General features: G+C 44.1%; 56 protein-coding genes (1 of these 56 running past the window's edge). 31 read left to right on the top strand and 25 right to left on the bottom strand.

Annotated elements, in window-relative coordinates; genetic code table 11:
- Positions 1–704: the 3' portion of a DUF1501 domain-containing protein gene (locus AB6E78_RS12400; RefSeq protein ID WP_372133718.1), read on the top strand. 484 nt of this gene lie to the left of the window's left edge; the window shows 704 of its 1,188 coding nt (coding positions 485–1,188); the start codon falls outside the window, past its left edge; it ends in the stop codon at positions 702–704.
- Positions 705–772: 68 nt separating this feature from the next.
- Here the strand turns inward: AB6E78_RS12400 and AB6E78_RS12395 are convergent, their stop codons facing one another.
- Positions 773–1,384 carry a LysE family translocator gene (locus tag AB6E78_RS12395; RefSeq protein ID WP_108185392.1) on the bottom strand — a complete coding sequence of 204 codons (612 nt, stop codon included), beginning with the start codon at positions 1,382–1,384 and terminating at the stop codon, positions 773–775.
- A gap of 102 nt (positions 1,385–1,486) precedes the next feature.
- Between AB6E78_RS12395 and AB6E78_RS12390 the strand changes: the two genes are divergently transcribed.
- A complete protein-coding gene (locus AB6E78_RS12390; protein ID WP_372133720.1) occupies positions 1,487–2,371 on the top strand; it encodes a LysR family transcriptional regulator in 885 nt (294 codons plus the stop codon).
- 63 nt (positions 2,372–2,434) lie between these two features.
- On the opposite strand, the gene AB6E78_RS12385 is transcribed toward AB6E78_RS12390, so the two are convergent.
- The 6 genes from AB6E78_RS12385 to AB6E78_RS12360 form a co-directional block, all read right to left on the bottom strand.
- Positions 2,435–3,379: an ADP-ribosylglycohydrolase family protein gene (locus AB6E78_RS12385; RefSeq protein WP_372133716.1), complete on the bottom strand. Its 945-nt coding sequence runs from the start codon at positions 3,377–3,379 to the stop codon at positions 2,435–2,437.
- A 192-nt stretch (positions 3,380–3,571) separates the two neighbouring features.
- Positions 3,572–4,498, bottom strand: coding sequence for an amino acid ABC transporter permease (locus tag AB6E78_RS12380; protein ID WP_372133714.1), 927 nt, complete (start codon positions 4,496–4,498; stop codon positions 3,572–3,574).
- A 128-nt stretch (positions 4,499–4,626) separates the two neighbouring features.
- Positions 4,627–5,436 carry a transporter substrate-binding domain-containing protein gene (locus tag AB6E78_RS12375; RefSeq protein WP_017067595.1) on the bottom strand — a complete coding sequence of 270 codons (810 nt, stop codon included), beginning with the start codon at positions 5,434–5,436 and terminating at the stop codon, positions 4,627–4,629.
- Between the two features lie 12 nt (positions 5,437–5,448).
- Positions 5,449–6,246 (bottom strand): amino acid ABC transporter permease, encoded by a 798-nt coding sequence (locus AB6E78_RS12370; RefSeq protein WP_017062664.1) that lies wholly within the window; start codon positions 6,244–6,246, stop codon positions 5,449–5,451.
- The gene (locus tag AB6E78_RS12365; RefSeq protein ID WP_102398000.1) at positions 6,246–6,992 is read right to left on the bottom strand and encodes an amino acid ABC transporter ATP-binding protein; all 747 of its coding nucleotides are present in this window, start codon (positions 6,990–6,992) and stop codon (positions 6,246–6,248) included. The genes AB6E78_RS12370 and AB6E78_RS12365 overlap by 1 nt, the downstream gene beginning before the upstream one ends.
- Positions 6,993–7,217: 225 nt before the next feature.
- Complete coding sequence (locus AB6E78_RS12360; protein ID WP_017062662.1) at positions 7,218–8,366, bottom strand: iron-containing alcohol dehydrogenase; 1,149 nt, start codon at positions 8,364–8,366, stop codon at positions 7,218–7,220.
- Positions 8,367–8,559: 193 nt separating this feature from the next.
- On the opposite strand from AB6E78_RS12360, the gene AB6E78_RS12355 reads away from it, so the two are divergent.
- From AB6E78_RS12355 to AB6E78_RS12330, 6 genes are all read left to right on the top strand, one after another.
- Positions 8,560–9,444 carry an AraC family transcriptional regulator gene (locus tag AB6E78_RS12355; RefSeq protein WP_017067592.1) on the top strand — a complete coding sequence of 295 codons (885 nt, stop codon included), beginning with the start codon at positions 8,560–8,562 and terminating at the stop codon, positions 9,442–9,444.
- 569 nt (positions 9,445–10,013) lie between these two features.
- Positions 10,014–11,261 (top strand): RidA family protein, encoded by a 1,248-nt coding sequence (locus AB6E78_RS12350; protein WP_372133711.1) that lies wholly within the window; start codon positions 10,014–10,016, stop codon positions 11,259–11,261.
- 213 nt (positions 11,262–11,474) lie between these two features.
- Positions 11,475–11,831: a hypothetical protein gene (locus AB6E78_RS12345; protein ID WP_372133709.1), complete on the top strand. Its 357-nt coding sequence runs from the start codon at positions 11,475–11,477 to the stop codon at positions 11,829–11,831.
- A 94-nt stretch (positions 11,832–11,925) separates the two neighbouring features.
- Positions 11,926–12,075 carry a hypothetical protein gene (locus tag AB6E78_RS12340; protein ID WP_372133707.1) on the top strand — a complete coding sequence of 50 codons (150 nt, stop codon included), beginning with the start codon at positions 11,926–11,928 and terminating at the stop codon, positions 12,073–12,075.
- Between the two features lie 106 nt (positions 12,076–12,181).
- A complete protein-coding gene (locus AB6E78_RS12335) occupies positions 12,182–12,646 on the top strand; it encodes an acyltransferase (protein WP_372133705.1) in 465 nt (154 codons plus the stop codon).
- Between the two features lie 76 nt (positions 12,647–12,722).
- On the top strand, positions 12,723–13,199 hold the full coding sequence (locus AB6E78_RS12330; RefSeq protein WP_371714599.1) for a GNAT family N-acetyltransferase: 477 nt from the start codon (positions 12,723–12,725) through the stop codon (positions 13,197–13,199).
- 104 nt (positions 13,200–13,303) lie between these two features.
- Here AB6E78_RS12330 and AB6E78_RS12325 read toward each other — a convergent pair whose 3' ends face one another.
- The gene (locus AB6E78_RS12325; protein ID WP_017064470.1) at positions 13,304–13,750 is read right to left on the bottom strand and encodes a DUF417 family protein; all 447 of its coding nucleotides are present in this window, start codon (positions 13,748–13,750) and stop codon (positions 13,304–13,306) included.
- 281 nt (positions 13,751–14,031) lie between these two features.
- Here AB6E78_RS12325 and AB6E78_RS12320 point away from each other — a divergent pair, with 281 nt between their 5' ends.
- Positions 14,032–14,394 (top strand): RidA family protein, encoded by a 363-nt coding sequence (locus AB6E78_RS12320; RefSeq protein WP_017062654.1) that lies wholly within the window; start codon positions 14,032–14,034, stop codon positions 14,392–14,394.
- 128 nt (positions 14,395–14,522) lie between these two features.
- Here AB6E78_RS12320 and AB6E78_RS12315 read toward each other — a convergent pair whose 3' ends face one another.
- Entirely contained in the window at positions 14,523–16,109 is a 1,587-nt protein-coding gene (locus AB6E78_RS12315) for a BCCT family transporter (RefSeq protein ID WP_017062653.1), read from the bottom strand.
- Between the two features lie 476 nt (positions 16,110–16,585).
- Between AB6E78_RS12315 and AB6E78_RS12310 the strand changes: the two genes are divergently transcribed.
- On the top strand, positions 16,586–19,759 hold the full coding sequence (locus AB6E78_RS12310) for a chitinase C-terminal domain-containing protein (RefSeq protein ID WP_372133702.1): 3,174 nt from the start codon (positions 16,586–16,588) through the stop codon (positions 19,757–19,759).
- A gap of 294 nt (positions 19,760–20,053) precedes the next feature.
- Complete coding sequence (locus tag AB6E78_RS12305) at positions 20,054–21,517, top strand: diguanylate cyclase domain-containing protein (RefSeq protein ID WP_372133700.1); 1,464 nt, start codon at positions 20,054–20,056, stop codon at positions 21,515–21,517.
- 135 nt (positions 21,518–21,652) lie between these two features.
- Here AB6E78_RS12305 and AB6E78_RS12300 read toward each other — a convergent pair whose 3' ends face one another.
- Positions 21,653–21,907: a YgjV family protein gene (locus AB6E78_RS12300; RefSeq protein ID WP_017068159.1), complete on the bottom strand. Its 255-nt coding sequence runs from the start codon at positions 21,905–21,907 to the stop codon at positions 21,653–21,655.
- A gap of 268 nt (positions 21,908–22,175) precedes the next feature.
- Between AB6E78_RS12300 and AB6E78_RS12295 the strand changes: the two genes are divergently transcribed.
- From AB6E78_RS12295 to AB6E78_RS12285, 3 genes are all read left to right on the top strand, one after another.
- Positions 22,176–22,763: a DUF4136 domain-containing protein gene (locus tag AB6E78_RS12295; RefSeq protein ID WP_102394546.1), complete on the top strand. Its 588-nt coding sequence runs from the start codon at positions 22,176–22,178 to the stop codon at positions 22,761–22,763.
- A gap of 178 nt (positions 22,764–22,941) precedes the next feature.
- A complete protein-coding gene (locus AB6E78_RS12290) occupies positions 22,942–24,126 on the top strand; it encodes a D-alanyl-D-alanine carboxypeptidase family protein (RefSeq protein ID WP_017064476.1) in 1,185 nt (394 codons plus the stop codon).
- 175 nt (positions 24,127–24,301) lie between these two features.
- Positions 24,302–24,595, top strand: a complete 294-nt coding sequence (locus AB6E78_RS12285) for a YkgJ family cysteine cluster protein (RefSeq protein WP_372133698.1) — start codon at positions 24,302–24,304, stop codon at positions 24,593–24,595.
- A 166-nt stretch (positions 24,596–24,761) separates the two neighbouring features.
- On the opposite strand, the gene AB6E78_RS12280 is transcribed toward AB6E78_RS12285, so the two are convergent.
- The 6 genes from AB6E78_RS12280 to AB6E78_RS12255 all read right to left on the bottom strand — a co-directional run bounded on the left by AB6E78_RS12280 (position 24,762) and on the right by AB6E78_RS12255 (position 30,359).
- Complete coding sequence (locus AB6E78_RS12280) at positions 24,762–26,438, bottom strand: RluA family pseudouridine synthase (RefSeq protein ID WP_017062646.1); 1,677 nt, start codon at positions 26,436–26,438, stop codon at positions 24,762–24,764.
- A gap of 150 nt (positions 26,439–26,588) precedes the next feature.
- On the bottom strand, positions 26,589–27,209 hold the full coding sequence (locus tag AB6E78_RS12275) for a glutathione S-transferase family protein (protein ID WP_102394548.1): 621 nt from the start codon (positions 27,207–27,209) through the stop codon (positions 26,589–26,591).
- Positions 27,210–27,244: 35 nt separating this feature from the next.
- Positions 27,245–28,276 carry an NADP-dependent oxidoreductase gene (locus tag AB6E78_RS12270; protein WP_372133696.1) on the bottom strand — a complete coding sequence of 344 codons (1,032 nt, stop codon included), beginning with the start codon at positions 28,274–28,276 and terminating at the stop codon, positions 27,245–27,247.
- A 143-nt stretch (positions 28,277–28,419) separates the two neighbouring features.
- Positions 28,420–29,010 carry a TetR/AcrR family transcriptional regulator gene (locus AB6E78_RS12265; protein ID WP_017062643.1) on the bottom strand — a complete coding sequence of 197 codons (591 nt, stop codon included), beginning with the start codon at positions 29,008–29,010 and terminating at the stop codon, positions 28,420–28,422.
- A 172-nt stretch (positions 29,011–29,182) separates the two neighbouring features.
- A complete protein-coding gene (locus tag AB6E78_RS12260) occupies positions 29,183–29,656 on the bottom strand; it encodes an FKBP-type peptidyl-prolyl cis-trans isomerase (RefSeq protein ID WP_372133694.1) in 474 nt (157 codons plus the stop codon).
- Between the two features lie 76 nt (positions 29,657–29,732).
- Positions 29,733–30,359, bottom strand: a complete 627-nt coding sequence (locus AB6E78_RS12255; protein WP_372133692.1) for a thioredoxin domain-containing protein — start codon at positions 30,357–30,359, stop codon at positions 29,733–29,735.
- 258 nt (positions 30,360–30,617) lie between these two features.
- Between AB6E78_RS12255 and AB6E78_RS12250 the strand changes: the two genes are divergently transcribed.
- Positions 30,618–31,253, top strand: a complete 636-nt coding sequence (locus AB6E78_RS12250; protein WP_029235219.1) for an OmpA family protein — start codon at positions 30,618–30,620, stop codon at positions 31,251–31,253.
- A gap of 109 nt (positions 31,254–31,362) precedes the next feature.
- Here the strand turns inward: AB6E78_RS12250 and AB6E78_RS12245 are convergent, their stop codons facing one another.
- Positions 31,363–31,722 carry a glutaredoxin family protein gene (locus AB6E78_RS12245; protein WP_372133690.1) on the bottom strand — a complete coding sequence of 120 codons (360 nt, stop codon included), beginning with the start codon at positions 31,720–31,722 and terminating at the stop codon, positions 31,363–31,365.
- Positions 31,723–31,811: 89 nt separating this feature from the next.
- Positions 31,812–33,404 carry a nitric oxide reductase transcriptional regulator NorR gene (gene norR / locus AB6E78_RS12240; protein WP_017062637.1) on the bottom strand — a complete coding sequence of 531 codons (1,593 nt, stop codon included), beginning with the start codon at positions 33,402–33,404 and terminating at the stop codon, positions 31,812–31,814.
- Positions 33,405–33,772: 368 nt separating this feature from the next.
- On the opposite strand from norR, the gene hmpA reads away from it, so the two are divergent.
- Positions 33,773–34,969, top strand: a complete 1,197-nt coding sequence (hmpA, locus tag AB6E78_RS12235; RefSeq protein ID WP_372074788.1) for an NO-inducible flavohemoprotein — start codon at positions 33,773–33,775, stop codon at positions 34,967–34,969.
- A gap of 159 nt (positions 34,970–35,128) precedes the next feature.
- Here hmpA and AB6E78_RS12230 read toward each other — a convergent pair whose 3' ends face one another.
- A complete protein-coding gene (locus AB6E78_RS12230; RefSeq protein ID WP_050634251.1) occupies positions 35,129–36,076 on the bottom strand; it encodes a TDT family transporter in 948 nt (315 codons plus the stop codon).
- A 239-nt stretch (positions 36,077–36,315) separates the two neighbouring features.
- Complete coding sequence (gene clcA / locus AB6E78_RS12225; RefSeq protein WP_372074790.1) at positions 36,316–37,722, bottom strand: H(+)/Cl(-) exchange transporter ClcA; 1,407 nt, start codon at positions 37,720–37,722, stop codon at positions 36,316–36,318.
- Between the two features lie 552 nt (positions 37,723–38,274).
- Here clcA and AB6E78_RS12220 point away from each other — a divergent pair.
- The 3 genes from AB6E78_RS12220 to AB6E78_RS12210 all read left to right on the top strand — a co-directional run bounded on the left by AB6E78_RS12220 (position 38,275) and on the right by AB6E78_RS12210 (position 41,514).
- On the top strand, positions 38,275–39,258 hold the full coding sequence (locus AB6E78_RS12220) for a GTP-binding protein (protein WP_372133687.1): 984 nt from the start codon (positions 38,275–38,277) through the stop codon (positions 39,256–39,258).
- A gap of 182 nt (positions 39,259–39,440) precedes the next feature.
- Positions 39,441–40,727: a DEAD/DEAH box helicase gene (locus tag AB6E78_RS12215; protein WP_019821956.1), complete on the top strand. Its 1,287-nt coding sequence runs from the start codon at positions 39,441–39,443 to the stop codon at positions 40,725–40,727.
- A gap of 166 nt (positions 40,728–40,893) precedes the next feature.
- Positions 40,894–41,514, top strand: a complete 621-nt coding sequence (locus tag AB6E78_RS12210) for a LysE family translocator (protein WP_372133685.1) — start codon at positions 40,894–40,896, stop codon at positions 41,512–41,514.
- A 254-nt stretch (positions 41,515–41,768) separates the two neighbouring features.
- On the opposite strand, the gene AB6E78_RS12205 is transcribed toward AB6E78_RS12210, so the two are convergent.
- Positions 41,769–43,796: a PhoX family phosphatase gene (locus tag AB6E78_RS12205; protein WP_372133683.1), complete on the bottom strand. Its 2,028-nt coding sequence runs from the start codon at positions 43,794–43,796 to the stop codon at positions 41,769–41,771.
- Positions 43,797–44,050: 254 nt separating this feature from the next.
- Between AB6E78_RS12205 and AB6E78_RS12200 the strand changes: the two genes are divergently transcribed.
- From AB6E78_RS12200 to AB6E78_RS12175, 6 genes are all read left to right on the top strand, one after another.
- Complete coding sequence (locus AB6E78_RS12200; RefSeq protein ID WP_017062629.1) at positions 44,051–44,392, top strand: YggL family protein; 342 nt, start codon at positions 44,051–44,053, stop codon at positions 44,390–44,392.
- Between the two features lie 266 nt (positions 44,393–44,658).
- Positions 44,659–44,799, top strand: coding sequence for a hypothetical protein (locus AB6E78_RS12195; RefSeq protein WP_017067451.1), 141 nt, complete (start codon positions 44,659–44,661; stop codon positions 44,797–44,799).
- On the top strand, positions 44,792–45,475 hold the full coding sequence (locus AB6E78_RS12190) for a spondin domain-containing protein (RefSeq protein WP_065583911.1): 684 nt from the start codon (positions 44,792–44,794) through the stop codon (positions 45,473–45,475). Before AB6E78_RS12195 ends, AB6E78_RS12190 begins: the two co-directional genes overlap by 8 nt.
- 9 nt (positions 45,476–45,484) lie before the next feature.
- A complete protein-coding gene (locus tag AB6E78_RS12185; RefSeq protein WP_017072230.1) occupies positions 45,485–46,165 on the top strand; it encodes a spondin domain-containing protein in 681 nt (226 codons plus the stop codon).
- Positions 46,166–46,246: 81 nt separating this feature from the next.
- The gene (locus AB6E78_RS12180) at positions 46,247–46,978 is read left to right on the top strand and encodes a response regulator transcription factor (RefSeq protein WP_017067448.1); all 732 of its coding nucleotides are present in this window, start codon (positions 46,247–46,249) and stop codon (positions 46,976–46,978) included.
- A 66-nt stretch (positions 46,979–47,044) separates the two neighbouring features.
- Positions 47,045–48,418, top strand: coding sequence for a sensor histidine kinase (locus tag AB6E78_RS12175; RefSeq protein ID WP_372133681.1), 1,374 nt, complete (start codon positions 47,045–47,047; stop codon positions 48,416–48,418).
- Positions 48,419–48,467: 49 nt separating this feature from the next.
- Here the strand turns inward: AB6E78_RS12175 and AB6E78_RS12170 are convergent, their stop codons facing one another.
- The gene (locus AB6E78_RS12170; protein WP_017064489.1) at positions 48,468–48,932 is read right to left on the bottom strand and encodes a hypothetical protein; all 465 of its coding nucleotides are present in this window, start codon (positions 48,930–48,932) and stop codon (positions 48,468–48,470) included.
- A 158-nt stretch (positions 48,933–49,090) separates the two neighbouring features.
- Positions 49,091–50,020 carry a DMT family transporter gene (locus AB6E78_RS12165; protein WP_136981852.1) on the bottom strand — a complete coding sequence of 310 codons (930 nt, stop codon included), beginning with the start codon at positions 50,018–50,020 and terminating at the stop codon, positions 49,091–49,093.
- Between the two features lie 149 nt (positions 50,021–50,169).
- On the opposite strand from AB6E78_RS12165, the gene AB6E78_RS12160 reads away from it, so the two are divergent.
- Positions 50,170–50,628, top strand: coding sequence for an Lrp/AsnC family transcriptional regulator (locus tag AB6E78_RS12160; RefSeq protein WP_017062622.1), 459 nt, complete (start codon positions 50,170–50,172; stop codon positions 50,626–50,628).
- Positions 50,629–50,797: 169 nt separating this feature from the next.
- On the opposite strand, the gene AB6E78_RS12155 is transcribed toward AB6E78_RS12160, so the two are convergent.
- The gene (locus AB6E78_RS12155) at positions 50,798–51,040 is read right to left on the bottom strand and encodes a hypothetical protein (protein WP_017062621.1); all 243 of its coding nucleotides are present in this window, start codon (positions 51,038–51,040) and stop codon (positions 50,798–50,800) included.
- A 269-nt stretch (positions 51,041–51,309) separates the two neighbouring features.
- Positions 51,310–51,885, bottom strand: a complete 576-nt coding sequence (locus AB6E78_RS12150; RefSeq protein ID WP_372133679.1) for a hypothetical protein — start codon at positions 51,883–51,885, stop codon at positions 51,310–51,312.
- A 96-nt stretch (positions 51,886–51,981) separates the two neighbouring features.
- Here AB6E78_RS12150 and AB6E78_RS12145 point away from each other — a divergent pair, with 96 nt between their 5' ends.
- The 5 genes from AB6E78_RS12145 (at position 51,982) to phaC (ending at position 57,553) form a co-directional block, all read left to right on the top strand.
- The gene (locus AB6E78_RS12145; protein ID WP_372133677.1) at positions 51,982–52,665 is read left to right on the top strand and encodes an SH3 domain-containing protein; all 684 of its coding nucleotides are present in this window, start codon (positions 51,982–51,984) and stop codon (positions 52,663–52,665) included.
- Positions 52,666–53,194: 529 nt separating this feature from the next.
- Complete coding sequence (locus tag AB6E78_RS12140) at positions 53,195–53,935, top strand: SDR family oxidoreductase (RefSeq protein ID WP_372133675.1); 741 nt, start codon at positions 53,195–53,197, stop codon at positions 53,933–53,935.
- Positions 53,936–53,961: 26 nt separating this feature from the next.
- Positions 53,962–55,173 carry an acetyl-CoA C-acetyltransferase gene (locus AB6E78_RS12135; RefSeq protein WP_102320772.1) on the top strand — a complete coding sequence of 404 codons (1,212 nt, stop codon included), beginning with the start codon at positions 53,962–53,964 and terminating at the stop codon, positions 55,171–55,173.
- A gap of 130 nt (positions 55,174–55,303) precedes the next feature.
- Positions 55,304–55,651, top strand: a complete 348-nt coding sequence (locus tag AB6E78_RS12130; RefSeq protein WP_017062616.1) for a phasin family protein — start codon at positions 55,304–55,306, stop codon at positions 55,649–55,651.
- Between the two features lie 75 nt (positions 55,652–55,726).
- Positions 55,727–57,553: a class I poly(R)-hydroxyalkanoic acid synthase gene (phaC, locus tag AB6E78_RS12125; RefSeq protein ID WP_372112847.1), complete on the top strand. Its 1,827-nt coding sequence runs from the start codon at positions 55,727–55,729 to the stop codon at positions 57,551–57,553.
- Positions 57,554–57,671 lie beyond the last annotated feature (118 nt).

Here is a 57,671-nt window from a genome sequence, read left to right as displayed (position 1 = left end):
ATTCGGGCTTACCACTCATCATGCAGGGCGAATCGACCGTGGCAAGTTGGTACCCAAACCGCTTAAAAACACGTGATAAACAAACGGAACTGCTGGAAGAGTTGTTTCAAAGTGACCAAATGCTGTCTTCAAACTTTGAAAGTGTCATGAAGATAGATCAACTGGTAGGCGACCAAGGTGTCGGCAAACAGTTTAAATCATTGATGGGTAAAACAGGCGACATATTGTCGGCTGATAACGGACCAAACATCGCAGCGTTAGAACTCGGTGGGTGGGACACTCACGCCAATCAAGGCAACGTAAATGGACGGTTGAGTAATCAGCTTAAAACTTTGGATGTTGGGTTAGCGGCTCTCAAAGCTTCACTAGGTGATCGTTGGCAGAAGACAGTGATCATTGCAGCCAGTGAATTTGGTCGAACAGCAAAAGAAAACGGCACCAAAGGCACCGACCATGGCACTGGCAACGTCATGTTTGTTGCGGGTGGTGCGCTGCCATCGTTGAAAGGAGCGGGTGGTAAGGTTATTACCAATTGGCCGGGCTTGAGCCAAAGCCAGCTATATGAAGGCCGAGACCTTAGTCCAACGACTGATATGCGTTCGGTTATCAAGGGTGTGCTCAACCGACATTTATCGATAGAAGTGAAACAACTCAACGCTATCTTCCCTGATAGTGCCGATATTAGACCGATGAATCTTGTTTAGAGTTTTACCAAGACCCAGTTAGATGCGATTCAGTCGTTTGAATCGCTCTCTATTTGTGACTCGCTTGTTTACGATTTAATTGCCAACAGTGCTCCGAACGTCACTAAGCCAAATCCACACGCTTGATTAAGCCTTTTCTTTGCTCTCAATAGATGCTTTTGCAATGTACTCGAAGTAAACAGCATAGCGACAATCCCAAACCACAAGCCGTGAAGAACGATCATGTAAAGCCCATAGCCGAGTGCGACATGCTGGTTTTCCGCATCAGGTGAGATGACTTGGCTGAAGATGCTCAAAAAGAACAACATGGTTTTTGGGTTGAGCACGTTACATAAAAAGCCTTGGGCTAAATAGCGCCAAACACTGGTGCTTTGCTTTGTATCTTCGATAGGTGCAAGCTTGTTGTCTGCACTCAAGATACCTTTTAGTCCTAGATAAATAAGGTAGGCTGCACCTGCGTATCTAATCATGTCAAACAGCTGCTCATTCTGTGAGATTAAGTAACTGATCCCAAGCATTGAATAACTGATGTGAACACAAATCGCTAAACTCACACCGATTGCAGTCCAAATCCCTGCTTGTCTTCCTTGATTGACACTGTTTTTCAAAACTAAAACGAAATCAGCGCCTGGGCTGATAACAATCAATAGTCCCAATACTGCTAGGCTTAACCACTCCATAATGACTCCAACTCTTTATATTTGATGAGCCAGCATTGTATGGTTTTTTATTGCTGCCTATAATCGAAATGAATTCTACCTATCTGTGAGAAAAAATCACACATAAGACATTTGAAAGCATTTCATATTTTCCACGTAGCAGCGCATTCGAGTAGTTACAGTGAAGCGGCGGATAAACTCAATATCACACATGGCGCGGTGAGTAAGCAGATCAAGGTATTGGAAAATCACTTATCCCAAGTTTTGTTCTACAAACAGGGCAGGAATGTGTGTCTCACCAAAGAAGGGGAATTACTCAAAGGTTACACAGAGCAAGCGTTCCAAGCCTTGGAGACTGGAGTCCATAAGCTTAATCAGCTGAATCATCAAGCGTTGGAAGTTTCATGCGAACCCACATTGACCATGCGTTGGTTAATGCCTCGACTCGGTGATTTCTATAACGAATCCGGAATTGATGTTCGATTGTCGACTGCTGGTGGGCCTGTGAACTTGAATGCGACAGGGCTCGATATGGCGATTCGCCGAGACGACTTCAACGTAACCGAGCATTACAAACAGATACCGTTAGTTGAAGAGTGGGTTGGCCCTGTGTTCTCGCCTGATTACTGGCAACAGGTCAAAGACAAGCTAGCCGATGTAAAATTACTGCACAGCAGCACGCGACCAAACGCTTGGAGCCACTGGGCATCCATCACCAAAGATAGTGAATTTGATCGCCGATTGGTGTCACAAACTATATCAAACCAGACCTTTGCACACTTCTATTTCTGCTTTCAAGCGGCTGTTGATGGGCTAGGAGCGGCTCTTGGTTCTTATCCATTGGTGGTTGATGATTTGAATAGAGGCAACTTAATCGCACCGTTCGGCTTTGTGCCTTCCGGTCATCAGTACATATTGCTCACGCAAGATAGCAACCATGAAGAGCCAGAAAGCCCGTTTGTTGTTTGGCTGAAGAATGAGTTATCGCAGTGTGTTCCAACTTTATAGGAACGACATCCGACCTAGAAGTGTGCTTGTCTTATGTCAGGCTCTAGTTCGTTGTTGTGGAAATCACTCAATAGGCAAAGACAGCACACCGCCATTGAGTTCGACTTGTTTTAGCCATTCGGTTGGAATGCCTCCATCTTCCTCGTAGAAACACGCCGCTAATACCGCGCCAATTACAATTGCACGCCCGCAGCTATCGCCCCCACATAAAATGTTGTGGCGGATACCTTGTTTAAAGCTCTGAGCGCCAGCAATGATGCGAATCAGCAGCGGGAACGCGGCACTCAATTCGCAATGCAACCCGAACTTTTTCGCGGCATCTGTTATTGAAAGCTCAGGCGCTGAGAGGGCTTCATCGATTTGATCGTGTATAAACTTGCTGCAGGTTTGTCGTACCATCTCTACTGATTGTAATGGTGAATTGCCTTGTATCGCGGCTTGAATCAGTAGGGTGATGGCTTGTGCCCACTCTACCGCTTTATCATTATTATTAGTGACTCGTACCGCACTCTCTACCATTGCAGGTAAGGTGTGAGAGGTGTAAGTACACGCCACTAATGGAATGATCTTTGAGACTGCGGGGAGCTGTGTATCATCCGCGCCACAGGCAGTAATCGGGGCATTTGCCAATTCTAATTGATGGATGTTCAACAAGCTCATACGAGTCGCTTTATCAATATAGCCTCGCCAACTACCACCAAAATCAAACCAGAATCGGAAGTGCTTGATGTAGCTCGCTTCATCGTACTGTTGGTTGTCGACTAAACTGTCGACCATCGCCAATAGCTGAGCACCATACTGTGATTGTTCACCTGCGGTTTTTCCTTGGTGAGCAAAGTAGCCCTTGTCTTGATAATCGAACTGATTCGGTGAGCGAAATTCTGGCTCAAAACCTGCTACGTGTAAGATCCTCTCTTGGTCATATAGCCAGTGCAGCCCCATTGAAGCAGCGTCTCCAACTAATGCGCCGACAACGGCGTAAAAAGCTCTTTCCTTATGATTGTCCATGTTGAGCGATGTCCTTGAGATGAATCAACGTAGTTCGATACGTTAAGTATAGTGATTAGCCGAGCATTTTGCTGTGTTTCTAAGAAGAAATATGAAGGAATAAATCCTTACTGATCAATAACTTAAACCAATCAGGTGAAATGGGTAAGGGTGATGAATAGCTGGGCGAGTCGGTACTTCTTATTAATGACGTTACTGATGGTTAAGGTAAGCACTAGAACGTTGCTCAATCACTTTGAACAGACGCGAAAGCACAAAGCATAAAGCAAAATATACGAAGCCTACAATCAGCCAGATCTCGAAGATCAAACCTGACGAGTTTGCCATTTCAGTACCAACGAAAGTCATCTCTTGGATAGAAATCAGAGACACAATCGACGTGTCTTTAACCAAAGAGATTGCTTGGCCAGCCAATGGCGGTGTGATGGCCGTTAATACTTGCGGGCCAACCACAAATCGATACTTAGACAATGCCGATAAGCCGAGTGAATCGGCCGCTTCCCATTGGCCTTTTGGAATACTTTCTAAGCCAGCTCGAATCACTTCTGCGATGTAAGCCGAAGAGAGCAAACCGATACAGATAACACCAGACGTCAAGTTTTCCCAAAGGTTAGCAGGACCAAACAGAAAGGCTTGAACAGCGTTAATATCGCCGTTGTGTTCACGCAAGATACTTTCTAAACCAAGTAATGGAATCAGTTGGTTTGAAACGAAAAAATAGAATATGAAGACAAACACCAGCGGCGGAATATTTCGAACCAACTGGATAAAAATCAGTGCAGGGGTACGAAAGAAAGTGATTTTAGAGTGCCTTGCAACGCCAAGTAATGTACCAAAAGAGAGTGCTAACACCATACTCCAAACACTCAAGCGCAGTGTCGCGATCAAGCCTTGGAAAAAGTAAGGAATATTGCCTTGAGAAGGCGGAATGAAAATCAGGGTAAACGCATCTTCCCAGCGCCACTGGTAGTTAATACCAACAGCGGAACGATAATAAAGCCAGCCTGCAAACACACAAATGACAGCTAGTAACACGCCATCTAAAAGGTTAAGGCGTTGATACCAAGGCTTCATATGAACGTTGGGCTTAGGTGTTGTTAATGCGCTAGTACTACTCACGTCATTCCTGTTTAAACGATAATAATTGATGTGTTGTGAGAGGTGGCTATGAGGTCATAGCTATCTCGTTGTTTTTAACAAGGCAGCGCAAACAATGCACTGCCTCGATTCACTAGCAAAAGTTCTGATTACTGACCTTGAGCAATCTGGTCTTGCCAATCTAGAGTAGAGAACCAGTACTCGTAACGCTCTTTCAACCAACCGTCTTCAGTACGTGCTTTGATCCACTCGTTGAAGAATTCTGTCTTGTCAGTTTCACCTAGGCGAACTGCAAATGCTTCATTACCTTTTGATAGGCGTTCTTCGAATGGAATAAATAGCGTGTCTGCGTTTTTAATCGCTTCGTGTTCTGGTTTCGGGCTAGACGCGATAACCGCGTGTGCGTTGCCGTTTAATACTTCTTGGAATGCTTGAGCATCGTCATCGAACTGTAGAACTTTCGCTTTAGGGAAGGTTTCACGAGCTACTTGCACTGTGAATGCACCACGACGCGCTGCAATTTTTACACGGCGAGAATCAAAATCAGAGATTTGTGTAAAACCTTCTGCTAGCTCTTTATTCGCTGCCAGTTGAACGCCAGAGTGAGAGTATGGTTCAGTGAACAATACGCTTTTAGCGCGAGCTTCAGTGATAGACATACCGCCAATGATTACATCAAACTTGTTCGAAAGTAGAGAAGGAATAATGCCATCCCATGCCGTCGGTACGAATTCAACTTTCCAGCCAGAATCTTCAGCAAGACGTTTTGCTACATCGATTTCAAAGCCAACAAGATCGCCTTGTTTGTTACGCATCGCCCAAGGAACAAATGTCGACATACCAACGCGTAGAGAGCCACGTTCGTTTATTTTGTCTAGGTTAGGCGTTTCAGAAGCAAGTGCAGGCAAACTGACGGCAAGCGCAAGTAGGGCTGTAATTGCGGTTTTAAATAGCTTCATGCTGATAAATCCTTATTGTGTTCGCCAGTTAGCTCCGAGCTTATGCTCAAGCCAAGCTGCAACGGCAGAAAGTGAAAGTGTAAGTGCAAGGTAAATGATCGCCACAGAGAACCAAATCTCAAATGGCATCGCGGTTTCAGAAACTATGTTTCTGGCTTCGGTTGTTAGGTCAAAGATAGCCATGACACTCACAATCGAAGAGTTTTTGATAAGAGAGATCACTTCATTAGTCAAAGGTGGCAAGGTGCGTTGCACCACCTGAGGAAGAATCACATCCCAGTAAGTATAGGTCTTTGATAAACCCAAAGATTGAGCTGCTTCAAATTGTCCTCTCGCAATACCATTTAAACCAGCACGGAAGATTTCGGCGGTGTAAGCACCTTGGAAAAGTGCCAAGGCCAAAACGGCAGTGCTAAAACGATCCAGCCCTAACACGGGGCCAAACACAAAATAGAGCAAATAAATTTGTACTAATAACGGCGTGTTACGAATCAACTCAACATAGCTGGTGGCCAAGGTGCGTCCAACCACAGAATTTGAGTTTCTCAATAGCGCCGTCGTTAAGCCGATGATCAGTGTCGCGACCAAAGAAATCAGAGAGATATTGATGGTAACCAGTAGCCCTTCAACTAACTCTGCAGGCCACCATTCGCCATCTTCATAGAAAGCAATATAGTCCGGCACGCGCTCCCATTGCCAGCTGTATCCCATGGTTTGTGCGCCAGAATCGAGAATCCAGACAACAGCGGCCACTAGTACAACAATTTGTATTAGAGCGGAAAGGGCTGGTTTAATAATTCGAATCAACATCAATAAGTCAGGATCTGATTTAGGAACGCTTGAGTACGTTCATGTTGAGGGTTTTCAAAGAGCGCTTGTGGGGTATTCGATTCCACAATTTGTCCTTCATCCATGAAGATAACGCGGTCGGCCACTTGTTTTGCAAAGCCCATTTCGTGGGTGACACACACCATGGTGATGCCTTCGCTCGCCAGTTCAACCATCACATCGAGTACTTCGTTGATCATCTCCGGATCAAGCGCTGAAGTGGGTTCATCGAACAAGAGTAATTCCGGCTTCATACACAGAGAACGGGCGATAGCCACACGTTGTTGCTGGCCGCCAGAAAGTTGCACTGGGTATTTGTTGGCTTGTTCTGCAATGTGCACACGCTCGAGATAGTGCATTGCTATCTTTTCGGCTTCTTGTTTGCTTTTTTTAAGCGTACGAATTGGAGAAAGAGTAAGGTTCTCAAGCACGGTAAGATGGGGGAATAAATGAAAGTGCTGAAACACCATTCCGACTTGGCCCGGTGTGTTGAACTTATTCGGGAGCACTTGTTCTAGCACGGAAAGTTCGCCACTTTCGAAAGGTTCTAGCTGATTGATGCAACGGATCAAGGTTGATTTACCCGAACCAGACGGCCCGCAAATCACCACTATCTCTCCTTGTTCAATATTTAAATCGATACCCTTTAGGGCATGAAAATCACCATACCACTTGTTAAGTGACTTAAACTTAACCATTTCCTTGAGATTGTTCAAATCGTTGTTCATACCTAGTAAAGAGACAGGTTTACCTTAACAATATAGAAATATGATTGCACATAAAATTAGGGACTTATGAGAATTTAATAGCATCTTGTAGGGCAAATTAAAAAGCAGCGCTCAAAATGAACGCTGCTTCTGTTGTACGAAAGAAAAAAGTAATGGGTTCAGTCAGATGTGAAAATTCATCGTTGTATGACCACTATCTTTACTTTCTCTCTATTTTCCCGATTCTTAGTGAATCGCAGACTCTAGAATCTCACGTGTTTTCTCTGGCGTGATTGCTTGATTCTCACCAAGTTGTAGGTAGCCGTGTGATTCAAGTTGAGCGACAACATTGTCAATCGCCGTTGCTTTGTTTGTTTCGTAGCCGTCAAACATGGTTGCTACGTCTAGGCTGTGGTAGAACGCTTCGATTGCAGCGATTGTGCGTTCTGCTAAATCAGCACCCGCTTCTAGGCCAAATACGTTACGACCCATTTGCTCTAGCTTGCCACGTTTTGCTTCGATTTGGTTACGAAGTAGTGAAGGTTGAACAATCGCAAGCGAACGTGCGTGGTCTACGTGCCATAGTGCTGTGAATTCGTGGCCAATCATGTGAGTTGCCCAATCTTGAGGAACACCCGTACCAATTAGGCCGTTAAGCGCTTGGTTTGCTGTCCACATTAGGTTTGCACGCCATGCGTCGTTGTCACGCTCGTCGTATTGCTTACCCAGTACAAGTAGGTTCTTAAGCAGTGTTTCCGCGTAACCGTCTTGAACCATCGCGTCTGTTGGCATCGTGATGTATTGCTCACACACGTGTACCCACGCATCAACTAAACCGTTGATCAATTGGCGCTCAGGTAGAGACTTCATTACATCTGGGTCCATTACTGCAAACTTAGGCTGCACCGCAGGGTTCATGAATGCCAGTTTTTCTTGAGTTGCTTTACGCGTGATTACCGCACCCATGTTAGATTCAGAACCTGTCGCAGGAAGTGTCAGTACCGCACCGATTGGCGTCGCTTCAGTTACTTGGTGTTTGCCCGTTAGGATGTCCCAACCGTCGCCGTCATATTTAGCCGCTGCAGCAACGTACTTAGAGCCGTCGATTACTGAACCACCGCCAACAGCGATAATGAATTCTACGTTTTCTTCTTTAACAAGAGCGACTGCTTTGTCTAGCGTCTCTTTGGTAGGGTTTGCTTCAACGCCAGAGAACTCGATCCAAGAGTGATCTTTCAAAGATTCTACAACTTGGTCGTAAACACCGTTGCTCTTGATTGAACCGCCACCATAGATGACCAGTACTTTCTTCGAAGTATCAACCGCTTGGCTGATAGCGTTGATTTGGCCTTGGCCGAAATGGATAACAGTAGGGTTAACGTAAGTAAATTGCATCAGAGATTCCTTGTGTAAAGCGAAATTTGTTATTTTGGTTTATTGCTCAATTTCTATATTTGCATATTAGTACAGTAATCTAGGTCAATGAAGAGCTGTTCCTCCAAATAAATTGCCTATTTCTACAAACTTGATATTCTTCCTCTGCTTTAGCTTACTTACTCTTAGCACTTGGAATGGAAAGTCGCCACTTATGAAAACACTCGCTCAGTTGTTACAGTCATATGTAGAACACAAAGGTTGGGATGATCTCGAAGGGATCAGAGAAACTGAAATTAGCGGCGTGTGGTTGTATAGAAGCAGTGGCGGGAATCAGCGTCAGCCATTTACTTACCAGTCTGGCATTATCATGCTCGGACAGGGTAAAAAGAACATCTACATTGGCGAAAGGCCAGTGACTTACGCTGCAGGTGATTATCTTGTGGTGGGTGTGCCAATGCCGTTAGAGTGCGAAGCCTTGCCTGTTAATGGTGAACCATTGCTTGGCTTGTCGATTAGCATTGATTCTCAACGCTTGCATAGCTTAGTCAAAAAGCTCGAAGATCAAGGCTTCTTAGAGAGCTACTGCAACAAGCACAAACAGAACTCGAGTGGCTTAGAATCGACGCCAATGGAAGAGCAAATGCTAGAGAGCTTTACCCGATTGGTGAAAACGCTGCATTGCGACATTGAGGCCAACATATTGGGCGATGCCATGGTAACGGAGATTGTCTACCGCGCATTAACCGGTTCAGAAGGGCGTGTGCTGTTTGATTTAGCTCATCATGATGGCCATTACGCACGTGTTGCCAAAGCGCTGTCTAAAGTGCATGAAGAGTACGACCAAACCATCACCGTTCAATCGCTTGCTGACGAAGCCAACATGAGCGTGTCTGCCTTCCACAATGCATTCCGTAATGTCACCTTTGAATCACCTCTTCAATACTTGAAAAAGGTTAGACTTAATAAAGCCAAAGAGCTGATTCAACTAGAAGGCCTTCGTATTAGTGATGCTGCACGTCGAGTCGGTTACTCCAGCCCATCTCAATTTAGCCGCGAATTTAAGCGCCACTTCAATACTACTCCAAGAGCGGTTTAGTTCTTCTTTCAACGAAACTATGTGTTGAGAGCTATAATGCCAAAAGCTATGGTGACGATTGCTCATATTTGTTGAATTATATGAGTAAATGTATCTAATCATAGGCATTGTCAGATTGTAGGTATTTGATTCTCGAATATATTATTAACGTACTTATATAAAATAAGCTCTCGAAAATAATTAATTAAATAGCCTAAGAGTTTATGCACAGGTATAGGGGAGAAACTCACTAACTTAGCTATTAACGAAGTTTTAGTGTGAACAACCTATCAAATATTATCTAAAATTCTGGAATTACTCACCGTACTATCAGAGAGAGTATTCAGGATTATTGAATAGACTTAAAATTAAAGATAATTTAGCAGTTGATAAAGCCTAGTACGACGGATAATTAGTCGTTTGATGACTAATTATTCTGTAACTTGCTGATTTATAGTCAACTGAGAGTCTGATGGATATCACGTTTACCCTAAAATAATTCACTTAACATGGCGCTACTTTAATCATTCTTCCAAATACGATTGTTAAATATAAATACGTATACCTATTTTATTTAAAGGATAATACCGATGAGTAGCGATATCATTAAAATTTCAAGAAACACTGAAAACGCACCAATTAATTCTGTATCTACACAAACGGTCGCTTTTTCTCATTATAATAACTTTTCTGCTCAACTTCCGATTGACCCTAAAACGGGTGAAATAGTCATCGGTGATATTAAAGATCAAGCAGCACAATGTTTGAATAATATTAAAGCGATTGTTGAAAGCATCGACCATGTTATGGATGATGTCGTGAAGATTAATGTTTTCGTTAAGAATATTTCTGATATCGATGCTATTGATGAAGTTTACAAAAACTTCTTCCACAACAGCCTTCCAACACGCACTGTCGTGGGTGTCACTGCACTGCCAAGCAGCGATGCGCTGGTTCAAATGGATGCTCTCATTTCTAACGGTGAAGGCACTAAACCACAAGCTCCTTGCGCGCTAATTAAGGTCTCAAGAAATACGGATAACGCACCTCAAAGTGCTGTGTCTACGCAGACTGCAGCCTTTTCTCACTACAACAATCTTTCAGCTCAGTTGCCTATAGATGTAGCCACAGGTGAGTTGGTTGATGGTGGTATCAAAGCGCAAACAGCGCAATGTCTATCAAACATTAAAGCTATTTTAGAAAGCATCGGACACGTCATGAATGATGTGGTTAAAACGACTATCTACCTAAAAAATATCGCAGATGCGGAAGTGGTAAATGAAGTATGTGCTAAATTCTTCCCAAGCTACGTTCCTGCTCGTACTGTTGTTAACGCAGCTGAATTACCAATGGGTGCTTTAATTCAAATTGATACATCCATTTCACATGGCGACGGTACACCGCCGCAATTACCAGAAGACACTCGCTTACTGGTTATTGAAACCAATAATACTGTTTCTGCACCATTCATGCCTTATTCGCATACTGTTGCTTTCTCTCACTACAATCATATTTCATCCCAATTACCTTTAGATCCGAAAACAAATGAAATCGTTGCTGGCGGGGTAAAAGAACAAGCGGAACAATGTTTAAACAATATTAAGGCGATAATTGAAAGTGTTGACCATAGCATGGACGATACGGTGAAAATTAATATTCAACTTAAGGATATTTCAGATATTGATGTGGTAAACGAAGTCTACACCACATTCTTTAATGCTGAGCTGCCTGCAAGAACGGTAGTAGGGGTTTCAGAAATCCCAATGAATGCTTTAGTACAAATTGATGCTGTCGTTTCTAACTGTGAAGGGACACCTCCACAAGACGTTGTTGCATAAATCAATTGAACCCTTCTCGATAATATCGATCAGATCTCGGTTTAGCTTCCAAATAGGGAGCAAACTCAACAGGCCGAGATCTGATCCGTTCACTTCATTACTCAAGTCCATCGAAGCGACACACCTAAGCTTATCCCGTAAACATGGTATTTATAAGGTTGAAGTGTTTTAATATGAAAAACGGACGCTTAACGTAATAAAGAAAACCAGTTTATGCAATTTCGAGCCATTTTACTGCTATGCCTTACCCTAATAGGGTGTTCGTCCAATCAAGAGTTGGTACCCGACCCAACAACCATCACGCTATTTTATGGTGATACATCCATCGCCGCAGGTGTTTTAGAGGATAAAACATTCAATTCAGTCCTTGCCGATAGGGTTGAAAGCGTTACGTTTTCGGGCTCAATATCAAAGCAAGACTCTGGCTATTTTGTCGATATGTTAGTGATTCGAGAAACAAAAGAGCCACGTTCAACACGACAGCTTAACACCTCGCTTCTAATGAAACCGGGAGAGTTAGTAGATGTTGGCGGCGTGAATAACGATGTGTTCAGGGTAATCCTCGAGTAACAAAAATAAAGTGTTCAATTAATCTGATTTTTTGCTTTACCTCAACCTAACTTGAAGTCTTAAGCTTCTCTTACTGATTAAGAAGGAGCTTATTATGCAAAATAACTACGTAAAAGAACTCGCCGTCAAAACTTATCAAGAAGAGCTTCAGATAGAGTACGTAAAATCTAAAGCTCGCCCATTTCATGCGCCTAGCTTTATAGGTGGGGTACTGATGTCAGTCGTGTTGGTTGGAGTGTTTTAGGGAATCCTTGATCCATTACCAACTCTCAACATCTCTATTTGATACGCTTTAATGCTTACGGCACAATCGCTTAGGTTGAATTGTGACACTAGTGTCGAGAGGAAGTATGGCAAGTCCAAGAGTATTTAAGGCACAGATTACTGATATTACCTGTGGCGAGAATGTCACTATCATCGAGCCAAGCAACGTTTATGGCTGTGAGCTTAAAGATGATGTATTCATTGGCCCCTTTGTTGAGATTCAAAAGAACTCGGTGATAGGCGCGAGAAGTAAGATTCAATCTCATACTTTTATTTGCGAGTATGTGACTATTGGCAGTGACTGCTTTGTTGGTCACGGAGTCATGTTTGCCAACGACTTATTCAAAGAGGGCAAACCAGATCCCAATCCTGAAAGCTGGGGTCGTACCTGGATAGCTGACAACGTCACGATTGGTTCTAACGCCACGGTTCTGTCTGTGAGCATTTGTGAAGGTGCAGTAATCGGCGCGGGCAGTGTGGTCACCAAAGACATCACTGAGAAAGGTATTTATGCAGGCAACCCTGCTAAGAAGTTAAGAGACTTACCTTAGTTTCGAGAAGACAAAGTTACCGTTTATGATTCATAATATATGGCATCAATAGTGATTGTTAGAAAGAGAGTTGTTTATGAACATTGTGACAGTCTATAGCGGTAATCAACAGGTATACGCGAATTTGTATCAGGGGTATGCGGCCGAGTTTTCAAAGATCATTGGAGATAAACCAGACGAGTACGGTTTGTTTGAGATCTACCCGACGCTTGGTGATAGCGTTACGGGTTACTTACTCTACATTGATGGAGTTCCTGCCGCGTTAACCGCCATTGAAACCAAAGCGCCAAACGAGTTTGAGATTTGCGACTTCTATGTAGTGCCTTATTTTCGAAAAAATAAAGTAGGAAAACAGTTTATTTCTGAACTGTTTGAACATCTAAAGGGCAGTTGGGAAATCAAGCAAGTACTAGGTGCAGAGCATGCTGTTAAGTTCTGGAGAGAGGTTGTTAACGACTATACCTCAGGTAACTACGTCGAAGATCAATACCACGACGAAAAATGGGGATTGGTAACGAGACAATGCTTTAATCACGATGGTATTGCCAAGTAAAACCTTATACATCAGAAGCTGGCAGCGTCCTTCTAGCCAGCTTCGAGTCTTTTTATTTAAAGGTTTAAGGTTACTTCTAGGTTTGGCCACTTCTAGATTTACGGTTACTTCTGAGGTTTGTTATGTTCGATTACGCTAATCGCGATAGCCAAAAACAGGATATCTTTCACTAGGAAGAAGTTAGTGACTAAGATGCCATCCGATACTTTCCAAGCGTTTGGCGTTGTAACCAGGAAGCTAAGTGTCACAACAAAGATAGCCGATGCAGCAATGCCTGAGTAGAAAGCTACTGTCGGCTTCTTAAATCCAACGATCAATCCAATCGCGACGATGATCTCCGCGCCACCCACCATGTTAGACACAGCTTGTACTGAGAACAGATTGTAAAGCCAGTTCATTGCAGGATGATTCGCGATTAGCGGTTCAATGAGCATCGCTTCAGTTGGCGTAAACTTATAAATTCCAATCCAAGCGAGCACTAATGCTACTCCAACCACTCCAAGGTTATATCCCACATTACTCTGTTTTAAATCATAGGTTTGAACATGCATAAAAGTACTCCATTTAATAAAATCCTTGAATATGACCGCAAGAGTTCAGATTAAATTTCGCATTGAGAATAATAATTAATATATTTATCTAGAGATTTGACACGTGGCGACTTATTGTCTCGATAGGGGCTTAAAGGCTAGTGATGTTGAGAACCAAAGCAATGGGGAAGCGATAGTGCTGTTCAAAAGGTACCGCGAGTTTTCCAATTTTTGTTTTCAATATTCGCGATTTGGATTAGATTACGCTGATGTTCACCCTAATTATAAGAAGAGTATAACCAGTGAAAATTCATAGAATTAACCCGACCAAACGTTGGTCTGATGTAACTGTTTTTAACGGTATTGCAAGCTTTGTGGAAGTGGCAGAGACGGATACAACAGCAGGAATTAAGAGTCAGGTTCAGCAAATCTTCGAACAAGCCGAAGAAATGATGAGTTTGGTAGACAGCGACAAATCTCGCGTATTGTCAGTGACTATTTATCTCACGGATTTCGCTAACTTTGATGCACTCAATGAAGTTTGGGAAGCGTGGTTCCCTGAAGGCTGCGCGCCAAGCCGTGCATGCGTGAAAGCAGAACTTGCTAATCCTGAGCTACTGGTTGAGATGTCGTTTATGGTTGCTGCGGGTGAAAAGTTTCAATAAGCCGAACTATCGATTGAAATAAGCTTCGTAGATAGAAGTAACGAACAGATAAAACAAAGCCACTCAGGTGAATCACTTGAGTGGCTTTTTAGTGTTCTACGCTACCCGAAACTAAATCGGGTCAGGTATTAAGCGATACCTTGATCTCTTGCCATCTGCTTCGCGATCTTCGGCGCGTGCCATAGACACGGGAGCAAGATAAACGATACCGGAACCGCTGTGATTACAATGAACGACTGTAGAGCGGAGATGCCGCCTGAACCCATCGAGATAAGTGTGATCGCTACCGCACCCATGATGATACCCCAGAAGGTACGTACCGCTGCGTTTGGCTCTGTCGTACCCGTCATTACCACACTGATTGTGTAAGTCATTGAGTCACCTGTTGTCACGATGAACGTGGTCGTCAGGATCAGGAACAGAATTGCAATCAAAGTCGGGAACGGCAGTTGAGCGGTAATGGCCAGTAGCACAGCAGGAAGGTTAAAGCCTTCGAATGCACTAGAGATCACTCCTGGGTTCTCTAATTCAAACGCTAAACCGCTACCACCAACGATGCTGAACCAGAAACACGTTACAAGCGGTGCAACGATGCTGATAGAAACGATCATTTGGCGAATAGTACGGCCACGTGAGATGCGAGCAATGAAGATAGCCATCATTGGGCCATAACCTAAGAACCAACCCCAGAAGAATACCGTCCAACCACCTAGCCACGCTGTATCTTGGCGGTATAGCGCCATTGGGATGAAGTTATCAACCATTTCGCCCATACCTTGCAGGTAGCCATCAACGATGAAGCTCGTTGGGCCAACAAGAAGGATGTAGCCGATTAGACACACAGACAAGATGATGTTGTAACGGCTTACCAGTTGGATACCTTTGTTCACGCCGCTCAAAGCAGAAAGCGTGTACATTGCGATAGCAAAGATAATAACGACACTTTGTGTAGCAAAGCTGTCGGAAATACCAAACAGTTCGCTTAGCGCGTAGCTGATTTGTAGGCCAAGGAAGCCGATAGGGCCGATAGTACCTGCGGCTACAGCCACGATGCTGCATGCGTCGACTACGTTACCAACCCAGCTGTTAATCGCTTTGTCGCCAAGTACTGGGTAAAGCAGCGTGCGAGGCTTAAGAGGAAGGCCTTTGTCGTAATGCAAGTGCATTAACACGATGGAAGACAAACCACCTAAGATTGCCCATGCAAGGAAACCCCAGTGCATGAAAGATTGTGATAGAGCATTGAACGCCATCGCTTGAGGATCTGCGTTGCCATACAGTGGCGGAGCTGAAACAAAGTGAGCAATAGGCTCTGCGGCTGCCCAGAACACCCCACCGCCGGCTAGCAGCGTACATAGGACGATAGACATCCATTTAAAGGTGGTCATTTCAGGTAGGGCAAGCGTTCCTAAGCGAACGTGGCCAGTGCGACCTAGTGCAAGCACTAAACCGATAATGAAGTTGAGAAGTAGTAGGACTTGCCAGAAAGCACCGAACCATTTAGTTGAATAACTAAAGCCGATGTTTACAAGTTCGGACAACACGGAGGTGTTGGTGAAGGCTAGGATGACAAAGAGGGTTAAAAAACTGCCACTAAGCCAAAAGACTGGGTTTCCGAGTTCCAGCTTTTCACCCAAAGATTGAGCTTTATTGAAATCGATAGAAGTAGATTCTGCGTTGATGTTTTCGTTGGCGACTTGCGTCAAGTTGGACATTATTTCTTCGCTATATTTGGCTCTTTCAAGCCTATGTATTTCTCCCACACTTGCATTGGAAATGTGAGGTTCGTCAAAAAAATCCGCGATACTACCACAATTGTTAAGGAAAAGTGGGCAAATTTAGAAAAGAAATCAGTTCTACGGCGGAATCAATCCCTTTTGGTTAGTTTTAAAACGAAATTTCAGAACGAACAAATAAAGCAGATATGAATAGAGTTTTGTAATTAAGGATACGAATTAGGCGATATTTTTTAGCGTACCGAAATAAATTTAATATTAGTTGTTCGTGCAAAATAAGTGTCGACTCATTGCATGCTATAAACAAATTAATGCGAGTCATTTTATAAATATCGAATATTTTAGGTGTTAAATTGGCACTGTTACCTACAGTTGTTTTGCGAAGAGATTTAAGTGATGAGAAATATGACACTTAAATTAAGCATCTTGAAACAATAACTTAAGGGACAGCTAACATGCACCTAAACCAAGGAAGAGTGGCCAAGAAGGTTTTTACACTCAGTACTCTCACCGCGTCATGCTTAATGGCGTTCAACAGCTACGCGGCTGTGGATTGTTCAACGTTAGAAGCGTGGGATTCCGCCACGGTGTACACCGGTGGTGATCAGGTTTCACATGACGGCAGCGCGTACTCAGCGAATTACTGGAATCAAAATAACAACCCGAGCCAATTTGAGGGTGACTATGCACAATGGAAAAAGATTGATGTGTGTAGTGGTGGCGGAGGTGGCGGTACGCCAAATGAAGTACCAACGGCTTCATTAACGGCACCCTCTGCTTCTGACGTGATTACTGAAGGCGATAATGTTGTATTGAGTGCAACAGCACTAGATTCTGATGGCAGTGTGGCTTCGGTTGAGTTCTTTGTTGATGGCGCATCTGTTGCGGTAGTCACAGCGGCACCTTTCGAAGCGACTTGGGCTGCAACGTCGGGTAATCATCAGGTTTCTGTTGTTGCAACGGATAATGAAGGCGCAGCAAGTGTTGCAAGTGCGGTTTCTGTTTCTGTTTCTGTTGATTCAGCACAACCAGGGAATGAAGCACCGACAGTTTCAGTTGCACTTTCAGTGACATCTGTTGATGTTGGTGGTGTAGTCACACTGACAGCAACGGCAGCAGATAGCGATGGCACGGTTGATAAGGTTGATTTCTACGTAGCGGGTGCTCTTGTGGGCACTGCTGCAACGAGCCCTTACACGTTAGATTACACAACAACTCAAGCGGGTTCTTTAGCAGTTTACGCGAAAGCAACAGACGACCAAGGTGCGACTGCAGATTCTGCGTTGGCATCTTTGACCGTGAACGGCGCTCCAACAGTGAGCACATGTCGCCCTGATGGCTTATATCAAACTCAAGGTGTCGATGTTCCTTACTGTACAATTTACGATGATGAAGGCCGTGAGAAAATGGGCGCAGACCATCCCCGTCGTGTCATTGGTTACTTCACAAGTTGGCGTGCAGGGGATGACCCACAAGCTGCCTACCTAGTAAATGATATTCCTTGGGAACAACTCACACACATTAACTACGCTTTCGTGAGCATCGGTTCAGATGGCAAAGTAAACGTCGGTGATGTAAACGATCCAAATAACGCAGCGGTTGGTAAAGAGTGGCCGGGTGTGGAAGTTGATCCGGCATTAGGCTTCAAAGGTCACTTCGGTGCATTAGCGACAGCGAAGAAAAAACACGGCGTGAAAACGTTAATCTCAATCGGTGGTTGGGCTGAAACAGGTGGTCACTTCGCGACTGATGGCAGCCGCGTGGCTGATGGTGGTTTCTACACCATGACGACCAATGCTGATGGTTCTATCAACCATCAAGGTATCGAAACATTCGCGACTTCAGCGGTCGAAATGCTGCGTAAGTACCAGTTCGATGGTCTAGATATCGATTACGAATACCCAACTTCTATGGCTGGCGCAGGTAACCCATACGACAAAGACTTCATGGAGCCGCGTCGTCAATACCTGTGGGCGTCGTACCAAGTGTTGATGAAAGTGCTACGTGAGAAGCTCGATGCGGCGTCTGCGCAAGATGGCAATCACTACATGTTAACGATCGCAGCGCCTTCTTCTGGTTACCTATTACGCGGTATGGAAACATTCGATGTAACCAAGTACCTCGATTACGTAAACATCATGTCTTACGACCTTCACGGTGCGTGGAACGATCACGTAGGTCATAACGCAGCCTTGTTTGATACGGGTAAAGATTCAGAGCTAGCGCAGTGGAACGTATACGACACGGCGGCTTACGGTGGTATTGGTTATCTGAACACGGATTGGGCTTACCATTACTTCCGTGGTTCTATGCCAGCAGGCCGTATTAACATCGGTGTGCCTTACTACACTCGTGGTTGGCAAGGCGTAACGGGTGGTGAGAATGGTCTTTGGGGCCGAGCAGCACTGCCAAACCAATCTGAATGTTCAGCGGGTACGGGTGAAGGCGAGAAAAACAACTGTGGCCATGGCGCTATTGGTATCGACAACATGTGGCACGATACCGATCCAAAAGGTAACGAAATGGGCGCGGGTTCTAACCCTATGTGGCACGCGAAGAACCTAGAGAAGGGTATTTGGGGCTCTTACGCTGAAGCTTACAAGCTTGATCCTGTGAATGATCCTTCAGATGTTCTAACGGGCACTTACACGAGAAACTACGACAGTGTGGCGGTTGCCCCTTGGTTGTGGAACGCAGAGAAGGGCGTATTCCTTTCAACAGAAGATAAACAGTCTATCGACGTGAAAGCGGACTATGTTATCGACAAAGAGATCGGCGGCATTATGTTCTGGGAACTAGCAGGGGATTATAACTGTTATGTTCTCGATGCGAATGGCAACCGAAGCTCTATCGATACGACTGAGCAAGCGTGTAACAGCGGTAACGGTGAGTTCCACATGGGTAACACCATGACGAAAGCTATCTACGATAAGTTTAAGTCAGCAACACCATATGGAAACAAAGTAGCGACGGGTGCTATTCCAACAGAAGCGCTAGATATCGCGGTATCGGTTGGTGGCTTCAAAGTCGGTGACCAAAACTACCCAATCAACCCTAAGATCACGTTCACGAACAACACAGGGCAAGCTCTTCCGGGTGGAACTGAGTTCCAATTCGATATCCCAGTATCTGCACCTGATAACGCGAAAGATCAATCGGGTGGTGGTTTGACCGTGATTGCTTCAGGTCATACTCGCGCGGATAACATCGGTGGACTAGATGGAACCATGCACCGAGTGGCGTTTACGTTGCCGACATGGGAAGAGCTTCCTGCTGGCGGTGTGTATGAGTTAGACATGGTGTATTACTTGCCAATTTCTGGCCCTGCTAACTACGCGGTGAATGTCGGTGGCGTTGATTACGCGTTTAGCTTCGAGCAGCCAGATCTACCATTAGGTGATATCAGTTCAGGTGGCGGTAACCCTGGCGATGGTGGCACCAATCCAGGTACATGTGATACGGCAGGTTTAGCGGTTTACCCAGACTTACCTCAGAAAGATTGGGCAGGTAACCCAAGCCATGCAAACACAGGAGACCAAGTGGTTCACAACGGTAGTGTTTACCAAGCAAACTGGTGGACAAGTTCTGAACCGGGTAGCGATGGTAGCTGGACTCAAGTTTGTTCTTAATTTAATGCTAAGCAAACTATTTATAGACAATAGAGTGTAGTAATAGGTAATAAACACAAATGCTTTTAAGTCTATTTATCAGGAATTAGTATCAATTAAGTAATCAATCTAGACGTAAAATCAAAAAGCCGAACTGAATCCAGTTCGGCGTTTTTGTTATAAGTCACAGATTACGTATAGAAACCCTTAAAAATATCGACACTCGTTCAGTAAAAAATAAAAACATGATATAAAACAGTCTGTATATAAGAGAAGTCACAGCGTTACCTGAAATTATAAATCTACGGGGTAATCTTGAAAGTCAGACGTAAATACATTCTTAATTTTTCAATTGCGCTCGCCGTCGTGTCGATGATTCTTTCTGCCTTTCAATTTAATCGAACTGAAAGGTCATTGTTGGAATCTAACCAACTGTTTTTTCGTACGATTGTGAACGCGAGTTACGATATTGTCGACACCACAGTTAATGAGGCGATAAAGACATATCTTAAAGGAATTACGGATACCGTTGCGTCTCATGTATGGCATACCACGCCAGAACAAGAAGTTGAACAGGTAAGCCAAATTGCCCGTGAATTGCATATTGGACAATCGGGTTATATCTATTTGATGTCACCCCAAGGCGTCCATCTCTACCATCCATTCTTGCAAGGTCAGAAGCGTGGGCATCTTACTCATATCCAAAAACAGCTCACTATTGACTCTGGCATGATCGAGTACTTTCACGCTAACCCTCATGAGATAAGCCGCAGAGCCAAAGTAGCTTATTCGATGAGGCTACCGAGTGGTAATACTTTGGTTGCGACGACCTATAAAGAAGAATTGATGTATTTGGTCGATCTTGAAGGTTTAAAAGATAAACTTAGAAAGTATGCGTTTGGTGATAGCGGATATGTGTACATTGTCGATCTGCAGGGTAACTTAGTGCTTCATCCAGATTATGAGCACAAATCATTGAAATCCTTAATAGGCTACTCGTCTGAACTGCTTATTGATCGAATCGCCACCAAACCAGAAGGTCAATTCAGTTACTCGATTTCCAGTGATAGTGGCACGACCAACAAAAAAATCTTCTATAAGTTTTACCCTTATCTTAATTGGGTCATTTCTGCAGGTATCTTAGAGCAAGAGCTTAATCGAAATCATAGCCTATTGTTTATTAGCTTGATGGCTTTGGTTGTAAGTTTGTTGAGCATTATTGTCGTGTTGGTGCTTTACCTGCGGCATCGTCATCTTAGAATCTTGGATGTTGCGAGCCTCGATTACCTCACAGGCCTTCCTAGCCGACGGAGTTTTATCGAGCAGCTAAAACTGAAAATTACTCAAAGGTCGCCTTATCCGCTAACAAATGTCGGTGTCATTTTGCTGGATATTGACCATTTCAAGCGGGTGAACGATCAATATGGTCATGCTCAAGGCGATAGGGTTATCTGTGAGGTCGCAAAATCACTGAAGAGATTTGTTAACCGTCGTCGTTTGATTGCACGCTATGGCGGTGAAGAGTTTATTTTGGTGACGTTTGATTGTGATGAACATGAGTTATTCGAATTATCAGAGGCGTTACGGTTATGTGTTGAGCAACTTCAAGGCTTAGTGTCGCCAGTAACAATCAGCGCTGGTTGTTGCCATGCTCAAGCACTGACTGACATTGAAACCGCTATCGATAAAGCCGACAAAGCGCTTTATCAAGCAAAAGAGAGTGGACGTAACAACACTCAAGCGTATCGAGAGAACGAATATCACGTTGCTTACATGTGATCGGTTGAAAGCCTCATTGAATTGAAAAGTTTTGTTCACACAAATCGAGCTCTTGAGAACGACAAACACAAAAAAGCCCAAATAGATCGCTCTATTTGGGCTTTTTCAGAATTATTTGAAAGGCTAATCGTTAATTTAAGCTTTCGCTGCTTTCATCGCTTCCGTTTTTTTTTCCTTTTGCATTTTTGCAAGGAAGTAGATGTTTACACAAGCGATAAAGCCGTTGGTGGCTGCAACTGGCCATGCGTCAATCATGATGCCGTATGCTGTGAAGAGTGCACAGCCAATAAAGTTAAGGACACGCAGACGAACGATATCTTTCATTGTTAATGAAATTGCGACCATAATAGACGCAGCGTAACCTAAAATTTCAACCATATTGAATTCCATTGTTTGACCCTCTTAAATTTGCCGATACTTTGTCGGTACCAATTCTTCTCTTCATGAGATGATTGAGGAAGCTCCGTGCCTCGAATGGTCTGGTTTTGTTTAACGGGGAGAACTATACCAACTCTGTTTTTGTGATTAAACCCCCAAAACAGACAGAGGTGAAGGTTAGCGATTACGCAAACGTTTAATGACCTTTCTATTAACATAATTACTATTTATGTTGGAGGTTGAATTGATAGTTATTCTTATATAGGTAAGGAAGCCTCGAATGATAAAACGATCCATTTGTGCAACAAAAAGCATAAAAAAAGCAGCACTATTGGCTTTGATGGCTATTGGGCTGACCGCATGCTCTACGCAAGAAATACCACCCACACACAATTATGGTGTGGTCACTAGCGGTGACTTTGGTTTCATGAAACACGGCGTGATGACGTACTCCTGGCACCCTGAGTCAGAAAAGGTTTACCTTTCTCAAAAATACGATGAAACCGTGGTAACCGATTTAGTGCGTGATTCGATTCAAGAACAGCTCTCAAGTAAAGGTTATCAGTTAAAGCAGGATGGTGTCGGTGATGTTGTTGTAGGCTTTGGATTAGCGGAAGAATCGGAACTGAACGATGAGTCTATCTTCGATGCGATTAAGCTATCTACTGGTGTGCCATTTTACGATGGTGAAGGTAAAGTCGCGGAGAAAGGGTCGTTGTACATTGCGTTTTTCGTACCTAACTCAGAGGTCGTACAATGGCAAGCATTAGCACAGTCTGGCATCCAACCTGATTTAGAGCCAAGCGAGAGCAAACAGCGTATTACTGGCTTTGTTGAAATGTTATTTAGACGCATTCCTGAGCGATAGCATTAGGCGTTGAATGCATTCGTGGAGTAAATATTAGTTGTGGAAAATATGGTCAGATCGCAGATTATACTTTTTTATTTGTAACGAATGGTACAAATACGTAAAGCAACGTAAAGTTCGCGCTTCTTTTGCTAGCATTTGTCTATACTGCTCAAAACGTTAACTTAGGTTTGATTCAATGAAACTGTTTTCCAAATACTCTCTCCCTCTATTAAGTATATTCATTGTAAGTAACGCCGCGATGGTAAGTAATGCAGCTATCGCAGCACCTTCTATAGTACCAAGCCCACCTAGCCTAGGCGCAAAAGGGTATGTGTTAATTGATTTTAATTCTGGTGATGTGCTGGTAGAAAAAAACGCACATACGAAGTTAAACCCAGCAAGCTTGACCAAACTGATGACCAGTTATGTGGCAGGTCAAGAGATGAAGCGAGGCAACATCTCTGCTGATGATCAGGTACGAATCAGTGAGAACGCGTGGGCGAAGAACTTCCCAGACTCTTCAAAAATGTTCATCGAAGTAAACACCGATGTAGCAATGATGGATCTTTATCGTGGCTTGATTATTCAATCCGGTAATGATGCTAGCGTTGCGATTGCAGAGCATGTTGCAGGCTCACAAGATGCATTCGTTGACCTGATGAACTCTTGGGCTACCTCTCTGAAGCTAGAAAACACCCATTTTGCCAATGCACATGGTTTGGATGCAGACGACCTCTATTCGACTCCTTACGATATCGCGTTACTCGGTCGTGCCATTATTCGTGATTTACCGGATGTGTATGGCTTATACAGCGAACGCTCTTTCAGTTACAACGGCATCACTCAACATAACCGTAATGGCTTGTTGCGTGATAGAAGCTTAACCGTTGATGGCATGAAAACGGGCTACACCTCTGGTGCTGGCTACAGTTTGGCGAGTTCAGCGACACAAGGTGAGATGAGACTTATCGCGGTTGTGATGGGCGCATCAAGCGTTAAGAGCCGTGAATCAGACAGCAAACAGCTGTTGAGCTACGGTTTCCGTTTCTTCGATACACTAAACCCGCATAAAGGCGGCGATCAAGTGGCTGAAGAGAAGGTATGGTTTGGTGAGCAAGACACATTGAAATTAGGTGTGGCAGAAGACACGTTCATTACGTTGCCTAAGTCAGACAGTAAAAAGCTGACTGCATCTATCGAGCTTAACTCTGAACTGAAAGCGCCAATTGCAGAAGGTCAAACTCTAGGTGTGGTTCATTACACCGTTGATGGCGAAGATGTTCAAACTCAGCCTTTGATCGCGCTTGAAGCGGTTGAACAGGGCGGTTTGTTCAAACGTTTAATAGACTACGTTAAGCTGTTCTTCGCGAGCCTGTTCTAAATAGAGCCTGTGGCGATAAGCCGCGCTGAAAAGTCGAAATATTATGGGTGTTGTGAGTGAATCACAGCGCCCTTTGTTATTTCTACATCAATGAAAACGCCGCGCCGCACTATCTTTATTAGCCGTAGCGGGCGGTTTCGATTACTATACGCAAAATTTAGCAGTGTAGTCACTTATGACGATAGATATAAAGAACGTAACCGAACCCGAAGTAACCTGTGCAAATTGTCAGGCATGCTGTTGTCGTTTAGAGGTTATGATCATCACAGATACGGGCGTACCTGAAGAGCACATCGCTTATGATGAATGGGGCGGTGAAACCATGAAGCGCTTAGACGACGGCTGGTGTTCTGCGGTAGATAGAGAAACACTGATGTGTACTATCTACGAAAACCGACCATGGATCTGTCGCGAGTTCGAAATGGGCTCTGATGAATGCGTTGATCAGCGCAAGGATGTGATGGGCTAGGCTTCTGCAGTATTGAACTCAGTAACTAAAGTACGCTAATGAACTGTGATAATCACATTAAAATTAAATATCAGGGTTCTATACCTTAAGCAGTTGTAGAACCCTGATGCGTTTTATGAGATCAAATATTGAGTGAGATAAGAGTCTTAGCTCGATAAGTTAGAGTTTAGAACTCGGAAGGCACTTCAAACTCCATCCATTCACCGGTTGTCGGGTGAATCAACTTTAAGTAGCCAGCGTGCAGGTGTAAGCGCTCGCGTTTGTATCCGTATAAGTCGTCACCACGAATAGGTACACCAAGCCCTAATGGATGAGCACAGTGCACTCGCAGCTGGTGGGTTCGCCCTGTTTTAGGGTACAAGTGAACCTTGGTTTTGCCATTGTGAGTGCTAACCACTTGCCAATGGGTCTCTGCATTTCGGCCGTGTTGGTGACAAACCAGTTGTCTTGGTCTGTCCGTGATGTCGCCGCGCAAAGGAAGGCTGATATTGCCAGATTCGCCCGTTATCTCGCCATCTAACAAAGCGGTGTAGCGTTTCTCTACGGTTCTATTAATGAACTGCTTCTGAATATGCTTGTTTGATTCCGCCGTGAGCGCCAAGATCAACAAACCTGACGTCGACATATCCAACCTATGGATAATCAAAGGACCAGTCGCATCCGGGTAACGCGCTTTTATGCGGGTATAAACTGAATCTTCGATGAACTTACCGGGAACCGACAAGAACTCTTCAGGCTTATTGACGACTACGATTTCATCGTCTTCATAAACAATATTAAAAGACTTACCAACCGCAGGGTTCACGATAAGCGGGTTATCTTCTAGCTCTATGCCACTTAACTGGTGTTCGAGGATCTCAAAGCTTTTACTCTGACAAACAGGGTAGAGGTTTGCGTGTTGTCGAATGATGTCTGTAGGCGGTAATCCCCACCAAAATTCAGACAAAGCTAACGGCTTGAACCCGTGTTCAAAGGCGAAGTTAAGCAGCTTTGGTAGGCAGCAGTCACCAGAGCCTTCAAGCGCGTCTTTACCATCGAGCAACTCGAGTAAATTCTTAGATTGCTTGGCTTGATTGATAAAGCGATAGTGAGAGAGGCGTTGAGTTTCCAACTGTTGTGAAACTGCTTGATGATCTTGCTTACGGTTTTTCAGTTCGCTTTCAATCAAATCAATTTGTGATTGGCGCTCTGCGATCTTCTGTTTCCACTCAATACGAAGTGCTTTTAGGTCACGTTTCTCTTGGCTACTTTGATTGCCCAGTTGTTTGAGCAAATTCGCCGCTGACTCTAGATTCCCTAATGCTTTTTCTTGATTGGCTTGTTCTCTGAGTTCGTTACGCTGAGCTTTGTTTGCGGCCATTGCTAACTGAAAGGCTTCGATAGCTTTTGCTGATTCGATTTTTAACCCTTCAAGCTCGGCCAATAATGTGTCTAGATTGTGCGACTGTTGCAGCTTTTCAATGTCGTCCGAGAGCTGCAATTGTCGAGCAAGGTTCGCACTGTTTTGAGATTGAAACTGTTTTGAATCGAAGGCTGGTGGAACAAAGTGAATGTTGTTTAACTGAGAGACCAAAGCCGGATCTAACTGCAAGCCTGAAAACGCAGAAAGGTAACCTAACCCTTGTGTGGTTGGATTCTGAACAAGAAGCACAGCGTAGAGATTACCTTGCGAGGTTTCATTCACACCACAGTCGACAAGTGATTGCTGAAGCTGCAGCATAGCGAATTCACACACAGGGTGCGGGGTATAGTAATACGGAAACGTAAAACGAGTCGGTAGCGCTAAATCGACATTCGTGTTTGCTAGGTGCAGAGGTGTGTATTGAGCGAGGTTTGTTGGCATTAAGATCAAACTCTATGGCTGTTCAGTTAGAGTTCGGTATTGTTGTCGAAATGAAGACAAATGAGAAGCCAAAGCAGAAGATAAATCGGCTTTGGCTTCATTTAGTTTCTTCTGTTTACTCTAGCAAGCACGTGTTTGAGTGAAACTCGATCAGTTCGAGTGTTCTAGCTCTACTTGCTCAGCTTTTTGGTAAGCAGGGTGGCTCTTTAAAAGTTCACCGTATTTAGCGATGTTAGGGTAAAGCGCAGTTGCACCAAAGTTACCCACGATTTCTACGATGAACGACATCATAAAATCTGCACCTGTTAGTGTGTCTGCAACCAAGTAGGTTTTACCTTCAAGTGCATTATTCACGTAAGTGAGGATCTTTTGGTTTTCGTCGTCTGCATAACCGCCTAGGAAGTTAGTTTCGCAGCCGTCTTTCATCACAAAGATCTTAAGTAACATTGGCAAAATACCTGAACTCTCAGCGAAGTGTAACCACTGTGAATATTCCACGTAGTCTGCGGTGCCGCGTGTAGGTGCGAACTTACCCTGACCGTATTTGTCGATTAGGTATTCCGTGATAGCTCCAGATTCAGTGATCACGACGCCATCGTCTTCAATGACAGGAGATTTACCCAATGGGTGAATGAATTTAAGTTCTGGCGGTGCAAGAAAAGTGACACTGTCTCGTTGGTATGGTTTGATTTGGTAATCCACCCCAAGCTCTTCCAATAGCCAGATGATGCGCTTTGAGCGCGACTTATTCAGGTGATGTAAAGTAATCATGATTCTACCTAGTTAACGGGTTCAGTTTATTGAATTTATTTAGCTTCGTTCGTTTTGATAACAAGCTTACCGAAGTTCTGACCTTCCAATAGGCCCATGAATGCTTGTGGTGCATTATCTAGACCTTCAACAAGGTGCTCACGATAGTGCATCTTGCCTTGAGATAGCCATTCTGTCATTTGAACAGCAAACTCGTTGTAACGGTGCGCGTAGTCATCAAAGATGATGAAACCTTGCATCTTAATTCGTTTAACCAGCAACATACCCATCAGGCTAGACATGCGATCTGGGCCTTCAGGCAGTGAAGTCGCATTGTATTGAGAAATAAGACCACACACAGGAATACGAGCACCTGTGTTAAGTAGAGGCATTACTGCATCGAATACTTTGCCCCCAACGTTTTCAAAGTAAACATCGATGCCGTTGTCACACGCTTTAGCCAGTTGCTCTGCGAAGTCGTCAGCTTTGTGGTCAATACATTCATCAAAGCCAAGAACCTCTTTCGCGTATTGGCACTTCTCTTGACCGCCTGCAACGCCGATAACACGACAACCTTTTAGTTTGCCGATTTGTCCAACGGTTGCGCCTACAGCACCTGTTGCTGCTGCAACGACTAGCGTGTCGCCTTCTTTAGGTTGGCCGATATCAAGCAAGCCCATGTAAGCAGTAAAACCAGGCATACCCATGATGCCAAGCGCGTAAGAAGGGTGCGTTGGTTCTTTACCTAGTTTGATAAGGCCTTCACCGTTAGACACACCAAGATCTTGCCAACCTGTGTAAGCCAGTACCCACTCGCCAATTTCGTAATCAGCGTGGTTTGATTCTTCAACCTGACATACGGTTGCGCCTACCATCACTTCATCAATCGCAACGGGATCTGCGTAGGATTTAGCATCGCTCATACGACCACGCATGTATGGGTCTAGAGAAAGGTAAACTGAGCGAAGTAACATCTCGCCGTCTTTGATGCTTGGCGCAGCTATTGTCTCTAAACGGAAGTTGTCTTGAGTCGGTGCGCCAACTGGGCGAGAAGCCAATACGATTCGGCGATTGTCTTGTTGAGTCATTGGATGTCCTTAATTGTGTATTTTATACATTTAGAATTAGACCAGTCGTCTAGTCTTGTTGTCTAAAAATCCCGCCGTCATCAAATTGATAAGAGGGCGGGTGATTTTTTTAAGTTAAAGCCAATAAAGCGCGCTGCGCGTTATTAGCTTTCACCTTTTAAAATTCGTTCGGTAAGGCTCAAAGCTGACTGTAAGCTATGTGAGCTTTGGCTCAGCTTGCTCAATAAGCTGGCGCCTAACCACATTGAGTATAGGTTCTGAGCTGCTTCTTGGCTCTCTTCAACCTTTATGGAGCCATCTTCAATACCGCCGACAATGCACTGTTCGATGGTATTCGTCACTTTTTCTGCACCCTTTAATAGCGCTTGGCGCATAGGATCAGAAAGATCAGAAACTTCCGCGCTGAGTTTAACGACCAAGCATTTATGAGCATTGCAGGTGCCGTTTTCAATCTGTGACCATCGAGTGAAATAACTGACAATTCTCTGGTAATGGTTGCCTTCACCATGAACCAAAATAGTTTCAACTCTGCTGATGTAGGTCTCAAAATAGTGCTGGATCAGAGCCTCGCCAAATTGCTCTTTCGATTTAAAGTAGTGGTAAAACGACCCTTTCGGCACGTCCGCTTCTTTAAGCAATTGCGATAAGCCAACGCCGTTAAAGCCGTTGTTCACTATTAATTGGTAGCCAACATCTAAAACATGCAGGCGTGTGTCATTCGTTTTTTCGTTCATGGGCGGTACTATAAGTTAAATTAGACCAGTCGTCTAGTGGTCGGTTTTCGAGGGTATATTTGGTCGTTGTTACAGTAGCTAAATAGCTCAATATCTAAAGAGGCTTCAAATGTTCAGATATAAAAAAGCCCCGACATAGCGCGTATGTTGGGGCTTAAATCAGTAACTTCGATTATTTGATAGATATGAGTTCTACATCAAAAATCAGAGTCGATGATGGTGGGATAGGGCCTGAACCGCCTTTACCGTAAGCTAGAGTGCTTGGAATAAATAGACGAACTTTTTGGCCTTCAACCATGTAAGTCAAACCTTCTTGCCAGCCTTTAATTACTTGCTTAAGAGCAAATGAGATTGGCTCGCCGCGCTCAAAAGAGCTGTCGAAAACAGTGCCGTCGATTAGCGTACCGTGGTAGTGAACCGTTACTTTGCTGTTCTTAGTTGGGTGCTCTGTGCCTGTACCTTCTTCAAGAACAAGGTATTGAAGACCGCTTTCAGTCGTAATCACGCCTTCTTTAGTGCCGTTTTCAATTAGAAATTGTTGGCCTTGTTCGAAGTTTTCTCCGCCAGACTTATGATTCGTCCAAGTACGGTAAATCATGAAACCCGCCAAAAGAAAGACAATGACCGGGATGACAAATTTAGACATAGTAAAACCTATTTATATTGAGTGCTGAATTTCGTAGTTAATACAAAATGTGTTAATCAGTTGACTAAAGCCGTGATTATGGTTGAGTCAAAAGGTAGTTGATCGTTTTTGCAATGCCAGCAACGTCTTGGTGACCTGCTGTTAGTACTTGGTATTTACCGTTGATGATAAAGGTTGGTACTGAGTTGATCTGACCTTTTACTGAGATCTCTTCTGCTTGCTTAACGTAGTCGAAAAGAGAGACTTGCTGTTCTTTATTCAGCTGGTATGGGCTAACCAAACCACGAGAAGTAAACGCTGTCTCTAGTGCTTGTTGACGCTGCTCAGGTGTTGCATCTGCACCCATTTGAACGGCACCAAATAGGTCGTCCATGAATGCGTGGTCAGGCGTCGCATCAAGCTGCATCACTGCTGTGTAGTAGATCATTGCGCTGATTTGAGCGCTTTCGTTGAACGTCACGTGCATCTTGCCAATAGTTTGGTCTGTTAGAGATTCAATCTCTGGAATGGCACTTTCCATTTGACGGCAGTGACCACAGTTAAGAGAGAAGATTTCAGTGATCGGAGACAAGTTAAATTCTGTTAGAGCAGTAGGAAGCGCTTCGTATTGAACGCCTTTTTGTGGCTCGTCTGTTTCACTACAACCCGCGATAATGAGTACGGCAGCGAGTGCTGTGATGAATTTAGTAAATGGTTTAAACATAATGTTTGCTCTAGCGTTGAGAAGTCGTGAGATTCTAACTATTTAGTACGAATTGGAAAACAATTATAAGGTAAATAAATGCAAACAGTTCGAACTAGCGGCTGAAGACAAGCTAGTAGACGGTTAACTGTGATCAACAGCACTTTTTTGGGTTCTGCTTTCTTTTCGTCTAAAGTTTTTCCCTCGGTGCCGATATAGACATTAGTGAATGGTTTATCTGCATGAGTGGTTGGTGAAGTAATGAGATATTTAGCGATAATGTTAAGCATAGCTTTGGCTGGGTGTGAAGCCACGTCACCAACTGACTTACTTGGCGGTGACATGCTAGAGACTGCACCACAAACCGATTACGACTTGATGCATCCTGAATGGGGTGTGGTTCAAACGACTCATGTAGCAAGCAATCGTGGGTACTCTATCCAGAGTAGCACTCATCAACACAGAACCATCACGACCAACTACGGACGTGGCGTTTCGACTAACGACCCACTGGAAGTCTTTTTAAGACAAAACCGCATCGATTTTGAAGTGTTGCCGGGTAACCATGTGATGGTAAAGCTTGAGCAGCACGTGAACTTTAAAACAGGTTCAGCATTCCCTGAGCCAGCGTATAATCAATGGCTAGATACGCTAGGCAGCTACCTTGCTCAACGCCAAGATATTGATGTGGTGATTGAAGGGCACACCGATAACACGGGCACAGATCGAATCAATGATCCGCTTTCAGAGCAGCGAGCAAAAGAAGTGAAGGCTCGATTAGAGAGTAACTACGTATCAAGTCGTTCCATCTATACTCGTGGCTTCGGTGAGTATGTTCCAGCTTGTACGAACGCTTCTGCGCAAGGCAAGGCGTGTAACCGCCGTGTTGAATTGATGCTGATTGTCACGAAGTAGTCGTTTGAACTTTCGCGCCCAATTTGAAGCGATTAACGCCAAATAACAGACATAAAAAATCCCTCACATTCGAGGGATTTTTTGTATCTGACTTTTGTTGCTTTATTGCTTATGCAAACTGCTTTTCTAAGTAAGTCACGATATCTGAAGATTCGTACATCCACTCAGTTTTACCGTCTTTTTCGAGACGTAGACAAGGCACTTTCACACGACCGCCGCCAGCTTCAAGCTCAGCACGGTGTTGCTCGTTGTTTTTTGCATCACGAAGTTCAAATTGAACCGACTGACGTTTCATCGCGCGGCGCACCTTCACACAAAATGGGCACGCTTCGAATTGGTATAACGTGTGCGTTTTTGCTTGCTCATTTACTTTGCTTTGTTCTTCTTGAGAACGCTTCACACCACGTGGGCTGAAAACAAAATTCAATAACAAGATGACACGACCTAAGAACCAACGGATAAACTTCATAACTCTCTCTACATATTTAAAATTAGCGTTACAATTTGCAGCATTATATACACAAGTTTTGTCAGATGCTCGCAACAAACCGCTAATATCTATTTTGTCCGTTCGATCGTATGAGACTTAGCCACATTTAGCCCTAAACGCTTAGACAGTCGAGTCAGATTTGCTCGGTCTGTTTTCAGAACTCGCCCTGCTTGTGCCCAGTTAAAGTTGGCATCTTCCAACACCTCAGTAATGATACTGCGTTGAAAATCGTCCGTTGCACCACGTAGCCCTGCAGAAAGGTCGATCGTTGGTGTCGATAATGGTGTGTTTTTCACCTGAGTCGTCGCAATTGGCTGATCTTGGTCTAGAGGACCACAATCTTCCTTGGTGATTGTCACCAGGTTTTTATTGGTGCTGCGCGCTAACGCTTTCAATGCGGAACGACTGATCACATGCTCAAGTTCACGCACGTTACCCGGCCAACCATAACGGTTTAGGAAAGAAAGAACGTCGGAGCGGAACTTAACTTGGTTGATACCAAGCTTACGACGCGCTTGTTCTAAGAAGAAACCCGCTAATAGGCTGATGTCGTCACCACGATCTTTCAGTGCTGGCACCGCGATAGGATACACACTCAATCGGTGGTACAAATCGGCTCTGAATCGACCGTCTTCAACTTCTTGTTTTAGATCTCGGTTTGTCGCTGCCAATACTCGCACATCAATGGTTTGAATGTTGTCTTGGCCAACCGGTTGGATTTCGTTGTTTTGCAGCGCACGTAGGAGCTTACTTTGAGCGGCCAAAGGCAATTCACCAATCTCATCAAGGAACAGTGTGCCACCATCGGCTAAAGCAAATTTACCTAAGCGGTTTTTGTCTGCGCCAGTGAACGCGCCACGAACGTGACCAAACAGTTCACTCTCTACTAAGTTTTCAGAAATTGCAGCACAGTTTACGTAGACGAGTGGGTTACGTTTACGTTGAGATTGGTGGTGCAGGGTGCGAGCCACAAGCTCTTTACCAACCCCGGTGTCACCATGAATCAAGATATTAAACTCAGATGGAGCTACAACAGCGATGTCGTTCTTAAGCGCGACCATGGTGTCACTGTTACCAATCAACTCACCGCCGTCACGTTCCCACGCTTCTACGTTCAATTCTTCGAGTAATTGCTTTGACTGTTTTGCTTGATGCTCAAGTTGCGAGAAGGTCAGTGCCATCTGCATGGTTGAGGCTGCAATAGCCGCCAGCACTTCAAGGTTACGCGCCGGAATATTCGCGAAGACATCAGGTTTCAAGCTATCTAGAGTCAGAATGCCCAATAACTTGTCGCCAAATAGCAAAGGCAAGCCCATACAAGCATGCATTGGTAAATCGCCATCATGGTCAATAAGCAAACCATCGAAAGGATCGGGTAGGGAGCTGTCAGCATCGAAACGAACAGGAGAGCGAGACGCGCAGATCTCTTCAAATCGTGGGTGTTCTGAAATGATAAAGCGACGACCGAATGTATCTCGGCTGAGCCCTTGCATTGCGATAGGTACTAGCGTGTCGCCTTGAAGGCTTAAAAGCGCGACACAATCACACGTTATGGTTTTGCGAATGGCATCGATCAGGCGATTGAAACGATCTTGATCGTTGACACCACTTGCGAGGCCAATGGTCATTTCCATGAGGGTAGATGCGGAGATATCTTGCATAAAAAACTCTAACTGTGTGTGTTTATCTACATAATAGAGTCTTATTGACTTAAAAAAAAGGTCTTTTTGACATTTTTATAAGATGAGTTTTGAGAAGAAAACCAGTAATGACGGGGATTGATAAAGTTGGCACTGATTGTGCAGAAGATACAGAGAAGCCCAATTATAGCGCTGATTAAACAGACTATTCTTGATCTCAATCAATCAGGTTGCATTAATCAGGTTTCGCGATTTTTTGAAATGAAAACGAGTCAAAATAACTCAGTTTCTAAAAATAACTAAGGTTTCAGAAAATCGATAAGTCATTCTTAATTTTTAGTAGTCAAAATGACATATAGGTCATAAGGCTCAGTGTTCGGAGTAAATTCATGCTTAACAATGCACATATCGAAATCATCAAATCTACTATTCCTCTACTTGAGAGCGCAGGCCCAGCTTTAACTCAGCATTTTTATCAACGTATGTTCACGCATAACCCTGAGTTGAAAGATATCTTCAATATGACTCACCAAAGAACAGGTCGCCAAGGCGTAGCACTGTTTGAAGCTATCGCGGCATATGCAAAGAACATTGAAAATCTAGCAGCGTTAACAACTGCCGTTGAACGTATTGCTCAGAAACACACAAGCTTTAACATTCAACCAGAGCACTACCAAATTGTTGGTTTGCACCTGATTGAGACATTACGTGAACTAGCTGCTGACGCCTTTACTCCAGAAGTGGAAGAAGCATGGACAGCCGCTTACCTATTCTTGGCGCAAGTATTCATCGATCGTGAAGCTGAACTTTACCTACAGCGTAAGCAAGCTGTTGGTGGTTGGGAAGCAGCGCGTGCGTTTGTGATTGCAGACAAAATCGAAGAGTCAGCGCTAGTAACAAGCTTTATCCTTCAGCCAAAAGACGGCGGTGAAGTTCTGGATTACACACCAGGTCAATACATCGGTATCGAAGTGAAACCAGAAGGCTCTCAATACAGCGAGATTCGTCAATACTCACTGTCTGATAAGCCAAACGGCAAGCAATACCGTATTTCTGTTAAACGTGAAGGACAAGGCCAAGAGACACAAGGCGTTGTATCTAACCACCTACACGATACGGTTGCTGTTGGTGATGAGGTTAGCCTATACGCACCAGCGGGTGACTTCATGTATCAAGAGCGCAACAAGCCAGTAACACTTATCTCTGCAGGTGTTGGTGTAACGCCAATGCAGTCTATGCTTGAGTTCCTAAACACGGTAGATAAAAACGAGCCAGTACTTTACCTTCACGCTTGTGAGAACGTAGGCCAACACTCTTTCACGACTCGTGTTAAAGATATTGTTGCCGACAAAGGTTGGGAAGCGAAAACGTGGTACATGAACAAAGACGAATCTGCATGTGAAAACACGCATCAAGGCCAAATGGATCTAGCGTCTATCTCTGATACTAAAGGCTTTGAAGAGAGCGATTTCTACATATGTGGTCCTGTTGGTTTCATGAAGAACATCGTGGAACAACTAGACGCACTCAAAGTTGATCGTTCACGCGTTCACTACGAAGTATTCGGCCCTCACGCTAACTTCTAAGAGCTCAAGGTAGTTGTGTTAACACTCGCCTGATCTATTTAAAACCTTGCCTATTCAAAGGCCTCACAGTGTGAGGCCTTTTTGGGTTTGGTTGGTTTTGTCTGACATCATCGACTACTGCAAAACACGATGGTTCAGCTAAGATCTTTTCGCTTCTATCTAAGAACGTTTCACCTTCTTAGACATGTAGTCGGAATCAAAAAATTCAGGCCAGTACATTTTCACGTAACCACCTGCGACCCAAATTACTAGGATGGTGGCGATGGTTAGCTCAAAGAATCCGAACTTGTGCAGCCAGTACCATTGTGGGTATTCCGCGCCGAAAAATGTGGTTAGACGATGCATGGCAATAGCGCTGATAACGGATGGGAAGGTGACGGCAGCAATTGAAGGTTGGAACTTCAAACGCATTAGGCGGATGTAACACAAGTAAATTAACAGAGTCATGGTGATGGCAATGCCCGACAATGCACCTGTTAGAATTGGGTCTGGGTTGTCGAAGTTAACCAAGTAAGCGGCTAAAGATAAGTTAACCGGAGCTGCCATGATAGCGAGTGTTGGTCTTGCTCGGCGAGGAAGATTGCCTTCGAACACCAAGCGGTACAACACCACTGGCAACATAAGGAAATAGATACCAATACAAGTGACAGCAAGTGTTTCTGAAAATACAGTGTGCCCGAACTGTGTGCCTGCTAAGGAGCTGCTGATCAAACCGACCGGATACAGAAACCAACTCGGTACAATGTTCGACATTTTGAAGTTGATGATCTGAAAACTAAAGAACAACACCATCATGGTAAAGTGCAGCAATAGCGCGCAGAACCAAACTGGATAGGCGATAGCTGGCGATATCTCGGCTAAATAGTCGCACAGAATCAATAAAGCCATGCTCATTGGTGCCATCAAGCTTCCACTTAACGGGTGGCGAATGTCATTAAGGAAGGTATTAAAGCTCGTTAAATAGCGCAGTAAAACAGGCAGCAATAATAGCGCGCCGAATGCAGCGAGGTAGGGACGAATTATCTCACCAATGCCCGGGATATATAACGCCCAAGCTTGTCCTAACCCAATAACGCCAAGTGCTAAAGACGCCTGAGATGGCGGCACATTTTTTACTTGGGTTAATCTTCTCCAGTTCAACGACTTACTCCGACTTAGTTAATTAAAGACTTTTAGAATATTTGCTTTAGTTAGAGTGTGTAGGCCTTTCATCAATAGATTTTGAGGGCACTCAACTAATTTTGAGTGGATGATACCAAGTTTAACGTTTGCTTTTTTGATTTTGATACGGAATCGGGAGATTAAGCACGTTGAATGTGTGCTTTTGTTTCATGAGTCATTTGTAATTAACATACTTCCTCTTGCTGAGGGAGGTCTTGTTGTCTTAGCTTCTCGTTTTTCAGCGTACGGTTAAGCAGCTGACTGTAAATTGGCTGCCCACCTAACATTTGAGCAATGATTACTGCGCCCAAGCAGGTGATGATCAACGGTAGGATGAGATAGTAGTTATTGGTCATTTCAATAACCAACAGAATACCCGTGATAGGCGCTCGCACGGTGGCGGCAAATAATGCTCCCATGCCAGCAATTGCAAACATACCCGGTTCAATATTCAGTTCAGGAAAGAATGCCGCCGCGATAAGTCCAAACGCGTAACCAAAGAGCGTTCCTAGAGCAAGCATTGGTGCAAAGATGCCACCCGGTGCACCAGAGCCGAAACAAAGTAGCGTGGTGAGCACGCGCCCTAAGAAGATTAACAGCAGCACGTTTGCGCTGTAGTTGCCATTAGTGATATTCGGGATGATACCAATACCACCGCCAGTCAACTCCGGTATATAGAGCAGCAATAAGCCAAAGCAACCGCCCAGCAGGGAACCTGTTATTAAGTAGCGTTTACGGTCATTCTTGTGTATTGCCACAAACAGGTCTTGCGAAAGTGTAATCAGCTTATTGAAAATCACACCAAACAGGCCGAACAACACACCTAACAACAAGAATAACCACAGAGCATCCAGTTCAGGCGGTTGGTATTGAGGCATAGTGATAACGGCAGATTGTCCGTTGATTGATCGAAAAACGATGTTAGCTGAAACCGCTGAGATGATGACGGCTTTAATTGATATGAGAGAGTAGCGAAACTGTGGTCTCATCTCCTCGACTACAAACATGATGCCAGCCAGTGGTGCATTGAATGCGGCGGCCAAACCACCTGCGGCACCTGAAGCCAACAGTGAGTGGCGAGTGTCATCGTCTTTGACTCGAAAGATATCGGTGACCATGCGACCAATACTGCCGCCCATTTGAACGGTTGGTCCTTCTCGACCTAAAACCATACCAGAGCCTAACGCGCCCATGCCGCCAAAGAATTTTACTGGCAATACTCTCCACCATCGAACAGGGCGCATACCGTCCATCGCACCTTCAATTTCGGGGATGCCTGAGCCTGCAGCCTCTGGAGCAAAGCGGTGAACGAGGAAGTAACCAATAAAGGCAAATGCAGCACTAATAAGGAAAGCGGCCAACCAAAGGGGTAAATAGCTACCGATTTCATCTTTAAGCCAATCGGTACGAGTTTCTGTGATGAAATGAACCGCGACTTCGAAATAGGTACCCACTACGCCAGCAAGTACACCTACAATACAAGAAAGAAAGAGAACGGAAGCGGGTGTCTTATCTCTTGAGAGAAATTGATTAATAGCATCCCTTGGCATTTTGGCTAATAAGGATTGCTTAATTTTCTCTCTTCTGGTCATTGAGATAAGGCTCCTGAATGGGTTAAGGCGGGGTTGTCATAAATTATACGCGTCCTCTGCATATCCTATAGCAGCAAAGATGAAAAGTTGAATTTCATTTATGGAATGTACGTGTTACATAAATGGAATCTATGGGCAATTGTGGAATCGCCGTCACAATTTTGATCGATTCTCTGGTGGTGGCTTGAATATCCCCAAAAATGAACCATAGTTAAATTGTAAAGCAACATAACGAACCGCAAGGAGAAGTGAGGTTTTACACACAATTTGGATGGATTCAGAAACAAAGTTTTAGTTCCTCGTTAAATGTTCAGGTCGATATTTAAGGCTTCCTGATTCGCGAACTCACGATTGAGTAACGAGGGTGAGGCGTACTGAGTAAGTACGCCTTTAGTTCGTCTGGAGCATCCCATTTCCTCATTCCGCTTCTACTGCTTTATCTCTTCTGATTATTTTCGCGCCAACCTCTATTAACGAATCTCAGTGTAAACAATCGATTGGGGTCAACTTTTTGGTGATTGAGTATATACTCCCTTAAAAAGGAGAACTGATATGACTAAAAAAGTTCCTACAAACATCATTACGGGTTTCTTGGGTGTTGGTAAAACGACAGCCATCTTGAACCTGCTAAAAAATAAACCTGAGAATGAAAACTGGGCTGTTCTGGTTAATGAATTCGGGGAAATCGGCATTGACGGTGCATTGATGACAGATCAAGGCGCTTTGATTAAAGAAGTGCCGGGTGGATGCATGTGCTGTACTGCGGGCGTGCCTATGTCAGTGGGTATTAATGCCTTACTTCGCCAAAAGCCAGACCGTTTATTGATTGAGCCGACAGGGCTTGGTCACCCTAAACAGGTTATAGCGACACTGACTTCCGATCAGTACACACCATATGTCGATTTAAAAGCGACGCTTGGTTTGGTTGACCCACGAAATCTGTCTAATGAAAAGTACACCTCGAATCAGAATTTTAATGATCAACTAAATAGTGCAGATGTGATTCTTGGTACTAAGGTTGACCTTGTTCATTCTGAAGACATCGATGTGTTCAATGATTGGGTGACGGATCAAACGTCAGCAAAAGTCTTCCATAAGCTAATTCACGATGGTGAAGTGCCATTGGAAGTGTTGGACATTGAAAGAGTATACGGCAGTGCTTCCTCTCATCTTGAAGCGCATCATCATGACCACGCTGAACAAGAGCCTCAATTCCAACTGCCTCCCGGTGAAGCGTTTATCCGTAAAGAGAATAAAGGGCAGGGTTATTTTAGTTGTGGTTGGTTGTTTGGCGCAGAGCATAAGTTCGACTTCGATGCGCTATTCTCAATGTTGTCGGAGCTAACGGCTGAGCGTGTAAAAGCCGTGGTGAATACTGACCAAGGTTGCTATGCGTTTAACGTGGCGAATCAAGTGGTGTCAGTGAATGAAATTTCCCTTGATGGCTTTGAGTCTCGTCTTGAAGTGATCGACTCGCAGCTCATGCCATGGGGCGATCTCGAGCAGATTCTACTCAAGCTGTGTGGCATCAAATAGCCCTGTTTTTGCTGTTTGAACCAAGGATCTTGGTGTTTACTTCGTTGAAGGCGGGATAAACACCAGATTAAATGAGAAAGTTTGCGTTATATCACGATAAATGTGAGATAAATCACTCTAATTACTTTATAGTGCTCGGCTGAAATAAGAATGTAGGCTGTCTGCTTAAGGAACCCGTAACAATGTCATTTTCCTCTCAAGGTTTTGCTCCTGAATTAGTCAAAGCGTTGACTGAGTGTGGTTATGAAAAACTCACTCCAATTCAACAAAAAGCGATTCCAATGGCTCGTAAAGGCCATGATATTTTTGCTACTGCTCAAACCGGCACGGGTAAAACAGCGGCATTTTCATTGCCTGTTATTCAACACCTTTTGAACAGCGGTAAAAAAGCGTCTAGAGGAACGGCTCGCGGCCTTATTCTTGCTCCAACTCGTGAGCTTGCTGCGCAGATCGCTCAAAACATTAAAGACTACGTTAAATACACGGATCTAAGCGTTTCTGCGGTTTACGGTGGTAACAAGATGTCTTCACAAGTTCGTCAACTAGAACTGGGTGTGGATATTTTGGTTGCAACCCCTGGCCGTTTAGAAGAGCACTTAGAAGCGGGTAACGTGTCTATTGCTAACCTAGAATTCCTAGTATTTGATGAAGCTGACCGTATCCTTGATATGGGCTTTATCAATGCCGTTCGTAAGATCATGTTGGATGTAGAAACATCACCGCAAATCATGATGTTCTCTGCAACGACTTCTACTCAGTTAAACCAACTGTCTGTTGATATTCTGCGTAAACCAAAACGTATTAGTGTTGAGCGCGAAAACTCTACGGCTGCTACTGTTGGTCACGTGGTTTACCCAGTGGATCAAGAACGTAAAACTGAACTGCTTTCTGAGCTTATTGGCCGTAAAAACTGGCGCCAAGTGCTTGTGTTCGTGAACTATAAAGAAACAGCGAATGATGTAGTTAAAGAGCTTAAGCTTGACGGTATTAAAGCGGTACTTTGTCACGGTGATAAAGCGCAAAGTGCTCGTCGTCGTGCTTTGGATGATTTCAAAGAAGGTAGAGCACGTGTGATGGTAGCAACCGACGTTGCAGCTCGTGGTCTTGATATCGAAGACTTACCACACGTAATTAACTACGACATGCCTTTCCTAGCGGAAGATTACGTTCACCGTATTGGCCGTACAGGTCGTGCTGGTAAACAAGGTCACGCAATCTCTTTCGTTAACCGCGAAGAAGAGCTGACTGTTGTTCAAGTTGAAAAACTGATTCAACAACGTATTCGCCGTGTTGAACAACCGGGTTACGAACCGAAGAAACGTGATGCTTACATCGAGAAGCTGAACACTAAATCGGCTTACAAAAACCGTCAGGGTCGTAAGAACAACGCGAACGAAGAGCCACAAGATCAAGCAAGCGCTGAACGTCGTTTGACTATGATGAAGCGAATTAAAAACCGTCGTAAGTAAAATTACGGTTGGTAATGAAAAAGAGCCACTGTTATGTGGCTCTTTTTGTTTGTATTGATCGCAATATTGTTTATTGTCATTACTGCTTCGTTTCAACCTCGCTTCATTTCAAGCCCGATCAAGAAACAAGAACTATTAAATAAAAATAAGTCGATAAGGTAATAATATGGATAGCGCACTACTTTGGGCTTTTATTCCCACGTTTTTCTTCGTGTCAATCACGCCCGGTATGTGTATGACTTTAGCTCTGACACTGGGGATGAGTGTTGGATACAAGCGTACATTATGGATGATGATCGGTGAGTTGGCTGGTGTCGCTGTGGTTTCTATTGCTGCGGTATTGGGTATCGCTTCGATCATGTTGAACTACCCATGGCTATTTACGGGCTTTAAATTTGTTGGCGCAGGTTACCTGTTTTATTTAGGTGTTCAGATGTGGTGTTCGAGAGGCAAGCTGGCGATCAGTACTGACAACCAAACAACAAAAGTCAGCAATGATTGGGACTTGGTGGTTCAAGGCTTCGTGACAGCTATCGCGAATCCGAAAGGTTGGGCATTCATGATTTCGTTATTGCCTCCTTTTATTAACAGCAATAAAGACTTAGCACCGCAGTTACTCATTCTCGTGTCGATCATTCTGGTTTCTGAGTTTGTTTGCATGACTTTATACGCGACCGGCGGTAAGAGCTTAAAACATATGCTCGGCAAGGCGGATAACGTTAAGTTGATGAACCGTATTGCTGGTACGTTGATGATGGGTGTTGGTGTGTGGCTGTTCGTGAGTTAATTCTGAAAAGCGATAACGGTTAGAGATCTCCGACTCAGTCGTCCCTCCTTCTCGAGGATGACTAGAGCTTGGTATGACGAGCTCTTTGGATGATGATAAGTTTTTAAGGCTTGGTTCCTTACTTAAACCGAAGAATGCATAGAATATAAAAAGAGCAATAGGGCATTTGGCCTTATCGCTCTTTTTGATTTTACTGAGCTAGCGAACAGAAACTAGATAACAGAAATGTTTCTGATCTTAGCTAGATTTGCGTATTAAACCGCGATTTCACCGCCGTCTTCACGACGAATCACAACCGTAGATGCTCTTGGACGAACATTGCCTTGAGTTTGTGCTGTTGCATCTTCAGACGATGGCCAGTTTGCAGGGTGTTGAATGTTCACAAACAGTGATTTGAAATCTGGGCTGATGGTAAAGCCAGTCACTTCACAACCGTTTGGACCCACAAAGAAGCGTTTAAGCTGTGCTTGGTTGTTTGCATCAATCACCGCACTGTTGCCGTTGTCATCCGTTAACTGAGATGGAACCACTGCCAGCATTTGGTCATTGGTGTAGCCAGTTACTTCGTCTGCGCCGTTATCTGTCTGAATCCACAAGATGCCACGAGCATCAAACGCTAAGCCGTCAGGGCTCGCGAATTGGTTCATGTCTGTTAGACCAGAGCGGTTAATAGACTTGTCTTCCACTGCTGGTGAACCAAATACGAAGATATCCCAATCGAACTCGCCTGCCGTTTTGCCTTCATCCCAACGGATAACATGACCGAACTTGTTGTCTACGCGAGGGTTCGCAGAGTTCGCTTCTTTACGCTTGTTGTTATTAGTCAGCGTTAGGTAAGCCGTACCCGTCATTGGGTCAACAGAGCACCATTCAGGGCGATCCATTGGCGTTGCACCAACAAGGTCGGCAGCGCCTGCTGTATTGATGATAAGCGCTGCTTGAGAGTCAAATGAATCACCTAGCTTACCGCCGTTTGTAGTCTTGCTGCCCAACGTTAGTGGTAGCCAAGTACCTGAACCGTCATCGTTGAACTTAGCCACATACAGCGTGCCTTTATCCATGTACTTGTCACCCGCACTTAGGCGATTACTCGGTTCTGCGTCACGCGGGTCCCATTTCTCTTCAGAAACAAATTTGTATAGGTATTCAAAGCGAGAATCGTGACCAGAGTAGAATACGATTGGCTCGCCTTCGGTCAACTTACCAAACGTACAGCCTTCGTGACGGAAACAACCCAGTGCAGAACGTTTCTTAGCGCGAGAGTTTGCTGTGTATGGGTCTATTTCAACAATGTAGCCGTGACCGTGTGCTTCGTTACGGTAATCGTCCATTGCTGACTCACCTGTTGGTGTTACGTCAAAGCGAGCAAATTCGTCTAGGCGTTCTTGTTTGTCACCAGAAAGCGTGTCCCAACCGTAACGTGTTTTGTCGGTAGCGATACCAATACGTTCTTGCGCTGGTGTTGTCTCGCCTTTGTTAACGAAATAACCCGGCCAGTTTTCTTCACACGTTAGGTAAGTGCCCCATGGTGTGTAGCCATTACCACAGTTGTTCAACGTGCCACGAGCTTGGCTGCCGTCTTGTGAGAACTTGGTTTTGGTAAATTCACTGTGTGCAACAGGACCAGACAGATCCATTACGGTCGCGCCTGTGTAGCGGCGGTTCAGAGGATCGTTATCGACCATCACCCATTGGTTGCCTTCAAGTTTTACACGAACCACACTCACGCCGTGTGCGTTGATCTCTTTACGTACTTCATCAAGGCTAGGGCGGTTGCCTTCATCGTATGTAGGACCATTAGCGTGCAGTGCTTTTTGGTCGATGTATTCGTGATTAATCACCAACAAACCGTCGTTGCTGTTGCCATTAAGCGGGAAGAAGTGCATGCCGTCGTGGTGCATGCCCAGTGAGTTTGCTTGATCTTGTGCGTTGTTGGTTCCATCTTTTAACCAAGCATTGCCTTGCTTGTTAAGTGGAGTACCCCAAGGAACCAATACTTGTGCTGTATAGCCTTTTGGCACAACGACACTGTCTGTCAGTGAGCCTTTAACCGATTCGAATGCAAGTGTAGCAGTGCTTTTTTGCGGTGCGCTAGATGATGCTGTCGCCGCGTGCGCTGTGCTGTGGCCTGCTAAACCAAAAGCACCAAACGCCGTCATTGCACTGATGCCTAAACCGCCTTTGAGAACATTTCTTCTTGAAAGGTTCGCATCTAAAACTTCTTCGAAGGGTTTGTTTTTGCTCTTATTAAAACGAGTGCTATCAAATGTTTCCTTGCTCATCTTTACTGCTTCCTATTGGCTGATTTTATTATTCGTTATTCATGACTTACCCACCTACTAACTAATTGGTTAATAAGTTGGGTCAATGTGTGACTAATCGTGAAGCAGTTAAGTGACAGATTTTTATAGATTTGATTAAGGTTTTGTTTCTGTAGCACGATTTTTGCCATTAACACCCTTGTGTAATACAAAACTCTTGGGGATTGATGTGGAACTGTGTATAAATGCTTTATCAAACGAAAAGAGAGGCAGTTATGAAATTAGATAAAATCGAAAACAAAAATCGTCGCCTACGCAAAAAGCTATACCTAGGTGAATTCGCGATTCTGGGTTTTGAAGTAAGCTGCAAGACATCGATTACTGATTTTGATCAATACGATGTGTTCATTGATGAGTTCATTGATTTCATCGACAGCATCGGTCTGTGCTTTGGTGGCGGCGGCCTTGAGCTGTTTGAAGGTTTCTTATGCTCAATTGAGCGCTACCGTTCAGTAACAGAAGCAGAACAACTGCAAGTTGCTCAATGGCTTGAAGCTCGTGCTGAAGTAAGCAAAGTGGAAGTTAGCGAACTGATTGACGCAAACTACGCGTTCTAATTTGATGTTGTGTTGTTAGCTCGATTGAAAGGCCAAATACGGCTTAGGAAAGAGTAACAACAGTACGCTAGAATAAAGGCCGAATCGTTAAATCGATTCGGCCTTTTTGCGTTTTATTCGTTCCATTTCTATTCTTTATCTTCTTTTCTATCCCTTCTGACGTAAATGATAAATTGATATTTTTCGATTAAATATTAGTACTTTATCGCTATTTTTATTTGCAGTAATAAGTTTGGATAAACTTGTGAGAGTTTTATGAGAATTCAATGAAGTTGCTGATAGATTTGATCGTTATTCTTAGAGTCAACAACACCACAGTTCGTTCTGGCAAAGGTAACGGTATATCGCTGTTATTCGTTTTGTTGGCAACGATAGGACTCGATAAAGGATGGAATCAAAATGAATAAACGTACTCAAATCAGCTTAGTGATCAGCTCGGCTATGTTGGCCTTCGGAGCGGCTCAAGTTCAGGCTGCTGAGCTTGAAGTCACTGTCACTAATGCAACGAAAGGGATCTACTTTACGCCTATCTTAGCGGCGGCTCATGACTCAAGCTTGTTCATGTTTAGAACGGGTGAAACGGCTTCTTCGGAACTAGAGTCCATGGCCGAAGGTGGCGATATTTCAGGTTTATCTGGTGTCATTGCCAACGCGGGAGGCGTGGTGGTTGAGAACCCAGCGGCCGGCATCCTCAATCCAGGCGTCGCAACTACGTTTGATATCAGTACTGGTGATTTAGAGTACCTATCATTGGGTGCAATGTTGCTGCCGACAAACGACGGCTTTGTTGGTCTAGATAGCTGGAAGATCCCAACTCAAGCGGGCACCTACAAAGCGACTCTAAATGGTTATGACGCAGGCACAGAAGCCAATGATGAGCTGGCGGGCAGTATGCCGAACCCTCCATTCATTACCTTTGGCGCTGGTGGCACAGGTGTAGAAACGGCAGTATCAAACGCTAAGGTTCATATTCATCCAGGTAACATTGGTGATGGTGATGCGGCGGGCGGCATCAGTGACCTCGATAGCAGTAGCCATCGATGGTTAAACCCTGTTGCAACTATCACCATTGTTGTGAAGTAAGGGGGATGTATGAAAGCTAGAATTCTATTTATCGCTGCATCAGTAGCTGTGTTAGCGGGTTGTCCGGACGATGACGACGATTACTATCGCTATGATGTGAGTGTTACTAACCTCACCCCCAATCAACCAATGTCACCACTCGCGGTGTTGACTCACAATACGAATTTTGATCTGTTTGAAGTTGGGCAAAGTGCCTCTGTCGATCTGGAATACTTGGCGGAAGGGGGTAGTAATGCACAATTGCTTGCGCTCAGTGACAGTGACGCCAATGTTTATCAAGGCATCTCAGGCAATGGACTGATTCTTTCAGGTGAGCAAGACACGGTGTCGATTCGTGTCGACCCAAATCAAGAAGGGTATATCTCAGTTGCTTCCATGTTGGTGAACACCAATGATGCGTTTGTCGGCGAATCCGGATTATCGCTCAAGTCATTAGCGGTGGGTGATACCTTTACCATGAACATGAATGTTTGGGATTCGGGAACTGAGCTGAACGATGAGCTTGCTGCAACCATTCCGGGACCAGCAGGCGGTGGTGAAGGTTTTAATACCACACGAGACGACACCGATATAGTGAGTTTTCACTCTGGCGTAATCAGCCAAGATGATGGCCTTACGACTTCTACTTTAAGTGCAAATCATCGTTTCCTTAACCCCGGTGCAAGAATCACCATTACTCGAACTCAGTAACAGGTTGAAAGCACGATGAAAGAATTCCTGCTCTGTTCCGGTCAATTGAAAGGTGGGCGGACTCAGAATAGAGCAGGGATCATGAATAGTGCTGCGGTAAATTTGATGGCAAACATATTGTTGGTTGAAGACGATGATGACTTGGCTGAACTGGTGCAGATGCATCTTAAGTTCCAAGGGCATAACGTAATCAGAGCTAATGTGATTGAAAAGGCTCAGGCGCTCTATAAAGAGGGTCATTTCGATTTGATCGTACTGGATCGTGGCTTACCAGACGGTGACGGACTCGATTTCTGTCGAATGTTGCGTCAGCAAGAGGATTGGACGCCAGTACTCATGCTAACCGCAAGAGACGCTGAGTTAGATAAGGTGTCAGGCTTAGAAGCCGGTGTTGATGACTACATAACGAAACCTTTCAGCGTTCTCGAGTTTCAAGCAAGAGTGAGGAACGTGCTTCGCCGTTTAAGCCATGTCGAATCAGCGACTCAAGAGGTTGTGACAGCAGAATCGATTATGAATTTTGGTGTGCTCACTATTCAACCTGAACGCCATCAGGTGTCACTCAATAACCAAGACGTACCGCTGACAGCTACCGAGTTTACCTTACTTCATTTCTTAGCAACCCGCCCGGGGCGTGTGTATAGCAAAGACGAGCTGCTCGATCATGTTTGGAATACTCATCACTCTGGCTATCACCATACCGTGTGTAGCACAGTCAACCGTCTAAGAACCAAGCTTGCGATGCCGAATAGTGATGATGATTTCATTAAAACCGTTTGGGGTGTTGGTTATAAGTTTGAGTCGAAAGCTTAGGCCTATGTGTCGCGTCCGAAGTTTACTAAAAGGCCAGTAAGACCTAAGAGCCATCGAGGAGAGAACATGAGTTTCAAATCGCGTTTAGTGTTGTTCACCAGTTTGTGGTTTCTGCTCGTGAGTGTGGTGATTGCTTATACCTATAATTGGCAAAAAGAGACCATAGAACAAAGAACTAAGCAGAGCTTACACAAAGAGCTCGCGGTTCATATGCGCGATGATAACCCTCTGATGATAGGGACTGACTACAACCCCAAAGCCCTTAAATCCATATTTCATACCTTGATGTTGATTGGTCCCGATTTCGACATTTATTTTCTCGACAGCCAAGGAAATATCACGACGCACGCTGCGCCAGAAGGCACTGTGTTGGCAAGCCAGATAGACTTAGCACCCATTAGACAATTTTTAAACGACGAGCCTTATCCGATTCTTGGCGAAGACCCTATCAATCCTGATTCTCGTAAGGTGTTTTCCGTTGCTGCGATTGAAGAGTTGGGTTCAACAGTTGGGTATCTGTATGTGTTGATTGGCAGTAATCGCCATACCGTGATTGCTAATTCGCAAGTCGACACACCTTATATGGCGCTAGCAGGACTTATGCTGATCTCTATCTTAGGTTTTGCGATTGGGGCTTACCTGCTCGTGAAGCGCAGCCTCTTAAACCCTATCGAAGAAGTTACAAGCAAGCTGCAACAACAAGCAGAGCAAGATTTTCGATTGGACCCGAACTTCATTCATCAAGTACCAGAATTGGTGCCGATTGCACGCTCGTATCAGTTGATGGCGAAGCACATTCAACAGCAATTTTTGCAACTTGAATATCAGTCGTCACATCGAAGACAAAGCTTATTACAGCTCAGTCATGATTTGAAAACGCCATTGTCGAGTGTATTGGGGTATCTAGAAACGTGGAGGATTCAAAACCCACATTCGGATCCACTCATAGATGTGGCATATCGCAATGGCAACAAGTTATCTGAACAGCTCCATTCGCTGTTAGATAGCGCCAAGAAAGATAACCCGGTACCCACATATCAATACGCTTCAATCGATTTCAATGGGCTGATGAGCGAATGCTTAGAAACGATACAAAGCAAATATCGCCATAAAAATGTTGAGTTGAACATTAATATGCCTATTGGAATCAAGGCTGTGGGTGACAGTGATCTGCTTGAGAGGTTGATTTTGAATCTGTTAGATAATGCATTGAGGCATAGCCCAAGTGGCACTGTGGTGTCGTTAGATGTTGGTTTTGAAGCGGATTCCAAACGGGTGAAGGTGGTGATTCATAATGAGGTTGAACTGGAAGCGCCGAATGGTTCTTTGGGAATAGGAACCAAGATCGCGCAGTCGATACTGATGTTGCATCACAGTGTGCTAGAAACAACAAAGGCAGAGAACTCCTTTCAGCAAAGCTTTTACTTGCCTTCGGTATAGCTCTATCTGCCTTCGATTTAGCTTGATGTGTACTTACGTAGAAGTAACGTTAAGCGTCTTTTCTGTCTTCGTTACCTTCGTTCACTTTCGCGTAGAAGTGAAGCAGCTCAGTTAATTCTTTAACCCAGCCAAACGCATCTTTAGGTGCGTTCTTTAAGATCTTTTCTACTTTCTCACAGTGCACTTCGATTGCGATTGCTTCTTCAAGGTTGAAAGAAATTGAGTAGAAGTGCCAAAGCAGTAGGCGAGTCATTCGCTCGATGTTCTGTTGCGAGTTATCCGACTCTGAGAAGGCTAGGTTTACTTCACCAAGCGCGATAGCTGTCATTCGAAGCATTGCGTCAAATTTCGCTGATTGCATGCGTTCTTCGCTGGTGACTTCTTCTTGCTCGAACGTAAACAATTCCGTCATTGCATCTTCAGGTACAAGGCGATGAATCATTCTTAAACTAAATTCTTCTAGTTCATGGCGAGGCATGGTGATTAAGCAATTTAAGGTGTAGTCGCGTTGCATGGTGTTCTCTTGGATCTGCAAAAAGGTCGGACAGTTTAATGGAGAAGCGAGTTTAGAAAAAGCAGATTTTAGATAAGCCTGCGTTGGCAGGCTTATCTGTGTACTACAAGCCCTAAAATCGATGCTTAGGGGAACTGTATTTAGGTTTGAACGCAGTATCAGGCTTTGCTATGGCTTGGCGGTTGGTACTGCATCGACTGGTCGTTTCTCATGAATATGTTGCTCGCGACCAAACTGCCGATGCAAATAGAACCAAGGGCGAGCCAAGTCATCGCATTAGGAATCTCGTTGAATAGTGGGATCGCCAACAAGGTTGCCACTGCGGGTGTTGCACTGCCAAAAGCGGCAGAGCGTTCAGCCCCTAAGGTATTAACCGCATAAAGGTAAGTGAACGCAGCGATTAAACCCGCCCCAACGCCTTGCACTGTTGAATGAACGGCAAGCTCCGTGAAGGGCCAATTAGCGATTGGTGTGTCCATTAGGTGGCTTGGGAGGGTTCCAGTCAGGATTAGGACGAGTAAAAGCAAAGTAGAACAGAGAGAAATAAAACCGGCACTGACTAACGCATTAAGATTAGCGACACGGGCTGAGATGGTGAACATCGCCCACATTAAGCTTCCGCATAAAAACAACAAATGACCTTTGGTGTATTCGAAGTTGAAGCTGCTTAAGCTACTCCCTAAAAACAACAGTATGCCGAGCAAAACCAAACCTAAACCAACAACACGATGTCGGCTGAGTGGCTGCTTAAAAAAGAGTACCGCAATTCCTGTAACGAACAGAGGAAGCGTGCCCGGAACAAGAGCACTGCCATGAGATACCGGAACAAACTGCATGGCCGTTCCGGCAACAAGCAGATAAGGTAATCCGCTACCTACGAACATACCCGTTAGATACCGTTTAGGGACGACGGCAATTGCGCTGCGTGCTTTCCACATCAAAGGCAATAACACCAAAGCCGGTATGAGAAATCTTGTGAGAGCGATATCGGCAGGTGTTAAATCTGAATTTGCGCCGCCTTTAAGAGAAAGAAAAAAGCTCGCCCAAATGAGTAGGGTGACAGTAATAGATAAGTAGCCAAGATTCATAATATAGAAGGAGAGTGGGTGATGACTCATTATGGAACAGTTGGTGTGCCACAGGTTGGCAAGTTTTGGCTAAACTTGAACTATCGTTGATGATTTCTGCTAATATTCACCAAATAATTAACGGATTTAACTAATGTTTGGCATTTACTATGGATAGAATTGATAGGCATCTTCTCGAACTGCTACAAAAAGATGGCAGGTTAACCACGGCTGAACTTGCTGATGAAGTGGGTTTATCACCTTCGCCTTGTGCAAGACGAGTCAAAAGGCTAGAAGAAAAGGGCATTATTGACGGTTATCGTGTGAGCTTGTCACGAGAACAAGTCGGCATCGCAATGAGTGTGTTTGTTGAGGTGAGCCTAAACAACCACCAAGAAGTGTCGATAGATAAGTTTGAGGCGGCTGTTGTAGAGATGGAAGAGGTGATCAGTTGCCACGTTGTATCTGGGGCTTATGACTATTTGCTAGAAGTGGTTAGCCCGAACTTGATGGCCTACGAGGCATTTACAAGAAAACTTCAAAGGCTCTCTAACGTCAAAGATATTCATACCCACCTTGCGATAAGACAAGTAAAAGGCAATGCACCACTGCCAATTTATACCGATTAAGCCAAACTCTGAGCAGTAACACGAAGGCAGAATGAGCTGAAAACGAAATGGTTTACTCCTGAAGTAGAAGCGCGGTCAATATCAAAAATCATCCATTAAGTGTCAGGCTTCAGGCAATAAAAAACGGAGCACCTCGTGAAAGGTACTCCGTATATGATAGGTGCAAAACTTAGTGATACTTAAAGTTAGAGATTGAACAATCCCCAGTTTGTGCATTAATTCTGAATGAAAAAGCATGTGAATGATAATCCACGCCGTCATTCCAAATTGTCTCTCCAAATATCTTACATAGCTCTAGCTCACTTACTGAACCGAACTCTTCCATGTGTTTAGCTACAGATAAAAGTTTACCTCTTATCTCTGCAGTCCATTCCGTGTTACTCAAGCAGTTGAAAGCCATAGTCTTTTGCATATTACCTAGCCAAAATGTTTCTTGTTATTAAGTTATATGAAGATTCATGATAACAATTTTCTGGCGTTTGTAAATCTATTTTGTGATGAACATCTCACATACTCGCTTGCATTGGTCGGAAATTGAACTTCATTGTTGATAGATAGCACATTACTTTCACAACCTATTGATAAAGCTTTGATTAACGAGTTCTTAGAATATTATGAATGGGATTGAGCATATTTATCGGAAAAGTCCAGTCGAACGAGTGAGAGAATCTAATGGTGATTTCAGTTTGATGCACCGTTTGCTGGTTGGTTTATGTGGCGGGCTTCGTCAATCATCGTCGCTTCTCTGCGGTATTTTGAAGACAGCTGACGGAATTTTTCACTGAGTGTATGGAGATCTCGGGAGAGTGATTGTGAGCTTTGGACGTGCACCTGCGCGCTTTCTGCCTGGCGTGGGAGTTTTGCTTTGGTGCAGTGTTTGGCGACGGCTTGCCATGAATACGCTAGAGAGTCAGCGCCTTCAAGTTCACTAGACACAAAATACGCCTGTTGTAGCAAAACCTCGGAGACGTCATACGCGGTATTCATATGACTATTGAGCTGCACATTAAACCTTTCTTCGTACTTTGCCCAAAGCTCAATGATCTGCTTTTCATTAAAGTGTTTAGATAACAATGTCTGTGACTCATAGGTTGAAAGAACTTGGTTGAACTCTTTGGTGTACTGACTATAGCGACCTTCAAAAGAGAGCTGACGATCCAACAGTGTTTGCCAGTTTTCACGGTCACAATGATTCGCTAGAGCGACATTGGCACTCAAAGTTACGCTTACAATGATAACTTTCCCCCAAAAACTCATGACTTTCCTCTACTTACCGTGCGCTCTATTGAGAGTATAGATGAGCAGCAGCATGAGTTGATGTACACTTGAGACATACCTATAACGGAAGAGCTGGTGGATTTGATGAAAAAAGCGCTGATCGCTTTACTTGTGTTGTTGATATTGGGCGGAGGGGGAGGAGCGGCATACTACTTCTTAGTCATGAATAAAGACCCAATCCCACAAGAGAAAACGGAAGAGCCGGCGTTAGAAGCTACCGAGCAATCTGAATCTGACCTTGTACCCATCATGGATCTTCAGCCTGAACCCGAGCAGACGGAATTTTACGTTTTGGAGAGAAAGCTTGAAGTGGTCGAGCAACCTGAAATTGATGGCTTGATAACAGATTACCTCTATAAAGGGGAAAAGGTGGTGGTACTCGAGAAACAAGGCGAATGGGCACGTATCTCAGACTATATAGTCCTTAAAGAAGGCGGCCCACAGACGGCGGAATGGGTCTCTATGTCAGGCTTATCGAATGATGAAGTCATTATTTCGGAAAAAGAAAGCAAAGAGATATTGGATTCCTATTTGGTTAAGTCTGATGACCTCAAGATCCATCAAGAAAAATTCCGTAATTCGGTGGCTAAACTGATCTCTGAGGGGGAGTGTGCCCCAAGTGATTTTGAAGAATTAGGCGGATGGGTGAAATCTGTTAAGTACAGCAATCGAGATGTCTATTTTATTTATTGTGGTGGGTTGTCCCTTGAAAACAAAATTTATCTTGATGTAAATAAAAATGAAATATTTACGAAGTAAGATCCCACGCTCAATTTATTAATGCTATTTACTTAAGCCCACTCATAGATTGAGTGGGCTTTTTTGTCTATTCATAATGCTCATCGTCCCCATTTAGAACGTTAATTATATTGAAGCTCATATAGAATCATTAGGAACCATTTATTAATTTCTAATAATAGTTTTGTTATTATTCTCGTGATCAATCATTTCAAATTCCCACATTGCATTATTCTTGAAACAAGCTGGGAGATATAGATTTATCGCGTATTAACAAAGGCTTATCTGCTTGTTGATAAAAGTAAAATTAAATAAACCTTATTAATATCAGAGCTTTGCGTTAACTTACATGTTCGTAACATTTCATTAATTTTGGGATGCAAGTCTAGTTTTTAATCATAATACGAAAATATTTTATATTTGTAATAATACTTTTTGATTTTGAGTTGTAGGGTTTAATTAAAGCAAAACGTAAAGTTTAATTATCAGCTAAGACATTATCTTATTAACATCATTGTTATTTAATTGCTTGTAAGGGATGGAACCATTAATGAAAAAGCTTGCTTTAATTACAGGGTCAAAAGGCGGTATCGGCTCAGCAATTTCGTCTAAATTAGTTGCAGACGGCTATCGTGTTATCGCGACTTATTTTACTGGAAATTACCAATGTGCCTTGGATTGGTTTAACGAAAAACAATTCACCGAAGATCAAGTGAGATTGTTTGAATTAGATGTTACCAATACTGCGGAATGTGCGCTGAGCTTAAGCAAGTTGTTAGAAGAAGAAGGCACGGTGGATGTACTAGTCAATAACGCAGGTATTACACGTGATAGCGTCTTTAAAAAGATGGATGCCGAAGCGTGGAAAGACGTGATTGAAACAAACCTAAACAGTCTGTTCAACGTGACTCAACCTTTGTTCGCTCCTATGTGTGAGAAAGGTAACTGCCGTGTCATCAACATCTCTTCCGTCAATGGTCTTAAAGGTCAATTTGGACAGACTAACTACTCAGCAGCGAAAGCTGGAATGATTGGTTTTTCTAAAGCTTTGGCTGCAGAAGGCGCTCGTAGCGGCGTAACCGTGAACGTGATTGCCCCTGGCTACACAGCAACTCCTATGGTTGAGCAAGTGAAGCCTGAAGTACTGGATTCAATCAAGAACCAAATTCCGATGAAACGCTTAGCAACACCTGTTGAAATTGCAGACGCAGTGGGCTTTTTAGCGAGTGAATCTGGCGCGTACATTACAGGCGAAACATTGTCTGTGAATGGCGGCTTGTACATGCAGTAATTGGCGAAACTGAAGGGGTTGGAATGATGGAAAAAGTATTTATTGTTGCGGCTAAGCGCACTCCTATTGGTGCATTTACCGGGTCGCTAAAAAACGTATCTGCGGGTGAACTGGCTGGCGTTGCGATCAAAGGTGCACTTGAGTCTGTCGATCTTTCGTTAGATGCGATTGATGAAGTAATCGTCGGCAACGTGATTTCGGCAGGTCAAGGCATGGGGGTTGCTCGTCAGGCTTCCATCTATGCAGGGCTTCCTGAGGAAACACCAGCATACGGCGTGAACATGATTTGCGGCAGCGGAATGAAATCAGTGATGGACGCAGCGGCGCACATCAAAGCACAAGATGCTGAAGTGGTTATTGCTGCTGGCGTTGAAGTGATGTCACAAATTCCTTTTGTGGTACCAGCGAGCGTTCGTAATGGTCACAAAATGGGTGACATCTCAATGAAAGACTTACTGGTTGGTGATGGCTTAACCGATGCGTTTAATCACTACCACATGGGCATGACCGCTGAAAATATCGCGAACACGTTGAATATTTCGCGCCTAGCTCAAGATAACTATGCCTTAGAAAGCCAACAAAAAGCCGTTGCTGCGATAGAGGCGGGTAAGTTTAACGAGCAAATCGTGCCTGTAGAAGTTAAGCAGCGCAGACAAACCGTCACTTTTGATACCGATGAGTATCCGAAGTCAGACGCGACATTCGAAGGTCTGCAAAAGCTTCGTCCAGCTTTTGACCGTGAAGGGTCTGTTACGGCAGGTAACGCTTCGGGCATCAATGATGGCGCGAGTGCAATCATCTTAGCCTCAGAGAGTGCAGTAGCGAAATACGGACTGACACCACTGGTAGAGCTAACGAGCTACGCACAGTCTGGATTAGATCCAAAGATTATGGGTTTAGGCCCAGTAGAAGCCGTTTCTAAAACGCTTGATAAGGCGAATCTCACTCTAGAAGAAGTAGATTTGTTTGAATTGAATGAAGCGTTTGCAGCACAAGCTCTTGGCGTAATGTACCAATTGTCAGAGCAGCATGACTTACCGCTTGATGAGTTCAAGCCAAAGGTCAATGTGAATGGTGGTGCAATCGCGCTTGGCCATCCTTTAGGTGCTTCAGGCAATCGAATTATTGTTGCACTCATCCATGAAATGCTTGAACAGAAAACGACTTATGGCGTTGCTTCACTCTGTGTGGGTGGGGGAATGGGAACCGCTGTTTTGCTAAAAGGTATTGAAGGTTAGAGCCTGATATATCGGTAGCAAGCTTAAATATCGGATCAGCTTTTCAAAGCATCGCGAGTTAATCGATGAGCGTTGGCTGAAACGATAGTGACACAAATTTATTAAACTATGTATTCATCAGGAGTTACTTATGTACACGGATATTTTCAAAACAATTACTGACCAAACTGAAAAGCAATTTGAACCGTACTTAAAGTTCAACAAGTTGGTTGCAAAGAACGTCCAAACGATGACAGAACTGCAAATGAATGCAATGCAGACTTACACGAACATGGGTCTTGCGCAAATGAAAGCAGTGACTGAAATCAAAGACGTGACTAGCCTAACGGCGTTCAACAGCCAGCAACTAGCAGCGCTAACTCAATTGTCTCAACAGATGATGAGTGATAGCTCAAAAATGCAAGCTGCTGCAAAAGAGTTCAAAGAAGATGTTGAAACACTAACAACTGAAAACTTGAAAACAGTTACACCTGCATAAATAAAATCGCCATCGAGTCAGCACAGTGTTTACTGTGAGGCTCGGTGGCGATTTTCCGATTATTGGAGTCATGTTATGTTTCAACACTTCTTTTCGGACTACCTTGTTAAACTTCAACAAACAAACCAGCAATGGTGGGAAAACTTTGAACAAAACAAGGAAGCCGCGCAATCTCCCCTAAATCAAGCGATGCAAGAGTTGAATTTTGATGATGCGTCAAAAATCTTCGAGCAAGCCGCTAACCAACCCGCCGTTCTCCTTCAGTTACAATCCCAGTGGTGGGAACAGCAACTTAAGATTTGGCAAAATGCCGCACTGATGGGTAATACCGAAAGCGTCATTACTGAAGAGCGCAGTGATAAACGCTTTATTGATGAAGCGTGGAAAAATGACCCGTTTTACAGCTTTATCAAGCAGTCTTATTTGTTATTCAGCAAAAGCTATATAGACACCATTAATTCAATCGAAGGCATAGACGAGAAAACCAAGGAACGTGTGGCGTTCTTTTCACGTCAGGCTATCAATGCTCTTTCTCCTAGTAACTTCATTGCGACTAACCCAGAGTTGATGAAGCTAACGCTTGAGCGCAATGGTGAGAACTTGCTAGATGGGCTAGAGCAGCTACAAGCTGACGTTGAAGCGAGCGCGGATATCCTCAAGATCCGTATGACCAACAATAATGCCTTCCGATTAGGTGTTGATGTTGCGAACACGGAAGGTGATGTCGTTTTTCAAAATGATCTGTTCGAGCTTATTCAATACTACCCAAAAACACCTCAGGTGAACGCCACGCCTTTGTTGATCGTTCCTCCATTCATCAATAAGTACTACATTCTCGACCTTCGTGAAAAGAACTCAATGGTTCGTTGGTTGCTTGAGCAAGGGCACAGCGTCTTCATGATGTCTTGGCGCAACCCAGGTGAAGCGCAAAAAGACTTAGAGTTCGGTGACTATGTCACGGAAGGCGTAGCGAAAGCCGTGACGGTAATTGAAGATATCACGGGTAAAGAGCAAATCAATGCTGCAGGTTACTGCATTGGTGGTACTGTTCTCGCTTCAACGGTCGCTTACTATGCTGCTAAAAGAATGAAGAAACGCATTAAAACTGCGACCTTTTTTACGACTCTATTAGACTTCTCTCAGCCGGGAGAGGTTGGCGCATATATCAATGAAACGATCATTAACGCCATTGAGAAACAGAACGATGCTAAAGGATTCATGGATGGTCGTTCATTAAGCGTGACATTCAGTTTGCTTCGTGAAAACAGCCTGTACTGGAACTACTACATTGATAACTACCTAAAAGGCAGCAGCCCAATGGAGTTTGATCTGTTGTACTGGAACAGTGACAGCACTAACGTTGCAGCTAAGTGCCATAATTTCTTGCTGCGTGAGCTTTACCTTGAGAATAAACTTGTTCAAGACAAAGGCGTGAAAGTAGGCGGTGTCTGGATTGATCTCAATAAGATAAAAATACCAAGCTACTTCATTTCAGCGAAAGAAGATCATATCGCGCTTTGGCAGGGGACTTACCGTGGTGCCTTGAATACCGGTGGCAACAAGACGTTCGTGCTTGGTGAATCTGGTCATATCGCGGGTATTGTTAACCATCCAGATAAGAAGAAGTACGGGTTCTGGCTGAATGACAACCTAGACGACTCGGCGGATGAGTGGCTAACTAATGCGACTCATAATGAGGGGTCTTGGTGGACACACTGGAATCAGTGGCTACAAGGTTTTGAAACTGACGAAAAAATCGAACCTTTCAATCAAGGCTCAGAGCTTAATCCTGTGATTGGCAAAGCGCCAGGCAACTATGTAAAACAGGTGCTGCCGATTGTCGATCAAGAGCAGGTTGATAAAGAGACCGCAGAGAAAGAAGCGCCAGAAAACGAAGCTTAGGGCGTTAAGTCACATTCAATTATAAAGATACACAACGTCAGATAATAAAAAAGCCACTGAAATTGAAGTGACCCCGTAAAGTTGGACATTTCTGTTAAGCGGCTTTCAAGGCCTGAGT

The organism is Vibrio sp. 10N.247.310.98 (genome assembly GCF_041467395.1).
Lineage (GTDB): Bacteria > Pseudomonadota > Gammaproteobacteria > Enterobacterales > Vibrionaceae > Vibrio > Vibrio crassostreae_C.
The sequence above is the reverse complement of the archived record's forward strand: the minus strand, read 5'-3'. Positions and strand labels throughout refer to the sequence as shown.

What these genes read in the sequence shown, in the direction of transcription:
- norR (WP_017062637.1), bottom strand. Translation starts at nt 33,404, where the DNA reads ATGCAAGATATCTCCGCATCTACCCTCATGGAAATGACCATTGGCCTC.
- clcA (WP_372074790.1), bottom strand. Translation starts at nt 37,722, where the DNA reads ATGACCAGAAGAGAGAAAATTAAGCAATCCTTATTAGCCAAAATGCCA.
- AB6E78_RS12250 (WP_029235219.1), top strand. Translation starts at nt 30,618, where the DNA reads ATGTTAAGCATAGCTTTGGCTGGGTGTGAAGCCACGTCACCAACTGAC.
- AB6E78_RS12345 (WP_372133709.1), top strand. Translation starts at nt 11,475, where the DNA reads ATGCAATTTCGAGCCATTTTACTGCTATGCCTTACCCTAATAGGGTGT.
- AB6E78_RS12395 (WP_108185392.1), bottom strand. Translation starts at nt 1,384, where the DNA reads ATGGAGTGGTTAAGCCTAGCAGTATTGGGACTATTGATTGTTATCAGC.
- AB6E78_RS12260 (WP_372133694.1), bottom strand. Translation starts at nt 29,656, where the DNA reads ATGTCTAAATTTGTCATCCCGGTCATTGTCTTTCTTTTGGCGGGTTTC.
- AB6E78_RS12180 (WP_017067448.1), top strand. Translation starts at nt 46,247, where the DNA reads ATGAATAGTGCTGCGGTAAATTTGATGGCAAACATATTGTTGGTTGAA.
- AB6E78_RS12330 (WP_371714599.1), top strand. Translation starts at nt 12,723, where the DNA reads ATGAACATTGTGACAGTCTATAGCGGTAATCAACAGGTATACGCGAAT.
- AB6E78_RS12340 (WP_372133707.1), top strand. Translation starts at nt 11,926, where the DNA reads ATGCAAAATAACTACGTAAAAGAACTCGCCGTCAAAACTTATCAAGAA.
- AB6E78_RS12275 (WP_102394548.1), bottom strand. Translation starts at nt 27,209, where the DNA reads ATGATTACTTTACATCACCTGAATAAGTCGCGCTCAAAGCGCATCATC.
- AB6E78_RS12155 (WP_017062621.1), bottom strand. Translation starts at nt 51,040, where the DNA reads ATGCAAAAGACTATGGCTTTCAACTGCTTGAGTAACACGGAATGGACT.
- AB6E78_RS12175 (WP_372133681.1), top strand. Translation starts at nt 47,045, where the DNA reads ATGAGTTTCAAATCGCGTTTAGTGTTGTTCACCAGTTTGTGGTTTCTG.
- AB6E78_RS12385 (WP_372133716.1), bottom strand. Translation starts at nt 3,379, where the DNA reads ATGGACAATCATAAGGAAAGAGCTTTTTACGCCGTTGTCGGCGCATTA.
- AB6E78_RS12300 (WP_017068159.1), bottom strand. Translation starts at nt 21,907, where the DNA reads ATGGAATTCAATATGGTTGAAATTTTAGGTTACGCTGCGTCTATTATG.
- AB6E78_RS12185 (WP_017072230.1), top strand. Translation starts at nt 45,485, where the DNA reads ATGAAAGCTAGAATTCTATTTATCGCTGCATCAGTAGCTGTGTTAGCG.
- AB6E78_RS12285 (WP_372133698.1), top strand. Translation starts at nt 24,302, where the DNA reads ATGACGATAGATATAAAGAACGTAACCGAACCCGAAGTAACCTGTGCA.
- AB6E78_RS12325 (WP_017064470.1), bottom strand. Translation starts at nt 13,750, where the DNA reads ATGCATGTTCAAACCTATGATTTAAAACAGAGTAATGTGGGATATAAC.
- AB6E78_RS12190 (WP_065583911.1), top strand. Translation starts at nt 44,792, where the DNA reads ATGAATAAACGTACTCAAATCAGCTTAGTGATCAGCTCGGCTATGTTG.
- AB6E78_RS12200 (WP_017062629.1), top strand. Translation starts at nt 44,051, where the DNA reads ATGAAATTAGATAAAATCGAAAACAAAAATCGTCGCCTACGCAAAAAG.
- AB6E78_RS12170 (WP_017064489.1), bottom strand. Translation starts at nt 48,932, where the DNA reads ATGCAACGCGACTACACCTTAAATTGCTTAATCACCATGCCTCGCCAT.
- AB6E78_RS12130 (WP_017062616.1), top strand. Translation starts at nt 55,304, where the DNA reads ATGTACACGGATATTTTCAAAACAATTACTGACCAAACTGAAAAGCAA.
- AB6E78_RS12205 (WP_372133683.1), bottom strand. Translation starts at nt 43,796, where the DNA reads ATGAGCAAGGAAACATTTGATAGCACTCGTTTTAATAAGAGCAAAAAC.
- AB6E78_RS12335 (WP_372133705.1), top strand. Translation starts at nt 12,182, where the DNA reads ATGGCAAGTCCAAGAGTATTTAAGGCACAGATTACTGATATTACCTGT.
- AB6E78_RS12315 (WP_017062653.1), bottom strand. Translation starts at nt 16,109, where the DNA reads ATGTCCAACTTGACGCAAGTCGCCAACGAAAACATCAACGCAGAATCT.
- AB6E78_RS12220 (WP_372133687.1), top strand. Translation starts at nt 38,275, where the DNA reads ATGACTAAAAAAGTTCCTACAAACATCATTACGGGTTTCTTGGGTGTT.
- AB6E78_RS12270 (WP_372133696.1), bottom strand. Translation starts at nt 28,276, where the DNA reads ATGACTCAACAAGACAATCGCCGAATCGTATTGGCTTCTCGCCCAGTT.
- AB6E78_RS12280 (WP_017062646.1), bottom strand. Translation starts at nt 26,438, where the DNA reads ATGCCAACAAACCTCGCTCAATACACACCTCTGCACCTAGCAAACACG.
- AB6E78_RS12360 (WP_017062662.1), bottom strand. Translation starts at nt 8,366, where the DNA reads ATGCAATTTACTTACGTTAACCCTACTGTTATCCATTTCGGCCAAGGC.
- AB6E78_RS12295 (WP_102394546.1), top strand. Translation starts at nt 22,176, where the DNA reads ATGATAAAACGATCCATTTGTGCAACAAAAAGCATAAAAAAAGCAGCA.
- phaC (WP_372112847.1), top strand. Translation starts at nt 55,727, where the DNA reads ATGTTTCAACACTTCTTTTCGGACTACCTTGTTAAACTTCAACAAACA.
- AB6E78_RS12290 (WP_017064476.1), top strand. Translation starts at nt 22,942, where the DNA reads ATGAAACTGTTTTCCAAATACTCTCTCCCTCTATTAAGTATATTCATT.
- AB6E78_RS12165 (WP_136981852.1), bottom strand. Translation starts at nt 50,020, where the DNA reads ATGAATCTTGGCTACTTATCTATTACTGTCACCCTACTCATTTGGGCG.
- AB6E78_RS12140 (WP_372133675.1), top strand. Translation starts at nt 53,195, where the DNA reads ATGAAAAAGCTTGCTTTAATTACAGGGTCAAAAGGCGGTATCGGCTCA.
- AB6E78_RS12310 (WP_372133702.1), top strand. Translation starts at nt 16,586, where the DNA reads ATGCACCTAAACCAAGGAAGAGTGGCCAAGAAGGTTTTTACACTCAGT.
- AB6E78_RS12370 (WP_017062664.1), bottom strand. Translation starts at nt 6,246, where the DNA reads ATGTTGATTCGAATTATTAAACCAGCCCTTTCCGCTCTAATACAAATT.
- AB6E78_RS12160 (WP_017062622.1), top strand. Translation starts at nt 50,170, where the DNA reads ATGGATAGAATTGATAGGCATCTTCTCGAACTGCTACAAAAAGATGGC.
- AB6E78_RS12135 (WP_102320772.1), top strand. Translation starts at nt 53,962, where the DNA reads ATGGAAAAAGTATTTATTGTTGCGGCTAAGCGCACTCCTATTGGTGCA.
- AB6E78_RS12245 (WP_372133690.1), bottom strand. Translation starts at nt 31,722, where the DNA reads ATGAAGTTTATCCGTTGGTTCTTAGGTCGTGTCATCTTGTTATTGAAT.
- AB6E78_RS12350 (WP_372133711.1), top strand. Translation starts at nt 10,014, where the DNA reads ATGAGTAGCGATATCATTAAAATTTCAAGAAACACTGAAAACGCACCA.
- hmpA (WP_372074788.1), top strand. Translation starts at nt 33,773, where the DNA reads ATGCTTAACAATGCACATATCGAAATCATCAAATCTACTATTCCTCTA.
- AB6E78_RS12365 (WP_102398000.1), bottom strand. Translation starts at nt 6,992, where the DNA reads ATGAACAACGATTTGAACAATCTCAAGGAAATGGTTAAGTTTAAGTCA.
- AB6E78_RS12265 (WP_017062643.1), bottom strand. Translation starts at nt 29,010, where the DNA reads ATGAACGAAAAAACGAATGACACACGCCTGCATGTTTTAGATGTTGGC.
- AB6E78_RS12375 (WP_017067595.1), bottom strand. Translation starts at nt 5,436, where the DNA reads ATGAAGCTATTTAAAACCGCAATTACAGCCCTACTTGCGCTTGCCGTC.
- AB6E78_RS12355 (WP_017067592.1), top strand. Translation starts at nt 8,560, where the DNA reads ATGAAAACACTCGCTCAGTTGTTACAGTCATATGTAGAACACAAAGGT.
- AB6E78_RS12150 (WP_372133679.1), bottom strand. Translation starts at nt 51,885, where the DNA reads ATGAGTTTTTGGGGGAAAGTTATCATTGTAAGCGTAACTTTGAGTGCC.
- AB6E78_RS12210 (WP_372133685.1), top strand. Translation starts at nt 40,894, where the DNA reads ATGGATAGCGCACTACTTTGGGCTTTTATTCCCACGTTTTTCTTCGTG.
- AB6E78_RS12195 (WP_017067451.1), top strand. Translation starts at nt 44,659, where the DNA reads ATGAAGTTGCTGATAGATTTGATCGTTATTCTTAGAGTCAACAACACC.
- AB6E78_RS12255 (WP_372133692.1), bottom strand. Translation starts at nt 30,359, where the DNA reads ATGTTTAAACCATTTACTAAATTCATCACAGCACTCGCTGCCGTACTC.
- AB6E78_RS12215 (WP_019821956.1), top strand. Translation starts at nt 39,441, where the DNA reads ATGTCATTTTCCTCTCAAGGTTTTGCTCCTGAATTAGTCAAAGCGTTG.